This window comes from Streptomyces sp. NPDC030995, from assembly GCF_055571215.1.
The window spans coordinates 1-40,828 of the sequence record NZ_JBVIFS010000048.1; the positions used below are offsets into that span (position 1 = coordinate 1).

The 40,828-nt window shown below is 72.5% G+C and carries 42 protein-coding genes and 1 riboswitch; of the genes, 25 read left to right on the forward strand and 17 right to left on the reverse strand.

Going from position 1 to position 40,828, the window contains the following annotated elements; all coding sequences use genetic code 11:
- Positions 1-91: 91 nt before the first annotated feature.
- Positions 92-457 (reverse strand): PRC-barrel domain-containing protein, encoded by a 366-nt coding sequence (locus ACZ45T_RS36450; RefSeq protein ID WP_468448442.1) that lies wholly within the window; start codon positions 455-457, stop codon positions 92-94.
- A gap of 112 nt (positions 458-569) precedes the next feature.
- Positions 570-668: riboswitch (glycine riboswitch) on the forward strand.
- Between the two features lie 194 nt (positions 669-862).
- Between ACZ45T_RS36450 and gcvP the strand changes: the two genes are divergently transcribed.
- On the forward strand, positions 863-3,748 hold the full coding sequence (gene gcvP, locus ACZ45T_RS36455; RefSeq protein WP_468448443.1) for an aminomethyl-transferring glycine dehydrogenase: 2,886 nt from the start codon (positions 863-865) through the stop codon (positions 3,746-3,748).
- 103 nt (positions 3,749-3,851) lie between these two features.
- Here gcvP and ACZ45T_RS36460 read toward each other — a convergent pair whose 3' ends face one another.
- Both ACZ45T_RS36460 and ACZ45T_RS36465 read right to left on the reverse strand, forming a co-directional pair.
- A complete protein-coding gene (locus ACZ45T_RS36460; protein ID WP_030009772.1) occupies positions 3,852-4,040 on the reverse strand; it encodes a DUF5999 family protein in 189 nt (62 codons plus the stop codon).
- Between the two features lie 272 nt (positions 4,041-4,312).
- On the reverse strand, positions 4,313-4,933 hold the full coding sequence (locus ACZ45T_RS36465; RefSeq protein ID WP_468448444.1) for a hypothetical protein: 621 nt from the start codon (positions 4,931-4,933) through the stop codon (positions 4,313-4,315).
- 494 nt (positions 4,934-5,427) lie between these two features.
- On the opposite strand from ACZ45T_RS36465, the gene ACZ45T_RS36470 reads away from it, so the two are divergent.
- Entirely contained in the window at positions 5,428-6,957 is a 1,530-nt protein-coding gene (locus ACZ45T_RS36470; RefSeq protein WP_468448445.1) for a glutamate-cysteine ligase family protein, read from the forward strand.
- A gap of 137 nt (positions 6,958-7,094) precedes the next feature.
- Positions 7,095-7,919, forward strand: a complete 825-nt coding sequence (locus ACZ45T_RS36475) for a CPBP family intramembrane glutamic endopeptidase (protein ID WP_468448446.1) — start codon at positions 7,095-7,097, stop codon at positions 7,917-7,919.
- Between the two features lie 9 nt (positions 7,920-7,928).
- Here the strand turns inward: ACZ45T_RS36475 and ACZ45T_RS36480 are convergent, their stop codons facing one another.
- On the reverse strand, positions 7,929-8,750 hold the full coding sequence (locus ACZ45T_RS36480; protein ID WP_468448447.1) for a PhzF family phenazine biosynthesis protein: 822 nt from the start codon (positions 8,748-8,750) through the stop codon (positions 7,929-7,931).
- Between the two features lie 194 nt (positions 8,751-8,944).
- Between ACZ45T_RS36480 and ACZ45T_RS36485 the strand changes: the two genes are divergently transcribed.
- Entirely contained in the window at positions 8,945-9,583 is a 639-nt protein-coding gene (locus tag ACZ45T_RS36485) for a PadR family transcriptional regulator (protein ID WP_468448448.1), read from the forward strand.
- 100 nt (positions 9,584-9,683) lie between these two features.
- Here the strand turns inward: ACZ45T_RS36485 and ACZ45T_RS36490 are convergent, their stop codons facing one another.
- Positions 9,684-10,112, reverse strand: coding sequence for a type II toxin-antitoxin system Rv0910 family toxin (locus ACZ45T_RS36490; RefSeq protein WP_468448449.1), 429 nt, complete (start codon positions 10,110-10,112; stop codon positions 9,684-9,686).
- 172 nt (positions 10,113-10,284) lie between these two features.
- Here ACZ45T_RS36490 and ACZ45T_RS36495 point away from each other — a divergent pair, with 172 nt between their 5' ends.
- Together ACZ45T_RS36495 and ACZ45T_RS36500 are read left to right on the forward strand one after the other, a co-directional pair.
- A complete protein-coding gene (locus tag ACZ45T_RS36495) occupies positions 10,285-11,259 on the forward strand; it encodes an EamA family transporter (RefSeq protein WP_468448450.1) in 975 nt (324 codons plus the stop codon).
- Positions 11,260-11,422: 163 nt separating this feature from the next.
- Complete coding sequence (locus ACZ45T_RS36500; protein ID WP_468448451.1) at positions 11,423-12,397, forward strand: DMT family transporter; 975 nt, start codon at positions 11,423-11,425, stop codon at positions 12,395-12,397.
- Here ACZ45T_RS36500 and ACZ45T_RS36505 read toward each other — a convergent pair.
- Positions 12,379-13,086 carry a pyridoxamine 5'-phosphate oxidase family protein gene (locus ACZ45T_RS36505; protein ID WP_468448452.1) on the reverse strand — a complete coding sequence of 236 codons (708 nt, stop codon included), beginning with the start codon at positions 13,084-13,086 and terminating at the stop codon, positions 12,379-12,381. The genes ACZ45T_RS36500 and ACZ45T_RS36505 overlap by 19 nt on opposite strands.
- A gap of 37 nt (positions 13,087-13,123) precedes the next feature.
- On the opposite strand from ACZ45T_RS36505, the gene ACZ45T_RS36510 reads away from it, so the two are divergent.
- A complete protein-coding gene (locus ACZ45T_RS36510; protein WP_468448453.1) occupies positions 13,124-14,458 on the forward strand; it encodes an aminotransferase class I/II-fold pyridoxal phosphate-dependent enzyme in 1,335 nt (444 codons plus the stop codon).
- A gap of 59 nt (positions 14,459-14,517) precedes the next feature.
- On the opposite strand, the gene ACZ45T_RS36515 is transcribed toward ACZ45T_RS36510, so the two are convergent.
- The gene (locus ACZ45T_RS36515) at positions 14,518-15,525 is read right to left on the reverse strand and encodes a DMT family transporter (protein ID WP_468448454.1); all 1,008 of its coding nucleotides are present in this window, start codon (positions 15,523-15,525) and stop codon (positions 14,518-14,520) included.
- A 74-nt stretch (positions 15,526-15,599) separates the two neighbouring features.
- Here ACZ45T_RS36515 and ACZ45T_RS36520 point away from each other — a divergent pair, with 74 nt between their 5' ends.
- Complete coding sequence (locus ACZ45T_RS36520) at positions 15,600-16,496, forward strand: LysR substrate-binding domain-containing protein (protein WP_468448455.1); 897 nt, start codon at positions 15,600-15,602, stop codon at positions 16,494-16,496.
- Positions 16,497-16,531: 35 nt separating this feature from the next.
- Here the strand turns inward: ACZ45T_RS36520 and ACZ45T_RS36525 are convergent, their stop codons facing one another.
- Positions 16,532-16,990, reverse strand: coding sequence for a pyridoxamine 5'-phosphate oxidase family protein (locus tag ACZ45T_RS36525; protein ID WP_468448456.1), 459 nt, complete (start codon positions 16,988-16,990; stop codon positions 16,532-16,534).
- 91 nt (positions 16,991-17,081) lie between these two features.
- Here ACZ45T_RS36525 and ACZ45T_RS36530 point away from each other — a divergent pair, with 91 nt between their 5' ends.
- The 8 genes from ACZ45T_RS36530 to ACZ45T_RS36565 all read left to right on the forward strand — a co-directional run bounded on the left by ACZ45T_RS36530 (position 17,082) and on the right by ACZ45T_RS36565 (position 23,926).
- Positions 17,082-17,696, forward strand: a complete 615-nt coding sequence (locus tag ACZ45T_RS36530; RefSeq protein ID WP_468448457.1) for a cysteine hydrolase family protein — start codon at positions 17,082-17,084, stop codon at positions 17,694-17,696.
- 18 nt (positions 17,697-17,714) lie between these two features.
- Positions 17,715-18,560: a HipA family kinase gene (locus ACZ45T_RS36535; RefSeq protein WP_468448458.1), complete on the forward strand. Its 846-nt coding sequence runs from the start codon at positions 17,715-17,717 to the stop codon at positions 18,558-18,560.
- Entirely contained in the window at positions 18,557-18,940 is a 384-nt protein-coding gene (locus ACZ45T_RS36540) for a DUF3037 domain-containing protein (RefSeq protein ID WP_468448459.1), read from the forward strand. Before ACZ45T_RS36535 ends, ACZ45T_RS36540 begins: the two co-directional genes overlap by 4 nt.
- 260 nt (positions 18,941-19,200) lie before the next feature.
- Positions 19,201-19,962 carry a 3-oxoacyl-ACP reductase FabG gene (gene fabG / locus ACZ45T_RS36545; protein WP_266610951.1) on the forward strand — a complete coding sequence of 254 codons (762 nt, stop codon included), beginning with the start codon at positions 19,201-19,203 and terminating at the stop codon, positions 19,960-19,962.
- Positions 19,963-19,990: 28 nt separating this feature from the next.
- On the forward strand, positions 19,991-20,752 hold the full coding sequence (locus tag ACZ45T_RS36550) for an SDR family oxidoreductase (RefSeq protein WP_468448460.1): 762 nt from the start codon (positions 19,991-19,993) through the stop codon (positions 20,750-20,752).
- Between the two features lie 152 nt (positions 20,753-20,904).
- The gene (locus ACZ45T_RS36555) at positions 20,905-22,488 is read left to right on the forward strand and encodes an ABC transporter substrate-binding protein (protein ID WP_468448461.1); all 1,584 of its coding nucleotides are present in this window, start codon (positions 20,905-20,907) and stop codon (positions 22,486-22,488) included.
- A gap of 113 nt (positions 22,489-22,601) precedes the next feature.
- Positions 22,602-23,270 carry a uracil-DNA glycosylase gene (locus ACZ45T_RS36560; protein ID WP_468448478.1) on the forward strand — a complete coding sequence of 223 codons (669 nt, stop codon included), beginning with the start codon at positions 22,602-22,604 and terminating at the stop codon, positions 23,268-23,270.
- Between the two features lie 95 nt (positions 23,271-23,365).
- Positions 23,366-23,926, forward strand: coding sequence for a hypothetical protein (locus tag ACZ45T_RS36565; protein ID WP_468448479.1), 561 nt, complete (start codon positions 23,366-23,368; stop codon positions 23,924-23,926).
- Between the two features lies 1 nt (position 23,927).
- Here the strand turns inward: ACZ45T_RS36565 and ACZ45T_RS36570 are convergent, their stop codons facing one another.
- Positions 23,928-24,464, reverse strand: coding sequence for a hypothetical protein (locus tag ACZ45T_RS36570; RefSeq protein ID WP_468448462.1), 537 nt, complete (start codon positions 24,462-24,464; stop codon positions 23,928-23,930).
- A gap of 144 nt (positions 24,465-24,608) precedes the next feature.
- Entirely contained in the window at positions 24,609-25,133 is a 525-nt protein-coding gene (locus ACZ45T_RS36575) for a DinB family protein (protein ID WP_468448463.1), read from the reverse strand.
- An 84-nt stretch (positions 25,134-25,217) separates the two neighbouring features.
- Between ACZ45T_RS36575 and ACZ45T_RS36580 the strand changes: the two genes are divergently transcribed.
- Positions 25,218-26,123, forward strand: coding sequence for a Gfo/Idh/MocA family protein (locus tag ACZ45T_RS36580; protein WP_468448464.1), 906 nt, complete (start codon positions 25,218-25,220; stop codon positions 26,121-26,123).
- Here ACZ45T_RS36580 and lnt read toward each other — a convergent pair.
- From lnt to ACZ45T_RS36605, 5 genes are all read right to left on the reverse strand, one after another.
- Positions 26,068-27,633 (reverse strand): apolipoprotein N-acyltransferase, encoded by a 1,566-nt coding sequence (lnt, locus tag ACZ45T_RS36585; RefSeq protein WP_468448465.1) that lies wholly within the window; start codon positions 27,631-27,633, stop codon positions 26,068-26,070. The genes ACZ45T_RS36580 and lnt overlap by 56 nt on opposite strands.
- Positions 27,634-27,710: 77 nt before the next feature.
- Complete coding sequence (locus ACZ45T_RS36590; protein ID WP_468448466.1) at positions 27,711-28,181, reverse strand: nuclear transport factor 2 family protein; 471 nt, start codon at positions 28,179-28,181, stop codon at positions 27,711-27,713.
- 70 nt (positions 28,182-28,251) lie between these two features.
- The gene (locus ACZ45T_RS36595) at positions 28,252-28,428 is read right to left on the reverse strand and encodes a hypothetical protein (protein ID WP_468448467.1); all 177 of its coding nucleotides are present in this window, start codon (positions 28,426-28,428) and stop codon (positions 28,252-28,254) included.
- A gap of 115 nt (positions 28,429-28,543) precedes the next feature.
- On the reverse strand, positions 28,544-29,422 hold the full coding sequence (locus tag ACZ45T_RS36600) for an undecaprenyl-diphosphate phosphatase (RefSeq protein WP_468448468.1): 879 nt from the start codon (positions 29,420-29,422) through the stop codon (positions 28,544-28,546).
- Positions 29,423-29,470: 48 nt separating this feature from the next.
- Positions 29,471-30,199, reverse strand: coding sequence for a TVP38/TMEM64 family protein (locus tag ACZ45T_RS36605; protein ID WP_468448469.1), 729 nt, complete (start codon positions 30,197-30,199; stop codon positions 29,471-29,473).
- A gap of 385 nt (positions 30,200-30,584) precedes the next feature.
- Here ACZ45T_RS36605 and tuf point away from each other — a divergent pair, with 385 nt between their 5' ends.
- The 3 genes from tuf (at position 30,585) to ACZ45T_RS36620 (ending at position 33,597) form a co-directional block, all read left to right on the forward strand.
- Positions 30,585-31,766 carry an elongation factor Tu gene (gene tuf / locus ACZ45T_RS36610; RefSeq protein WP_468448470.1) on the forward strand — a complete coding sequence of 394 codons (1,182 nt, stop codon included), beginning with the start codon at positions 30,585-30,587 and terminating at the stop codon, positions 31,764-31,766.
- Between the two features lie 85 nt (positions 31,767-31,851).
- Positions 31,852-32,727, forward strand: coding sequence for a patatin-like phospholipase family protein (locus ACZ45T_RS36615; RefSeq protein WP_468448471.1), 876 nt, complete (start codon positions 31,852-31,854; stop codon positions 32,725-32,727).
- 78 nt (positions 32,728-32,805) lie between these two features.
- Entirely contained in the window at positions 32,806-33,597 is a 792-nt protein-coding gene (locus ACZ45T_RS36620; protein ID WP_468448480.1) for a spermidine synthase, read from the forward strand.
- Positions 33,598-33,744: 147 nt separating this feature from the next.
- On the opposite strand, the gene ACZ45T_RS36625 is transcribed toward ACZ45T_RS36620, so the two are convergent.
- Together ACZ45T_RS36625 and ACZ45T_RS36630 are read right to left on the reverse strand one after the other, a co-directional pair.
- Positions 33,745-35,031: an MFS transporter gene (locus ACZ45T_RS36625; RefSeq protein WP_468448472.1), complete on the reverse strand. Its 1,287-nt coding sequence runs from the start codon at positions 35,029-35,031 to the stop codon at positions 33,745-33,747.
- 70 nt (positions 35,032-35,101) lie between these two features.
- Positions 35,102-36,100 (reverse strand): DUF8017 domain-containing protein, encoded by a 999-nt coding sequence (locus tag ACZ45T_RS36630; RefSeq protein ID WP_468448473.1) that lies wholly within the window; start codon positions 36,098-36,100, stop codon positions 35,102-35,104.
- Between the two features lie 96 nt (positions 36,101-36,196).
- On the opposite strand from ACZ45T_RS36630, the gene ACZ45T_RS36635 reads away from it, so the two are divergent.
- The 5 genes from ACZ45T_RS36635 to ACZ45T_RS36655 form a co-directional block, all read left to right on the forward strand.
- Entirely contained in the window at positions 36,197-36,649 is a 453-nt protein-coding gene (locus tag ACZ45T_RS36635; RefSeq protein ID WP_327363359.1) for a DUF4442 domain-containing protein, read from the forward strand.
- 75 nt (positions 36,650-36,724) lie between these two features.
- Positions 36,725-36,925 (forward strand): type II toxin-antitoxin system VapB family antitoxin, encoded by a 201-nt coding sequence (locus ACZ45T_RS36640; protein WP_468448474.1) that lies wholly within the window; start codon positions 36,725-36,727, stop codon positions 36,923-36,925.
- 116 nt (positions 36,926-37,041) lie between these two features.
- Positions 37,042-39,567, forward strand: coding sequence for a glycoside hydrolase family 3 protein (locus tag ACZ45T_RS36645; protein WP_468448475.1), 2,526 nt, complete (start codon positions 37,042-37,044; stop codon positions 39,565-39,567).
- A 58-nt stretch (positions 39,568-39,625) separates the two neighbouring features.
- Positions 39,626-40,297: a DedA family protein gene (locus ACZ45T_RS36650; RefSeq protein WP_468448476.1), complete on the forward strand. Its 672-nt coding sequence runs from the start codon at positions 39,626-39,628 to the stop codon at positions 40,295-40,297.
- 96 nt (positions 40,298-40,393) lie between these two features.
- The coding region (locus ACZ45T_RS36655; protein ID WP_468448477.1) for an IS5 family transposase at positions 40,394-40,828 on the forward strand (435 nt) is incomplete at its 3' end.

The window sequence follows — 40,828 nt, forward strand, 5'->3', positions numbered from 1 at the left end:
GCAGCCATCTGGCACAACCGGGCCAGCGGAACACCGCTGACCAGGTCATTAATCGCCTACGACCACTGACCAAGACTTCGGACTTAATCGTCTAGCCCTCGTCACCCGCCAGGTTGCCGAAGTCGCGGTGGAATTCCGTGGGGAGGGTCGTGTCCAGGCCGTAGTGGTGGTAGAGCTGCAGCTCCTGCTCGGGGGAGAGGTGGCGGCCGACGCCGAAGTCGGGGGCGTCCCTGATCAGGGAGCGGTCGAAGGGCACCCGCAGGGTGTCGCCCACCAGCTCGCTCGGCTCCAGCGGGACGAAGGCGTCCCGGCTGAAGAGCCCCGTCCGGACGGCCGCCCACTCCGGGACGCCCGTGGCATCGTCGAGGTAGACCTCGTCGACGGTGCCGATCTTGGTGCCGTTACGGTCGAACGCCTTGCGGCCGATCAGGCTGCGCGGATCGATGTCGGTCTGCACGGTCCCTCCAAATGGTCGCAACTCTTCCGTAATGACTACAGAAGTGCATATCCGCACCAGAGGCCACTCGGGGAGTGTCCGGATCCTCGCTGGTAGGCTGGGTGATGGCTGTCGACCCTGTGCGGGAGAGTCCTCCGAGTGAGCAAGACGGAGGCGCCGAAGGAGCAAATCCTCCCCGGAATCTCTCAGGCATACGTACCGCACGGACGAGGCCACTCTGGAAAGCAGGGGCGGGTACCAGGCGCGCAGCGCCGGTCCCTCTCCTCACCGACGGTGAAAGTCGGCACTCAAGCGATCCTTGAGCGGCCGGTGAAACTCTCAGGTTGAGATGACAGAGGGGGAGGCCGTCCGGGTGCCCGCGCCGTGGTGCCCCTCGCAGGTCATACGACCAGGAGGCCTCCGTACATGACCGCCAACCGCATTCCGCTCTCCCAGCTGGAGCGAGGCATCCCCTTCGAACAGCGCCACATCGGCCCGGATGCCGAGGCGCAGGCGAAGATGCTCGCCCAGGTGGGCTACGGCTCCCTGGACGAACTGACCGCCGCCGCGGTGCCGGATGTGATCAAGACCGCTGAGGCGCTGAACCTGCCCGAGGCGCGGACCGAGGCCGAGGTGCTGGCCGAGCTGCGCTCGCTCGCCGACCGCAACCAGGTCCTCTCCTCCATGATCGGTCTCGGCTACTACGGGACCTTCACGCCGCCGGTGATCCTGCGCAACGTCATGGAGAACCCGGCCTGGTACACGGCGTACACGCCGTACCAGCCGGAGATCTCCCAGGGCCGCCTCGAAGCGCTCCTCAACTTCCAGACCGTCGTCGCCGACCTCACCGGCCTGCCGACCTCGGGCGCCTCGCTGCTCGACGAGGGCACCGCGGCCGCCGAGGCCATGTCCCTCGCCCGCCGCGTGGGCAAGGTCAAGGACGGCGTCTTCCTGATCGACGCCGACGCGCTGCCGCAGACCATCGCCGTGATCGAGACCCGCGCCGAGCCCACGGGCGTCGAGGTCGTCGTCGCGGACCTCTCGAACGGCATCCCGGCCGAGATCGCCGAGCGCGGCGTCTTCGGCGTGCTGCTCCAGTACCCGGGCGCCTCCGGTGCCGTACGCGACATCAAGCCGCTCATCGACCAGGCGCACGAGCTCGGTGCCATCGTCACCGTCTCGGCCGACCTGCTCGCCCTGACCCTGCTGACCTCCCCGGGTGAGCTGGGCGCCGACATCGCGGTGGGCACCACGCAACGCTTCGGCGTCCCGATGGGCTTCGGCGGACCGCACGCCGGCTACATGGCCGTCCAGGCCAAGCACGCCCGCTCGCTGCCCGGCCGCCTCGTCGGCGTCTCCGTGGACGCGGACGGCAACAAGGCGTACCGCCTGGCGCTGCAGACCCGCGAGCAGCACATCCGCCGTGAGAAGGCCACCAGCAACATCTGCACCGCGCAGGTGCTGCTGGCCGTCATGGCGGCCATGTACGCCGTCTACCACGGCCCGGACGGCCTGCGGACGATCGCCCGCCGCACCCACCGCTACGCGGCGCTCCTCGCCGCGGGCCTGACGGCCGGCGGGGTCGAGATCGTGCACGGCGCGTACTTCGACACCATCACCGCCCGTGTTCCGGGCCGTGCGGCCGAGGTCGTCGCCGCCGCCCGTGAGGGCGGGGTCAACCTCCACCAGGCCGACGCCGACCACGTCTCCGTCTCCTGTGACGAGACCACGCTGCGCGCCGACATCGAGGCCGTCTGGGCCGCCTTCGGCGTCACCGCCGACATCGAGGCGCTCGACGAGACCGCCGCGGACACCCTGCCCGAGGGCCTGCTGCGCTCGGACGACTACCTGACGCACCCGGTCTTCCACCAGCACCGCTCCGAGACCGCGATGCTGCGCTACCTGCGCAAGCTCTCGGACAAGGACTACGCGCTGGACCGCGGCATGATCCCGCTGGGCTCCTGCACCATGAAGCTCAACGCGACCACCGAGATGGAGCCGGTGACCTGGCCCGAATTCGGCCAGCTGCACCCCTTCGCCCCGGTGGAGCAGGCCGAGGGTTACCTCACGCTCATCACCGAGCTGGAGGAACGTCTCTGCGAGGTCACCGGCTACGACAAGGTCTCCATCCAGCCCAACGCCGGCTCCCAGGGCGAGCTCGCCGGCCTGCTGGCCGTCCGCGCCTACCACCGTGCCAACGGCGACGAGCAGCGCACCATCTGCCTCATCCCGTCCTCCGCGCACGGCACCAACGCCGCCAGCGCCGTGATGGCCGGCATGAAGGTCGTCGTCGTCAAGACCGCCGACGACGGCGAGGTGGACGCGGCCGACCTGCGCGCCAAGATCGAGCAGTACCGCGACGAGCTCGCCGTGCTGATGATCACGTACCCCTCCACGCACGGTGTGTTCGAGGAGCACGTCGCCGACATCTGCGCCCAGGTGCACGAGGCCGGCGGCCAGGTCTACGTCGACGGCGCCAACCTGAACGCCCTGGTGGGGCTCGCCAAGCCGGGTCACTTCGGCGGCGACGTCTCGCACCTGAACCTGCACAAGACCTTCTGCATCCCGCACGGCGGCGGCGGCCCGGGCGTCGGCCCGGTCGGTGTCCGGGCGCACCTGGCCCCGTACCTGCCGAACCACCCGCTCCAGCCGACCGCGGGCCCGGAGACGGGCGTCGGCCCGATCTCGGCCGCCCCGTGGGGCTCGGCCGGCATCCTGCCGATCTCCTGGTCGTACGTGCGCCTCATGGGCGGCGAGGGACTCAAGCGCGCCACCCAGGTGGCCGTGCTCGGCGCCAACTACATCGCCAAGCGCCTGGAGCCGCACTACCCGGTGCTCTACACCGGCCCGGGCAACCTGGTCGCGCACGAGTGCATCATCGACCTGCGCCCGCTCTCGAAGAGCACGGGCGTGAGCGTGGACGACATCGCCAAGCGTCTGATCGACTACGGCTTCCACGCGCCGACGATGTCCTTCCCGGTCGCGGGCACGCTGATGATCGAGCCGACGGAGTCCGAGGACCTCGCCGAGATCGACCGCTTCTGCGACGCGATGATCGCCATCCGCGGCGAGATCGAGCGGGTCGCGGGCGGCGAGTGGCCGGTGGACGACAACCCGCTGGCCAACTCCCCGCACACCGCGGCGGCGCTGGGCGGCGAGTGGAACCACCCGTACACCCGGGACGAGGCCGTCTTCCCGGGCGGGGTCACGGCCGCCGAGAAGTACTGGCCGCCGGTCCGCCGTATCGACGGCGCGTTCGGCGACCGGAACCTGGTGTGCTCCTGCCCGCCGCTGGACGAGTACGACAACTGAGCACCGACGCGTGAGCGTGAGCGTGTGAACGCGTGAGCTCATGAACGAGGGGCCGGTCCGGGAAGTTCTCCCGGGCCGGCCCCTCCGTCGTTGCTCGTGTCGCTCACGCCGCCGCGAGCGGGCGGTGCGGGGCGATGATCTGGCCGTCCGGCAGCAGCTCACCGGTGTCCTCGAAGAGCAGGACGCCATTGCACAGCAGGCTCCAGCCCTGCTCCGGGTGGTTGGCCACCGGGCGTGCGGCCTCCCGGTCGGCGGATTCGGCTGACGGGCAGGCTGGCTGGTGCTGGCACATGGATGCGTTCTTTCGCTGCGGTGTGGTCTGCGTGCTACGGCTCGATGGGTGGTTCATGGCCGTCCCCCTGGGTCATCCCCGCACCCGCGGGGAGCATGTCCTCAGTCTTCCCCCACGACAGCCGCTTCGCAGGTATTTCCCGGCAGCTGTCCTCATAGAGTGAGGACGCATCACTCGTGCGGGCGGTTCAGGCCAACTCCCCTGTCATTTCGGATGGTTCGCCAGTGGCCCAAGCGGGCTAGGCCGAATGGGTCACCTGGGCCAGGCGCCCTCTAGGCGGCGGGCGCGGCCAGCGACGGCGGGACCGGCGCCGTCGCTGGGGTGAGCCGATGGGTCAGCACGGGCAGCAGCTCGGAGACCGGATGCGGCCGGTACGCGGCGATGCCGGGCGGGGCCGGCGCCAGCGGCACCAGCAGGTCCTCGCCGGCGGGCAGCCCGGCTGAGGCGTCGGCGCCCACCGCCCCGTGCAGCCACAGGGTCAGCATGTAGAGCTCCGGTACGGACAGCAGCCGCGGTTGGTAGCTCCCCCCGAGGGACTCCGCCTGGCGCAGGGCGCGTTCGGTGGCGGCGACGTAGGGCCCCTCGAAGAAATGGGAGAAGGCCCACCCGTCCGGTGTCAGCCGGGTGTCGGCGGCCGCGACGTGGCGGTCACCGCTGCGGATCAGGAACCGCCAGCCGGTCAGCCGCGTGCGCGGGGGCCTGCCGCCCGCCGCGAGGCCGGACATGCTCAGCCGGTCGAGGACGTGGACCGGGAGGGGCAGCTCAGGGGTCAGCGGCCCCTGGATCGCACGCAGGGCCGGAGTGTGCACCTCGTGCACGGCGGTGGGGGAACCGAGGGCCGCGAGGACGCTGCGCAGGGCGGGCGCGGGAGCCGGGGGGACATGCAGCGGCATGGTGGGTCGCCTCTCACTTGGGAGACCTGTGGAACGGGGGCAGGTGCGGACGGCGCTGTCGCATTCTGGGGCCAGAGGGGGGCCGAGGGGCAATGGCCGCGCGCCAACTCTCTGCCTCGTTTGCGGAGTTTATACGACATGTGTTCACACAGTGTTTCGGCTAGCTGTCCCGCCTATTGCCGACAAGGCGCTTACCGGTCCCACTGACATGGCATTCATGCCGGATGTGCGCGGACATGCCGCGCTGACCTCGGAGGCTACCGGACGGGGGCTCGGCTGGAAAGCGTCGGTTATCCGAAACCGGCAAAGTCGGAGGGGAATTTGCGCGAGGCGACATGCCAGGTGAATGTGCCGAAGCGCCCTTCGGCCAAACCGGCGCGCGCTCCTCGCCACGCACGCCCCCCGCGCGTTATGGATCACGCTGCCGGGGCATCATCGACCGTAATGCGCGCCTGGATGTCCCGGGCCAGGCCCACTCGAGGAGGGACGCTTCGATGGGGGAGAAGGTCGTGGCGGGCGGATTCGACCTGTCCGATCGGCAGCGGTATCGAAGGAAACTTCACGAGTGTCTGGAGGGACTGGAGCGGCTGCTGGCGGAGAAGAGGTTCGATCGCCCGAAGAACATGATGGGGCTGGAGATCGAGTTGAATCTCGCGGGTGCCGACGGGTTGCCGAGAATGCTGAATGCCCAGGTGCTGGAGCGGATTGCGAGCCCTGATTTCCAGACCGAACTCGGAATGTTCAATCTGGAGGTGAACGTTCTTCCGCACCGGCTCGGCGGCCGGGTATTCGACCAGCTCGCCGAGGAACTCAGTGCGGGGCTGGGCTATGCCCACAGGCAGGCCGCGGAGATCGACGCCGGAGTGGTGATGATCGGTATTCTGCCGACGATCTCCCGCGCCGACCTGGTCACCGCGAACCTGTCGGCGGTGGACCGCTACTCCCTGCTGAACGAGCAGATCCTGATGATGCGCGGGGAGGACTTCACGCTCGACATCGACGGGGTCGAACGGCTGATCTGGACCTCCGGGTCGATCGTTCCGGAGGCCGCCTGCACCTCCGTACAACTGCATCTGCAGGTGACGCCCGCCCGCTTCTCCGACGTGTGGAACGCGGCGCAGGCGGTGGCCGCCGCGCAGATAGCCGTCGGCGCCAACTCGCCCTTCCTGTTCGGGCGCGAGCTGTGGCGGGAGTCGCGGCCGCCGCTGTTCACGCAGGCCACCGACACCCGGCCGCCGGAGCTCCAGGCGCAGGGGGTGCGGCCGCGCACCTGGTTCGGGGAGCGGTGGGTGGACTCGGCGTACGAGCTCTTCGCCGAGAACGTCCGGTACTTCCCCGCCCTGCTGCCGATCTGCGACGAGGAGGAGCCCCTGCGGGTGCTCGCCGAGGGCGGGGTGCCGGGGCTCCAGGAGCTGGTCCTGCACAACGGGACCGTCTACCGGTGGAACCGGCCCGTGTACGGGGTCGTGGACGGGGTGCCACACCTGCGCGTGGAGAACCGCGTGCTGCCGGCCGGGCCGACGGTCGCCGACGTCGTCGCCAACGCCGCCTTCTACTACGGGCTCGTACGCACCCTCGCGGACGAGCCGCGCCCGGTGTGGAGCCGGCTGCCCTTCGCCGAGGCGGAGGCGAACTTCGACGCGGCCTGCCGGTACGGGATCGACGCGCGGCTGCGGTGGCCGCGCCGGGGCCGGGCCGGGGGACTGGCCAGCGTGCCCGCCGTGCGGCTGGTCCTGGACGAGCTGCTGCCGATGGCGGCGGCGGGGCTGGACGCCTGGGGCATCGAGCCCGCGGACCGGGACCACTACCTCGGCATCATCGAGGAGCGCTGCCGGCGGCGGGTGAACGGGGCGACCTGGCAGGTGGACACCTACCACCGGGCCCTGGCGGCCGGACTGGAGCGGGACGAGGCGCTGGCCGCGACCACCCGGAGGTACAGCGAGCTGATGCACAAGGGCGACCCCGTGCACACCTGGCCCGTGGGGTTGGGGGAGGTGAGCGCCCCGGTGCCGGCCGCGCGCTGAGGCACCGGGCGCCGCCACGGCCGCCCGGGGCCGTCGGCTGTCGTCCGGTGCCGTCCGGTGCCGTCCGCTGCAGTCCGCTGCCCTCGTGGTGATCCTCCGAGCCGCCCGAGGGGGCAGTATGGGGTGGTCGCAACGGGATGGCAGGACGGGAGTCGGGCGTGCGGGCGGAGCCGGAGCCGGTGGTCGTGGGGCTGGGCGAGGACGGGCGGCGTCGGGGTGTCCTGCGCACCGAGACGCTGCTCGTACTGGCGCTGTCGCTGGGTGCGAGCGGGGTCTCGGCCCTGATCAGCTTCATCGGCTCGCTCACCAAGCCGGGCGGCCTCAAGGACCAGGCCGCCACGCTCAACGGCTCGTACGCGCCCGGCCGGCCCTGGCTGGACCTGGCCTGGCAGCTGTTCGGGATCGCGACCGCGCTGGTCCCCGTACTGCTGGTGGCGCACCTCCTGACCCGTGAGGGCGTACCCGGGTTGCGGGTGCTGGGCTTCGACCGCACCCGGCCCGGGTGGGACCTGGGCCGGGGCGCTGTGGTCGCGGCCGGGATCGGGAGTGCGGGGCTGGCCTTCTACCTGGCGGCGCGGGCCACCGGTTTCAACCTGACGGTGGTGCCGGAGGCGCTGCCCGACGTGTGGTGGAAGTTCCCCGTACTGATCCTCTCCGCGCTGCAGAACTCCGTGGTGGAGGAGGTCATCGTGCTGGCCTACCTGCTGCGCCGGCTCGACCAGCTGGGCTGGTCGCCGACGGCCGCGCTGCTGGCCAGCTCGGTGCTGCGCGGCTCGTACCACCTCTACCAGGGCATCGGCGGCTTCATCGGCAACCTGGTGATGGGCGTCGTGTTCGTCCTGGCCTACCGCCGCTGGGGGCGGGTGGGACCGCTCGTCGTCGCGCACGCGCTGCTCGACATCGTGGCCTTCGGCGGGTACGCCCTGCTCGCGGGCAAGGTGGGCTGGCTGCCGACGCCGTGAACGGCCCGGTCAGGGGGCGGTGAGCAGCTCCCCGTCGAGGACGGTGACCGCGTGACCGGTCAGCAGGGTGCGCTCCCCGGCCAGGGTGACCTTGACCAGCCCCCGGCGGGCACCGCCCTGGAGGCCGGTCAGCTCGGTACGGCCCAGGCGCTCCGCCCAGAACGGGGCGAGCGCGGTGTGAGCGCTGCCCGTGACCGGGTCCTCGTCGATCCCGAAGGCGGGGAAGAAGCCCCGGGAGACGAAGTCGTACCCGCAGGAGGGATCCTCGGCGGGCGCGGTGACGATCACCCCCCGCTTGGCGAAGGCGCGCAGGGCGCCGTGGTCCGGCTCCAGTTCGCGGACGGTCTTCTCGTCGGCGAGCTCGATCAGGAGGTCGCCGATGTGCGCGGCGGTGTCGTGCACGGAGAGGATCGGGGCCCCGCCGAGTGCGTGGTCCACGGCGGGCGGGGCCGGGACCGGGGTCAGTGAGGACGTCGGGAAGTCCAGGGTGATCGCGCCGTCAGCGCCGGCCTCGGCGGTGAGGATGCCGCAGCGTGCGGTGAACCTGATCAGGCCCGTGGCCAGGCCCTGTTCCTTCAGGACGTGTGCGGTGGCGAGCGTGGCGTGGCCGCACATGTCGACCTCGGCGGCCGGGGTGAACCAGCGCAGCGCCCAGTCGGCGTCCCCGCCGGGCGGCAGCGGGTGGGCGAAGGCGGTCTCGGAGAGGTTCATCTCGGACGCGACCTGCTGGAGCCAGGCGTCCGGGGGGAACGCGGTGTCGAGGAGCAGGACTCCTGCGGGGTTCCCGTGGAAGGGGCGGTCGGTGAAGGCGTCGACGGTTCGGATGCGCATGCCCCGACGGTAGGGGCGTTCCTTGATCGACGACAAAGGCCAATCCGGGGTGACTGGCCTCCTTTGACGACCCTCGGCCAGGGCTGTTCGCTGAAGTAGTTTCCGATATATCGTTGACGCATCGCGATGGATCACCGATAGTGGAGACATCGGAGAACCGACAACCAGCACGAAGTGACGAAAGGAGCGCAGTCATGCGTTCACATGGACAGCACGGACAGTCGGGACAGCCCGGACACGGCCACGGACATGAGCACGGACGGGGTCACGGTCACTGCGGGCCCGATCGTCGGGAGGGGTTCAAGGGGCTGCGCGCCGCCTTCGGTCCGTTCGGGCCGCCCTTCGGCCAGGGCCCCTTCGGCGGGCGCGGCGGCCGCGGGGGACCGCGGGGCAGGGCCCGGCGCGGTGACGTGCGCGCCTCGATCCTGGCGCTGCTCACCGACCGGCCGATGCACGGCTACGAGATGATCCAGGAGATCGGCGAGCGCAGCGGCGGGGCCTGGAAGCCCAGCCCGGGCTCGGTCTACCCGACCCTGCAGCTGCTCGAGGACGAGGGGCTCATCACCAACGAGAGCGAGGGCGGCAAGAAGCTGTTCACGCTCACCGACGCCGGCCGCAGCGAGGCCGAGTCGGGTCCGGACGCCCCGTGGGCGGATGCCGGGCGCGGCTTCGACTTCGAGGCGATGCACGAGGTCCGGACGGCCGGCATCGGCCTGATGGAGGCCTTCGGGCAGGTCTTCAAGACCGGCTCGCCCGAGCAGCGGGAGAAGGCGCTCGGCGTCATCAACGACGCCCGCAAGAAGCTCTACCTGATCCTGGCCGACGAGCACTGAGTGCCGAAGGCTCCCGCTGCGCGCAGCGCGCCCCGCGAGTCCGCTCGTGGGGCGCGCTGTCGTGCGTAGGGGCTCTCCCGCAGGGGTGTGGGCGGGACGGTCAGGCGACCAGGCCGGCCAGCTTGCGCAGGGACTCGTTCAGCGCGGCGGTGGCCGAGTCCTTGAGCTTGCCCGCCATCAGGGAGACGGCGGCGCCGGTGAACTCGCCGTCGATGCGGACCGTGGTGGCCGCGCCGTCCGGGGTCAGGGTGTACCGGGTGAGGACGGCCACGCCCATCGGGCCCTTGCCGGTGATGGCGAAGAGGCGCTCGTCCTCCAGCTCCGAGACGGTCCAGACCACCTCGGCCGGGAAGCCCATCATCTTCATGTTCTCGGCGAAGGTGGACCCGACCGCGAGGGTCTCCGGGCCGCCCTTCGGGAAATTCGTGTGGGTCATGCTCCACTGGCCGTACGCGTCCCAGTCCGTCAGCTGGGACCAGAGCTTCGCGGCGGACGCCTCGATGCGTGATTCCGCGGTGACTTCAGCCATGCGACCACCCCTTCTCGTCGGGTACGTGCGGCGGAAGGTAGCCCCGGCGAGTGCAACATTCAATACTGACGACCTGTCAGATATTGCGGTGCCGGCCGGGCGTGGTGTCGAGTGCATCTCAACAGGTGTCACCTCCGTGACGGTCCTGACCCACCCCTGCCATGATGGCCGGATGCAAGCGTCAGGGAGACATGCCGGACTGGGCCTCGCCCTGGTCTCGGCGTTCGCGTTCGGTGGTTCCGGCGTGGCGGCGAAGCCGCTGATCGAGGCGGGTCTGGACCCCCTCCACATGGTCTGGCTACGGGTGGCCGGGGCAGCGCTCGTGCTGTCCCCGCTGGCCTGGCGCCACCGGGATCTCGTGCGCCGCAAACCCGCGCTGCTCGCGGGCTTCGGGCTGGTCGCCGTCGCCGGTGTGCAGGCCTTCTACTTCGCCTCCCTGTCCCGGATCCCGGTCGGCGTGGCCCTGCTGCTGGAGTACCTGGGCCCGGCCCTGCTGCTCGGTTACATCCGCTTCGTGCAGCGCAAGCCCGTGACGCGGGGCGCCGCCGCCGGCGCGGCCGTGGCCGTCGCGGGCCTGGCCTGCGTGGTCGAGATCTGGGCCGGGCTGAGCCTGGACCTGCTCGGCGTGCTGTTCGGCCTCGCCGCCGCCTGCTGCCAGGCCTTCTACTTCGTCTTCGCCGATCAGGGCGCGGACGGGGACGACGTCCCCGACCCGCTCGGGGTGATCGCCTACGGCATGCTCGTCGGCACCCTGGTGATGACGGTGATCGCCCGGCCGTGGGAGATCGACTGGCAGGTGCTCGGCGGGCAGGCCGCCATGGGCGACACGATGGTGCCGGGGCCGGTGCTGCTCGGCTGGGTGGTGCTGGTGGCGACCGTCTTCGCCTACCTGACCGGCGTGGTCTCGGTGCGCAAGCTGTCGCCGCAGGTCGCCGGCGTGGTGGCCGTCCTGGAGGCGGTCGTCGCCACCGTGCTGGCCTGGATCCTGCTCGGCGAGCACCTCTCGACCTGGCAGATCGTCGGCGGCGGCCTGGTGCTGGGCGGCGCCTTCATCGCCCAGTCCTCCCGGTCCGCCCCGGCGGCCCCGGTGGCCTCGTCGGCCGCGGCCGACGCGGTGGCCCTGGACCGCGAGACCACGAGAGCCTAGGGTGGCGATCATGCATTCGACCGTGCTTCCGCCTCCCGCCGCCTAGCGCGGGCGGCCCCTCCACGCTTGTCCGACCCGGCCCGGGAGTCCCCGGGCGGGTCCGTGCTGCCCGCGAAGCGATGACCTGCATCTCTCATCCTTCACGCATGCGCGGAGACTTCTCGTGTCGAACCATTCGCCCGCTGCCGGGCGCAGTCTGCTGTACCTCGTCGTCGCCGGAGCCGCCTGGGGCACCGCCGGGGCGGCCGCCTCACTCCTCTTCCTGGCCAGTGACCTCGGCCCGCTCGCCCTGTCGTTCTGGCGGTGCGCCGGCGGGCTGGTGGTGCTGCTGGGGGTGCTCGCCGTCCGGGGGCCCCGCCGCGGCGGCCCGGTGCGGGCGCGGCCCTCGGTGGGCTCGCTGATCGCCACGGGGCTGCTGTTCACGCTGTTCCAGGCCGCGTACTTCGCCGCCGTGCGCGAGACCGGCCTCGCCGTGGGCACCGTGGTCACCCTGGGCGCCGGCCCCGTGCTCATCGCGCTCGGGGCGCGCCACTGGATGGGCGAGCGGCTCGGCCGCGGGGGCGTGACGGCCGTCGTCGGGGCGCTGGCCGGGCTCGCGGTCCTGGTGCTGGGCAGCGGCGGCGGTGAGGTACGGCCGCTCGGCATCGGCTGGGCGCTGCTGTCGGCCGCCGGGTACGCCGCGATGACCCTGCGCGCCCGCTGGCTCGGGCAGCGCGGGGCGGGTGGGGACCCCCTCGTCACCACCGCCTGGTCGGTCGCGGTGGGCACGGTGTGCCTGCTGCCGCTCGCCGCGGCGGAGGGGCTGCTGCCGCACACCGCCGAACTGGGGCGGGTGCTGTGGCTGCTGGTGTACGTCGCCACCGTGCCGACGGCGCTGGCGTACGCGCTCTACTTCACGGGGGCCGCGGCCGTACGGGCCGCCACCGTGTCAGTGATCATGCTGATCGAGCCGGTGAGCGCCGCGGTGATCGCCGTACTGCTCCTCGGGGAGCGGCTGACCGGCGCCGTGGTGCTGGGCACCGCACTGCTGCTGGCGGCGGTGGGCGCCCTGATCGTGGCCGAAGCCCGCCGTCCGGCGGACGGGCCGGACCGGGAACCCACCGCCGCGCGGCCGATTCCTCAGAGCGCGGTGAGGTAGCCGGGGACCTCGATGCCGGGGGCCAGGTCCGCGGCGGGCACGGGGGTCCCGTACGCCGGGGCGACCGGGATCAGGCCCGCCCAGTAGGGCAGGTCCAGGTCCTCGGCGTCGTCGTTCACCGGGCCGGTACGCAGCTTCGCGGACACCTCGGTCAGGTCCAGCCGGATCACCGCCGTGGCGGCGAGCTCCTTGGCGGTGACGGGCCGGACGTCGGCGGAGCGGCCCGGGACGGCCGAGTCGACCAGGGCGTTCAGGGCCATCCGGCGTTCCGCCTCGTCGGTGACCTGGTAGGCGGTGCCGTGCGCGACCACCGAGCGGTAGTTGAGCGAGTGGTGGAAGGCCGAGCGTGCCAGGACCAGCGCGTCGACATGGGTCACCGTCACGCACACGGCCAGGCCCGGGTCGCGCCGGCCGGCCGCCATGAGCGGGCGGGAGCCGGTGGAGCCGTGGATGTAGATCGATTCGCCGACCCGGGCGAAGAGCGTGGGCAGGACCACGGGGGCGCCGTCGCGGACGAAGCCGAGGTGGCAGACGTAGGCCTGGTCGAGTATCGAGTGCACCGTCTCGCGGTCGTAGCGCGCCCGGTCGCGGGACCGGGTGGGGACGGTGAGGTCGGTGGGTTCGTACGCGCCGGTCGACTCGGCCGACTCGGCGGACTCGGTCGTGTCCGTGGCAGGCGTGCTGGTCATGGTGCGAACTCCATTGCACTAGTGCATACTTGTGTTTGTGCTAGGAGACTATCGGATCACGGGCCGTCGTACAGCGGATATCGCCGCAAGTGTCGAAGCGGGCGTGGCCTCGGGCGCGCTCGCGCCGGGGGCGCTGCTGCCGCCGATGCGGGAGCTGGCCGGCGAGCTGGGGGTGAACCCCAACACCGTGGCCGCGGCGTACCGGACGCTGCGCGAGCGCGGGGTCATCGCGACCGACGGGCGGCGCGGCAGCCGGGTACGGGCCCGCCCGTCGAGCACGCCCCGGGACGCGCTGCGGATGGAGCTCCCGGCGGGCGTACGGGACCTCGCCGGGGGCAGCCCGGACGTGGCGCTGCTCCCCGCGCTGGACGGGGCCCTGGCGGCGGCCGCCCGGCGGTACGCGCAGGCGCCGACCCTCTACGGGGCGGACCCGGTCGCCCCGGAACTCGCACGGCTCGCCCGGGCCGACTTCGACGCGGACGGGGTGCCGCCGGGGCCGATCGGGGTGACCTCGGGCGCGCTGGACGGGATGGAACGGGTGCTGGTCGCCCACCTGCGCCCCGGGGACGCGGTGGCGGTCGAGGACCCGGGGTGGGGAGGCGTGCTGGACCTGGTCCCGGCGCTCGGGCTGCGGATGCTGCCGGTGGCGGTGGACGACGACGGGCCGCGGGCCGACGCGGTCGCCCGGGCGCTGGCGGCCGGGGCGCGGGCCCTGGTGGTGACCTCGCGGGCGCAGAACCCGACCGGGGCCGCGGTGACCGCGGAGCGGGCGGCGCAACTGCGGGAGCTGCTGGCACGGCACCCCGGGGTGCTGGTGATCGACGACGATCACGGTCACGGGATCGTCGACCTGCCGCTGCATCCGCTGGGCGGGGTGACCCGGCACTGGGCGCTGATCCGGTCCACGGCGAAGCCGTACGGGCCGGACCTGCGGCTCGCGGTGCTGACGGGGGACGACGTGACGCTGGACCGGGTGCGGGGGCGTCAGCGGCTGGGACCCGGGTGGGTGAGCCGGCTGCTCCAGTACGCGGTGGTGGAACTGATGACCTCGCACGCGGTGGACGCGGCGGCGGTGGCCCGCTCCTACGGGGAGCGGCGGGACGCCCTGGTCGCGGCGCTGCGGGAGCGGGGAGTGCCGGCGCACGGCCGGAGCGGGCTGAACGTGTGGGTGCCGGTGGCCGACGAGACCGCGGTGGTCACGAGGATGCTCGCCGCGGGGTGGGCGGTGACCCCGGGAGCCCTCTTCCGGGTCGAGGCGGCGCCCGGGGTGCGGCTGACGGTGTCACCGCTGGAGGTCGCCGAGGTCCCGGGCCTGGCCGACGCGGTGGCCGCGGCGGTCAGGCCGGGGGCGGCGGGCGTCCGGTACGACTGACCGCGGTCGGCTGCCCGGCCCCGCTCTCGGTGTGATGATCGCCCGGCGGTCAGCGCCGGTCAGGCGGGCTTGCGGGGGCCGGGGCGGGTCTGGGTGAGGGCGGCGCCGGCCAGCACGATCGCGGCGCCGACCGGGGTGTTCCAGTGGAGCTGCTCGCCGAGGACGAGGACGCCCGCCGTGGTGGCGATGACCGGGATGAAGTAGGTGACCATCTGGGCGGTGGTCGGCCCGACCTCCGTCACCAGCCCGTACTGCATCTGCAGGGCCATCCCCGTGCCGAGCGCGCCCAGTGCGATCACCGACAGGGTCGGCCAGAGCGGGAACGAGGCCGGCGCCGTCGTGAACAGGGTGCTCACCAGCGCGAGCTGGAGCGTGGAGACCACGAGCTGGCCGCCGGTCAGGGCCACCGGGGAGCCGGGGGTGCCGGCCAGCGTGCGGCGGACGTAGATCCAGCCGATGGGGTAGCAGAGCGAGGCCAGCAGGGCGAACGCGGTGCCCTTGGCGTCGACGCCGGAGAAGCCGTGCCAGGCGCCGAGGACGGTGAGCACACCGAGGAAGCCCAGGCCCAGGCCCGCGAAGCGGCGGCGCGTCGGACGGTCCTCGGACAGCGCGACCATCGACAGCGCCATGCCCCACAGCGGCGAGGTCGCATTGCAGATGCCCGCCAGGCTGGAGGGGATGCTCAGTTCCGCGTACGCGAAGAGGGAGAAGGGGGCGGTGTTGAGCAGGAGCGCCGCCACGGTGAGGTGGCCCCACGTGCGCAGCCCGCGGGGGAGCGGCTCACGGCGGATCAGCAGCACGGTGAGGAGGGCGAGCGCGCCGAACAGGACCCGGCCCAGAGCCACCTGGAAGGGGGCGTACGCCTCCGTGCCCACCTTGATCAGCAGGAAGCTGAAGCCCCACACCACCGAGAGGATCGCGAACCGGACGCGCCAGTCGAGGAGACCGCCCCGCCGGGTGGGGGCGGTGGTGGTGGCGGTGGTGGCGCCGCTGGTGGAGGACGGGGCGGTGGGGGCCGGGGCGGTGGGGGCCGGGAGGGTCGGCCGGGCGGCGGTGGGTGCGCTCATGACCCTTACTGTGCTCGTATCAACTTCGTAGGACAAGCGAGAGTTTCTCGGAGTGACGGCGTAGCATCGCTTACATGTTGAACCTGGAGCGCCTGCGCACCCTCGACGCCCTCGCCCGCCACGGCTCGGTCAGCGGCGCGGCCGACGGCCTCCACGTCACCACCTCCGCCGTGTCCCAGCAGATGGCCAAGCTGGAGCGCGAGGTCGGCCAGCCGCTGCTGGCCAAGAACGGGCGCGGGGTCCGGCTCACCGACGCGGGGCGGCTGCTCGCCGATCACGCGGCCCGGATCATCTCCCAGGTGGAGCTCGCCCAGGCCGACGTCGAGGCCCAGCGGGGCTGCGCCGTCGGCGAGCTGCGGATCGGCGCCTTCCCGACCGCCATGCGCGGGCTGCTGCCCCGGGCCCTGTCCGCGCTGCGCGCCGGGCATCCGGACCTGCGGGCCCTGGTGCGCGAGCAGGAGCCCGAGGAGAGCATGGCGGCCGTCGTGCGCGGTGACCTCGACCTGGCCCTGGCGATCGACTGGTACAACAAGCGGATGCCGGTGCCCGCCGAACTCACCCGGACGCACCTGCTGGACGACTCCGTCGACATCGCGGTCCCGGCCGGCCACCGGCTCGCCGGACGGTCCGAGATCTCCCTCGCCGAGTTCGCCGACGACGACTGGATCTCCTGGAACGAGGGGCAGTTCTGTCACGAGTGGCTGGTCTTCACCCTGCGCGGTACGGGCATCGAGCCGCGCATCGCCCACATCGCCGAGGAGCACCACACCCAGCTGGCCTTCGTGGAGGCCGGACTCGGGGTCTGCGTGGCACCCAGGCTGGGCCGCGGCCCGGTGCCCCCGGGGGTACGGCTGCTGCCGGTCTGCGACACCGTACGCCGCCACGTGTACGCCGTCTGGCGCGCGGACGCCGACCGGCGGCCCTCCATTCGCGCCGCCGTCGACGCCCTGCGGGAGGCGGCCGCACGGTAGCGGGCCGCACGGGTCCGGCTCCGGTGCGGCGGGCCCTACAGCTTGCGGAAGTCCCAGGAGACGACCGACTCCGGGGTGAGCCGGATCCAGGCGTGCCGTCCGTCGTGCGGCATCTGCGCGATCCCGAAGTTCTTGACCGGGAAGATCCGCTCGGCCTCCGCCAGGTCGGGGCAGGGCTCGCCCGTGCGCGGGGCCTCGCCCACGAAGACGGCGCTGCCGGACAGTTCCACGCCGCGCAGTTCGTCGTACGCCTCACCCGCGTCCACGACCACCGAGATCCGCGGGTCCTTGCGCAGGTCGGACCAGCGGCGGCTGCGCGTGATCGAGTACAGCCACAGCGAGCTGCCGTCCCAGGCGAACCACAGGGCGCCCACGTGCGGGCGTCCGTCCGGGGAGACCGTCGCCACCCGGCAGGTCTTCTGCTCGCGCAGGAAGGCGTCCACTTCCGCGTCGCTCATCATGATGCGGCGGCCCCGCCGCTGCGTCTCACTCACGCGTGCCTCGTCCATCCGTCCTGCACCCCTTCACATCTGACTGTGTGTCAGGAATCATGAGGGCTCTTCCGTCGCCACGCCAGGGGGAGTCATGCCGGATCTCGATCCCGCCACCACCGCGCTGCTCACCGTCGAGTGCCAGAACGGTGTGGTGGGCGAGGAGAGCGCGCTGCCCGAGCTCGCCAAGGAGGCCCGGGACTCCGGGATGCTGGAGCGGGTGGCCGCGCTGGTCGACGCGGCGCGCGGGGCCGGCGTACAGGTGCTGCACGCGGTCGCCGAGCGGCGGCCGGACGGGCTCGGCGCGAACAGCAACGCGCGGTTGTTCCGGGCCGCCGGGAAGCTGCCCGTACGCCAGCTGACCGGGAGCCCGGCGGTGGAGGTCGCCGCCCCGATCGTCGTGGCCGGGCAGGACCTGGTGGTCCGGCGGCTGCACGGGCTCTCCCCGATGGCCGGGACCGACCTCGACGCCCTGCTGCGCAACCTCGGCATCCGCACCCTCGTCGTCACCGGGGTCTCCTCCAACATCGCGATCCCGAACACCGTCTTCGACGCCGTGAACCTCGGCTACCAGGTCGTGGTCCCGGCCGACGCCATCGCGGGGGTGCCCGCCTCCTGCACCGCCGAGGTGATCCGCAACTCCCTCGCGCTGGTGGCCGCCATCACCACGGCCGAAGCGCTGCTTAAGCAGTGGGCTCCCGCGTCCTGACCCCCGTAACCTGGGCGGATGTTGTCCGAAGTGATCGCGACGCGCTACGTCACGCCCCTGCGTGAGGGCGGCTCGCTCCCGGGAATCGTCGAGGCCGACGACTACGGGACCTACGTCATGAAGTTCACCGGAGCCGGACAGGGCCGCAAGACCCTGGTCGCCGAGGTCATCTGCGGCCGCCTGGCCCAGCGGCTGGGGCTGCGGGTCCCGCGGCTGGTGCAGATGCAGCTCGACCCCGTCATCGGGCTCGGCGAGCCCGACCAGGAGGTCCAGGAGCTGCTCAAGGCCAGCGGCGGGCTCAACCTCGGCATGGACTACCTGCCCGGCTCGATCGGCTTCGACCCGCTCGCGTACCAGGTGGACCCGGTCGAGGCCGGGCGCGTGGTCTGGTTCGACGCCCTGATCAACAACGTCGACCGGTCCTGGCGCAACCCGAACATGCTGGTCTGGCACGGCGACGTCTGGCTCATCGACCACGGCGCCACCATGATCTGGCACCACAACTGGCCCACCGCCGCGGCCGCGGCCGCCAAGCCCTACAACGCCTCCGACCACGTACTGGCCCCCGTGGGCCCGGACATCGCGGCCGCGGCGGCCGCCCTCGCTCCGCTCGTCACCGAGGAGCTCCTCACGGAGGTCGCCGCCGACGTCCCCGACGAGTGGCTGGTCGACGAGCCCGGCTTCGACACCACCGACGCCCTGCGCCGCGCCTATGTGGAGGCACTGCTGCCGCGCGCGGCCACGATCCACGAGAGGATCTCGCTGGAGGCCGAGGTGAAGGCCCCGGCCGGACCGCCCGGCTGGCTCACCGACCACCTGCCCGAATGGCCGCACAAGACCAAGAAGAAGAGCGACGACGAGTGACCAAGCGGGACGTGTTCGAGTACGCGCTGGTGCGTGTGGTGCCCCGGATGGAACGCGGCGAGTGCTTCAACGCCGGCGTGATCGTCTATTGCCGGGCGCACTCCTACGTCGCCGCGCGCACGCACCTCGACGAGGCGAAGCTCCTCGCGCTGGACCCCCGGGCCGATGTGGCCGGTGTACGGGCCGCCCTGCGCGGGGTCGAGGGCGTGTGCGCGGGCGGCGAGTCGGCCGGGCAGGCGGCGGGCGATGACGCGGGGCGCCGGTTCCGCTGGCTGATCGCGCCGCGCAGCACGGTGGTGCAGCCGGGGCCGGTGCACACCGGCCTGACGGCCGATCCCGCCGTGGAGGTGGAGCGGTTGCTGGACCTGCTGGTCCGCTGACCGGGGGTCCCGCCGGTGTGTTCGGGTGCGGCGGCGTTGCGGGGGGCTCCGCCCCCGGGCCCCCGCGCCTCAAACGTCGGCGGGGCTGAATCGGCCCCCGGCGGCTCGAACGCGCCGGCGAGGCCGGGGTGGTCCCCGGCGGGGCTGAATCGGCCTGCCGTTGACACCGGGTGCCAGGGCTCCTAGCGTCTCCTCAGCTGAAGCTACTAAGCGGTTGCTCACCTCTGGGCGGCCGCCTCTCAAGGGCGAGGAGATCCAGCATGTCCACCACCGAGCAGCGCGTCGCGATCGTGACCGGGGCGGCCCGGGGCATCGGCGCGGCCACCGCCGTACGCCTGGCCGCCGAGGGCCGGGCCGTCGCCGTACTCGACCTCGACGAGGCGGCCTGCAAGGACACCGTGGAGGCGATCACGGCGGCCGGCGGCAAGGCCCTCGCGGTCGGCTGCGACGTCTCCGACGGGGCGCAGGTGGAGGCGGCCGTCGCGCGCGTCGCGAGCGAGCTGGGCGCCCCGACCATCCTGGTCAACAACGCGGGCGTGCTGCGCGACAACCTGCTCTTCAAGATGAGCGAGACCGACTGGGACACGGTCATGAACGTGCACCTGCGCGGTGCCTTCCTGATGTCCAAGGCCTGTCAGAAGTACATGGTGGAGGCCAAGTTCGGCCGCATCGTGAACCTCTCCAGCAGCTCGGCGCTCGGCAACCGCGGTCAGGTCAACTACTCCGCCGCCAAGGCCGGCCTGCAGGGCTTCACCAAGACGCTGGCCATCGAGCTCGGCAAGTTCGGCGTCACCGCCAACGCCGTCGCCCCCGGCTTCATCGTCACCGAGATGACCGCCCAGACCGCCGCCCGCGTGGGGATGGGCTTCGAGGACTTCCAGGCGGCCGCGGCCACCCAGATCCCCGTCCAGCGCGTCGGCCGTCCGGACGACATCGCCAACGCCATCGCCTTCTTCACGGGCGAGGCCGCCGGCTTCGTCTCCGGCCAGGTCATGTACGTGGCCGGCGGCCCCCTCAACTGACGAGTCCACGAGAGGCAGGGCGCACGTCATGACGTACAACGGAACGGACAGCGACAAGGTCGCGCTGATCACCGGGGCGAGCCGGGGCATCGGCTACGGCATCGCCGAGGCGCTGCTCGCACGCGGCGACCGGCTCTGCATCACGGGGCGCAACGAGGAGTCCCTCAAGGAGGCCGTCGAGCGGCTCGGGGCGGACCGGGTGATCGGTGTCGCGGGCAAGGCGCACGACGAGGCCCACCAGGCCGTCGCGGTCGAGCGCGCGATGGAGGCCTTCGGCCGCGTCGACTTCCTGATCAACAACGCGGGCACCAATCCGGTCTTCGGGCCGATCGCGGACCTGGACCTCGGAGTCGCGCGCAAGGTGTTCGAGACCAATGTGATCTCGGCGCTCGGCTTCGCCCAGCGGACCTGGCACGCCTGGCAGAAGGACAACGGCGGTGCGATCGTGAACATCGCCTCCATCGCCGGCGTCTCCGCCTCGCCGTTCATCGGCGCGTACGGGATGAGCAAGGCGGCCATGATCAACCTCACCCTCCAGCTCGCCCACGAGATGGCGCCCGGGGTCCGCGTCAACGCCATCGCCCCCGCGGTGGTCAAGACGAAGTTCGCGCAGGCGCTCTACGAGGGCCGGGAACAGGAGGCCGCGGCCGCCTATCCGCTCGGGCGGCTCGGGCTTCCGGAAGACATCGGTGGGGTCGCGGCGTTCCTCACATCCGCACAAGCGGAATGGATGACGGGCCAAACTCTCCTCGTTGACGGAGGGATGTTCCTCAATGCTGGAGTGCATTGACCGATAATCGGACACATTGGCCTCCGAAACAGAGGTAAATGCGTATCGAATATGCACGGAACCGGTCAAGTGCCTCACGAAACCACCCCATTGGATTCGTGAGGCACTGCGGTAGGGTCTGCCGCACCCCTGGCTGATCGAGGAGCGTGCACGTGTTCAACCGGACCAGATGCCTGCAGATCACTGCGGCCCTTGCGTCCATATCCCTGCTCGCCGGATGCGGCCTGCTGTCGGAGGACGACGGCGACGATGCGAAGAGGATCGTCGTCGGTACCACGAGCGCACCGAGCAACCTCGATCCCGCGGCGGCATGGGACGGCTCCTGGGAGCTGTACCGGAACGTCTACCAGACCCTGCTGGCCTTCCCCACGGGCTCCACCAAGCCCCAGCCGGACGCCGCCCAGAGCTGCGAGTTCACGGACGGGGCGAGCCAGGCGTACCGGTGCACCCTGCGCAAGGGCCTGAAGTTCTCGAACGGCGAGCCGCTCGACTCCAAGGCCGTCAAGCACTCCCTGGACCGGATCAGGACCATCGGGTCCAAGGTCGGCCCCAAGGACCTCTTCGGCAGCCTCGACAAGATCGAGACCCCGGACGCGCTGACGGTCGTGTTCCACCTGAAGACCTCGGACGCCACCTTCCCGTACGTCCTCGGCTCGCCCGCCGCCTCGCTGGTCGCGCCCAAGGAGTACCCGGCCGACAAGGTGCGGGAGGACGGCAAGATCACCGGTTCCGGCCCGTACGTGCTCGACTCGTACAAGGACGGCGGCGAGGCCGTCCTCAGCCGCAACGGGAGCTATGCGGGCTTCGCCAACCGCCGCAACAACGGGGTGACCATCCGCTACTTCGCGGACTCCCCGAAGATGGTCGCGGCCCTGAAGGCCAAGGAGATCGACGCCACCTACCGAGGCCTGTCGGCTCCGGAGATCACGGACCTGCAGACCCCCGCCTCGCACGCGCTGGGCGTCCAGGTCGTCGAGAACGTCGGCGCCGAGATCCGCTACCTGGTCTTCAACCCCCAGGACCCGGCGGTCAACAAGCTCGCGGTCCGCCAGGCCATCGCCCAGGTCATCGACCGCGGGACGCTCGTCTCCAAGGTCTACCAGGGCACCGCGGAGCCGCTGTACTCGATGGTCCCCAAGGGGGTCGTCGGCCACAAGACGCCCTTCCACGACAAGTACGGTCCCGCGGACGTCGTCAAGGCCAAGAAGATCCTCCGGGACGCCGGGATCACCCAGCCGGTCGAGCTGACCTTCTGGTACACCACCGACCGCTACGGCTCCTCCACCGCCGACGAGTTCACCGAGCTCAAGCGGCAGCTGGACGAGAGCCTCCTCTTCAAGATCACCCTGCGCAGCCAGCCCTGGAAGGCCTTCCAGGACGGCTACAAGAGCGGTCAGTACCCGGTCTTCGGCCGCGGCTGGTTCCCCGACTTCCCGGACCCGGACAACTTCATCGCGCCGTTCGTCGGCAGGGAGAACGCGGTCGGCACCCCGTACGAGCAGACCGAGATCCTGAACGATCTCCTGCCCAAGACCCGCCGCGAGGGCGACCGCTCGTCCGGAGTCCGCGAGTTCGAGAAGGCGCAGCAGATCTTCGCCGAGGACGTCCGGCTGCTGCCCCTGTGGCAGGGCAAGCTGTACGTCGCCGCACGCGAGGACATCGCGGGCGCCGAGCGGGCGCTGGACCCGCAGACCGCCATGCAGATGTGGGAGCTGTACCGCAAGACCAGCTGGTAGTCGCGGTACCGGGGCGGGCGGCCGCCCCGGGCGGCCGTCGCGTTGTCAGTGGGCCCCGGTAAGTTCTGGAGCAGTTGCACGAACTTGTACCGGAGGTTGTCACCGTGACCCAGATGCTGCCCGAGTCCTGGCTCCCCGTCCTCGGCGGGGAGCTGGACCAGCCCTACTTCAAAGAACTCACCGAGTTCGTCGAGAAGGAACGGGCGAACGGGCCGGTCTACCCGCCCCACGAGCAGGTGTTCGCGGCCCTGGAGGCCACTCCCTTCGACCAGGTGAAGGTGCTCGTCCTCGGCCAGGACCCCTACCACGGCGCCGGCCAGGGTCACGGCCTGTGCTTCTCCGTGCAGCCCGGGGTCAAGACCCCGCCGTCGCTGCGCAACATCTACAAGGAGATGAAGGAGGAGCTCGGCCTGCCGATCCCGGACAACGGGTACCTGATGCCGTGGGCCCGGCAGGGCGTCCTGCTGCTCAACGCGGTGCTCACCGTCCGCGAGGCCGAGCCCAATTCGCACAAGGGCAAGGGCTGGGAGAAGTTCACCGACGCCGTGATCCGCGCGGTGTCCGAGCGCCCCGACCCGGCCGTCTTCGTCCTGTGGGGCGCCTACGCCCAGAAGAAGATCCCGCTGATCGACGAGGAGCGGCACGTCATCGTCAAGGGCGCCCACCCCTCCCCGCTGTCGGCCAAGAAGTTCTTCGGGTCCCGGCCCTTCACGCAGATCGACGAGGCCATCGCGGCCCAGGGCCATGAGCCGATCGACTGGCGGATCCCGGACCTCGGCTGACGCCCCACCGCGCCTCGGCGCCATTGCCGGTACCTCCGGCTAGCTTCTTGATGATCAGACCGGAGCAGGTCTGGCAGAGCAAGCCGGAGGCCGCGTTGACGGAGCAGCAGGAGGCGTCGGAGGACGCCGTCATGACCCGGATCGGCCAGGCGGTCATCCTGCTGCACGCCGGGGACCGCGAGGAGGCCCGCAACCGGCTCGGCGAGATCTGGTCCGAGATCGGTGACGAGGGCGACTCCCTGCACCGGTGCACCCTCGCCCACTACATGGCCGACGCCCAGGACGATCCCGCCGACGAACTGGCCTGGGACCTGAGGGCCCTGACCGCGGCCGACGCGCTGGGAGAGGGACCCGAACCCGGTCCCGATCCCGCCCCGGGTGCGGCTCCCGGCGACGGAGCGCCCGCACGGCGTGAACCACACGCGGCGATGCGCGTGTTCTACCCGTCCCTGCACCTCAGCCTGGCCGCCGACTACGTGAAGCTGCAGCGCCCGGAAGCGGCCCGGGTCCACCTGGCACGGGCCCGCGCGGCCACCGGGGCGCTGTCCGACGACGGGTACGGGAACGGCGTACGGGCGGCCATCGCCCGGCTGGAGCGGCGCCTCGCCACGGAACCGGGCGGGGGGCCCCGGCCGTTCCCCGAACAGTCCCCGTGAATCAGCCTCCCTGGACGCCCGCGCAGATACGGGCCTCCGGGCTGTCCGGGTGCCAGCGGCCGTGCCGGCGGCCCAGCGCGCACACGTCGGCCGGCCGCACCGGCAGCTTCCGGATCAGCTCGCGCTCCACTTGGGCGTCGGGCCGGGAGCGCTGCGGGCGGCCGTCGGGACGCCCGGAGGCCGGTTCGGCGGGCCGGTGCGGCTCCGGGATGTCCGGGACCGGCGGCGCGTCCGGCGCGGACCCGTCGGAGGCACCCCGCGCGGGCTGCCGGGAGGACCGCGGGGCGGGGACGGAGGCCGCGGGCCGCGCGGGCTGCTCCGGGACCGCCCGCAGTGCCTCCAGGGCGGGTGCCTGGACGACCACAGGGGCGGCCCCGGCCCCGGGCCCGGTGCGCGGCTCGTGCCGGGGCGGCACCCCGGCCGCGGGGGCCCCCGCCGGCTGGGCGGGACCGGGGCTCACATTCACACAGCCGGAGACAGCCGAGACGGCACAGGCCACTCCGAGCAGCAGAGTTGTCGTGGTTCGGGTTGGATGCACTCGCGCAACTCTGCTGTGCGAGGACCCCGTTGCGAAAACCCGGAGCCGATATTCACCCCGCACGGGTGACGGCCGATCCGCCGCACACCGCCGCGGACACCACCCCCGGACACCCCCGGACACCGTCCCCGGACACTGCCCCCGTCAGTCGCCCGTCGCGCCGTCGATCTGCTCCCGCAGCAGGTCCGCGTGCCCGTTGTGGCGCGCGTACTCCTCGATCATGTGGGTGTAGACCCAGCGCAGGCTGAACACCTCGCCGCGGTGGTGGCTCTCGGCCTCCGACAGCAGGTCCAGCGAACGGCCCCCGGCGGCCTGGCGCGCCAGCTCGACCTCGGTCTGCCAGACCCGCTCGGCCTCGGCCCAGGTGTCCTTGTCGGTGAGGTGGAAGTCGCCGTCCGGGTCCGCGCTCGTGCAGTACAGCTCGGGAAGGTCCTCGCCGAGCATGATCTCCCGGAACCAGTACCGCTCCACCTCCGCCATGTGCCGTACGAGGCCCAGGAGGCTCAACTCGGAGGGCGCCAACGGCGCGCGGCGCAGCTGCTCGTCCCCGAGCCCCTCGCACTTCCAGACGAGGGTGGAGCGGTGGTAATCGAGCCAGCCGTCGAGCATTTCCCGCTCGTCGGCGGTGGTGGCGGGTTCGCTGCGGTGTGATCCAGAACTGGTGGTCATGGGGGACATCCTCGGCGAACCCGGCCCCCGCCACCAGGGATTAAGCTGCGGGAATCCCACAAGGTACGAACCAGGAGGCTCCCGGTGAAGGTCGGCTGCATCGGACTCGGCGACATCGCGCAGAAGGCGTACCTGCCCGTCCTCACCACGCGCCCGGGCATCGAGCTGCACCTGCAGACCCGCAGTGCCGCCACGCTGGAGCGGGTCGGCGAGATCCACCACGTCCCGGCCGGGCAACGGCACGCCGATCTGGACGCGCTGCTCGCCGAGGGGCTCGACGCGGCCTTCGTGCACGCCCCGACGCCGGCCCACCCCGAGATCGTCGCGCGGCTGCTGGAGGCCGGCGTTCCGACGTACGTGGACAAGCCGCTCGCCTACGAGTACGCGGACTCGCAGCGGCTGGTGGAGCTGGCCGAGGAGCGGGGGGTCTCCCTCGCCGTCGGCTTCAACCGCCGCCACGCGCCCGGCTACGCGCAGTGCGCCGACCACCCGCGCGATCTGATCATCATGCAGAAGAACCGGGTCGGGCTGCCCGAGGACCCGCGCACCCTGGTGCTGGACGACTTCATCCACGTCGTCGACACCCTGCGCTTCCTGCTGCCCGGCGAGGCCGACCACGTCGACGTCCGCGCCGTGGTGCGCGAGGGGCTGATGCACCAGGTGGTGCTCCAGTTGTCCGGTGCCGGTTTCACCGCCCTCGGCGTCATGAACCGTCTGTCCGGCTCCACCGAGGAGATCCTGGAGGTGTCCGGCCGGGACACCAAGCGGCAGGTCGTCAACCTCGCGGAGGTCATCGACCACAAGGGCCAGCCGACCGTGCGGCGCCGCGGGGACTGGGTACCGGTCGCCCGCCAGCGCGGCATCGAGCAGGTCGTGGACCGGTTCCTGGAGTCCGTCGCGGCGGGCAAGGTGCTCAGCGCCCGGGACGCGCTGCTCACCCACGAGCTGTGCGAGCGGGTGGTGAACTCGGCTCTGGAGCAGGCCTCCTGAGCGACCGGATTCCCGCCACCCCGCAGTACGCCGCCAGGGCTGCCAGGGACGCGGCCACCGGCCAGTCCCCGAAGCGGACGTAGAGGGTCGTGCCACGGGCCAGCGGGACCTCGTACACCGCCGCCGCGCTCGCGGAGGTGGGCAGGGCGGCGCCGATCCGCTCGCCGGACGGGCCGTGCACCACGCTGACGCCCGTAAGGGTGGCGTGCACCATCGGGCGGCCGTTCTCGGCCGCCCGCAGCGCGGCCAGCGAGGCGTGCTGGGCCGGGGCCCAGCTGTCCTGGAAGGTGGAGGTCGCCGACTGGGCGATGAGCAGGCCGGCCCCGTCGCGGGTGAGGTGCCTGCTCATGTCGGGGAAGGCCGACTCGAAGCAGACCAGGGGGCCGAGTCGCACGCCCGGGCCGCCGTCGGCCCGCACGGGCAGGTCCATCACCACCGGAGCCTCGCCGCGCACGCGGTCCTCGCCGGCCGCCTTGCCGACCGAAGTGGCCCAGCCGAGCAGCGTCCGGGCCGGTACGTACTCGCCGAAGGGGACGAGCCGCATCTTGTCGTACCGGTCGCCGGTGGGTCCCAGGGGGCCCATGAGCACCGCGCTCTTGTGGATCCCGGGGCGGTCGGCCCGCCGCGCGTCCACGTTCACCAGCAGCGGAGCCCCGACCTCCGCCGACAGCGAAGCCAGCCGCCGGGCCAGGTCCGGGCGGGCCGTCAGGTCCTCGCCGACGCTGCTCTCGCCCCACACCACGAGGTCGACCCGTTGCCCGGCCAGGGTCCGGGTCAGCCGCTCCCCGGCGGCGAACCGCCGCTCCGCGCTGTCCGGGCCGTCCGCCACCAGGCCCGGCTGTACGACGGCCACGCGCAGCCCGCCCGACTCCTCCGGCCGCGCCGCCCACACCCACACCGCCCCCGTCAGTACCGCGCACCCCGTCATCCCCGCCACCGCGGGGAACCGCGCCCCCGGCGCCGCGATCAGCAGCACCAGGACGCAGTTCACCGCCACCACCAGCAGGCTGACCAGCCACACCCCGCCCACCGAAGCCAGCCGCAGCGCGGGCGGCACCTGCCACTGGCTGGCCCCCAGCAGCCCCCACGGCCCGCCCAGCCCCTGCCAGGACCGGGCCAGCTCCGACAGCAGCCACCCCGCCGGTACGAGGACCAGCGCGGCCCCGGCCCGGCCCGCCGTCGGGACCCCGCCGAGCAACTGCCGCACGAGCAGCGCCCAGGGGATCCAGAGCAGCCCCAGCAGCGCGGCCACCGGTATCAGGAACACGTGCAGGCTGGGCAGCAGCCAGTGGTGGACGGCCACGATGAAGGCGGCGCCGCCCAGCCAGCCCTCCAGGGCGGCCCGCCGCCCGGTGGGGGCCGACCGCAACAGCAGCATCCAGGGCGCGAGGGCGACGTAGGCGAACCACCAGAGCGCGGGGGCGGGGAAGGCGAGGGCGGGCAGCGCGCCGGCGGCGGCCGCGGCGGGCCCACGCCACCACCGGCACAGCGAATTCCGCATCGAGACCATGGCGCGCCTCCGCTTCCAGTGTGTGCAGTGCCGGACGACCGGTCCAGGCGGGCCGCGAAGCTCGCCTGGTCACAGCGCTAGACGGCCAGGTGTCGCCACTTCTCGTGCACGGTGACGCGGGTGAGCCGCCAGCCCTCGTAGGTGCGGGCCAGGGCGAAGGCGTAGCGTCCGGCGGCGACGAAGTTGGGCGAGGTGACCGTACCGCCGTCGGCCCCGGCCCCCTCCAGGCGCATCGGATTGAGGAAGTCGGCCCGGACCTCGGCGCTGTCACCGGGCGAACCGCCCAGGTCCTCGAGCCGGATCAGCCGGTTGACGATCAAGTGCTGGCGCACCGGGAAGAGCTTCATGGTCTCCGCGAGCCAGTCCGCGACCTCCCCCACCGGGCCCTCGATCCCGCCCGCCGAGCTGTAGTCGACCCGCCCGCCGGCGGCGAACAGGGCCCGGTACGCGGCCCAGTCGCCGTCGTCGACGGCCACCGCGTAGCCCGTGACCACTTCGTCGATCGCCAGCCGGTCCATTACCGTCGCGAGGTCCACACGCTGAGTCATCGGGTCAGTGTGGGGCTGCGAGGGCGCCAGGCCAAGGGGCGTGCGCCGACCGGATCTTTGCGCGGGCCGGTCAGTGACCGGAACGGCCCTCCCGCTGCCGGACCACGACGAGGAACGCGTCGCTGTCGAGATCCATGACCACCTCGGCCGGCACACCCTCGCGCAGGCGCTGCGCGGCGTACTCCTCGGCGGGCCAGCTCCCCCTCGGACTTCCGGCCGGAAAACGCTCCAGCACCACTCGACCCATGGGACACCCCCTGCTGTTTGCCTTCCGGTCTCTTCAGGCACAACGACGCGAAAGCCGCCCGGGAACGTTCCCGAGCGGCCTTCGGTTCGCGCGAAGCGGTGAGGCGGGGGCGCGCCTACTGCCCGGACTCGCCGGCGTGCGGGCTCAGCACGTCGGTGCCGACGAGGATGAACAGGGCGATGCCGAGCAGGATCCGGTAGATCACGAAGGGCATGAAGCTCTTGCTGGAGATGAACTTCATGAACCACGCGATGACGACGTAGCCGACGAAGAAGGCGATGACCGTCGCGAAGATCGTCGGACCCCAGGAGATGTGACCCGGCTCCTCGACCACGTCCTTGATCTCGAAGGCGCCCGAGGCCAGCACGGCCGGGATGGCGAGGAGGAAGGAGTAGCGGGCCGCCGCCTCGCGGGTGAAGCCCAGCAGCAGACCGCCGGAGATCGTCGCGCCGGACCGGGAGACACCCGGGATCAGGGCCATGGCCTGGCAGAGACCGAAGATCAGGCCGTCCTTGACGCTGAGCTCCTTGAGCGTCTTGCGCTCGCGGATGGCGCGGTGCCGGCCGCCCTCCTCGTCGCGTGCGGCGAGCCGGTCGGCGACGCCGAGCACGATGCCCATCACGATGAGGGTGGTGGCGGTCAGCCGCAGATCGCGGAACGGGCCCTCGATCTGCTCCTTGAAGGTGAGGCCCAGGACACCGATCGGAATCGAGCCGACGATCACCAGCCAGCCCATCTTCGCGTCCTGCTCGGAGCGCAGCGACTTGTCGAAGAGCGAGCGGAACCAGGTGGATACGATCCGCGCGATGTCCTTGCGGAAGTAGATCAGTACGGCGGCCTCGGTGCCGATCTGGGTGATGGCGGTGAAGGCCGCTCCCGGGTCGTGCCAGCCGGCGAACGCCGCGGTCAGCCGCAAGTGGGCGCTGGAGGAGATCGGGAGGAACTCCGTAAGCCCCTGGACGAGACCGAGGATTAGGGATTCGAACCAGCTCATGTCGGGGTGCGCTCGTCCTTGTGATCGTCGGGCAGTTCGCGTCCGATGCTAGGGCCCGTGCGGAGCGCCGCTGACCACTGGGGGGTGCTGGGGCGTCAGTTCGCACGCCGGCGCGCCGGTGCGGGCGGGCGCCAGGCGGTGCCGCTTGCGCCAGGCGACGGCTCCCGCCCCCACCACGGAGACGACGATGAAGCCGAAGGAGACGAGGAAGGCGGGCGATCCGGGGGAGGAGGCGCTGGCCCCCGCGATCACGTACGCCGTCGTGTTCGGGACGACGCCGACCGCCGTGGCGAGCAGGAAGGAACCCCAGCCGCAGCGGGACACCGCCGCGCAGTAGTTGGCCACCACGAAGGGCACCCCGGGAAAGAGCCGGACGGCGAGCATCGAGCGGAAGCCGTGCCGGCTGAGCTGGCCGTCGGCCGCCTCCAGCCAGCGGCCGCGCAGGTACGGGCGCAGCGCCTCCTGGCCCATGATCCGCCCGAGGCCGAAGGCGATCGCGGCGCCGAGCACGGTGCCGGCGACCGCCGCGACGAGGCCGAACTGGGTGCCGAAGACGGCTCCCGCGGCCAGATTGAGCAGGGGGCGCGGCACGAAGGCCGCCGCGCACACGCCGTACGCGGCCGCGAACAGCAGGACCGCGGTGCCCACCGGGAGCCCCGGGGGCCAGCCCTCCGAGAGGATGCGCTGGGGCTCGTACAGCAGCACGCACACGCCGGCCGCCACGAGCAGCACGACGAGCAGCGACAGCCGGGTCCACGGCGCCAGGAGGAGGGACATTCCGGGAGACTAGCCGACCTGTGCGGCGTCGCGCCGTAATCCGGGTCTCATGCGGTCGAACGCCCGGCGACGCCTGCGCGCTCCCGGCGGCCGCTCAACCGTCCTCGGGCGCGCGGAAATTCATTCGACGGCCCCGGGACGGTCCGGCAGGATCAGGGGCATGTCCCGGTTCGCCTTCCTCGCAGCGCCGTCCGCAGTCGCGGACGCGCCGAAGGCTGCCGCGTTCGCAGAAGCACTCCCTGCAGCACTGGCAGGCGCACCTGCCCCCGCCGCATTCGACGGCGCACGAAGCTGACCCTTCCCGGATCGTCCGGCGGACCCCGCAGGGGGAGGGTCGGTTCGGTTCAGGGGTCCCGTTCCAGCTTCGAGCCACGGGAAAGACATCATGGCCAAGACGGCCTTCGTGCGTACCAAGCCGCACCTCAACATCGGCACCATGGGTCACGTCGACCACGGCAAGACCACCCTCACCGCCGCCATCACCAAGGTCCTCGCCGAGCGCGGCGGCGCCTCCTTCGTGCCGTTCGACCGCATCGACCGGGCCCCCGAGGAGGCCCGCCGCGGGATCACCATCAACCTCACGCACGTCGAGTACGAGACCGACACCCGGCACTACGCCCACGTGGACATGCCCGGGCACGCGGACTACATCAAGAACATGGTCACGGGCGCCGCGCAGCTCGACGGGGCGATCCTCGTCGTCTCCGCGCTCGACGGGGTCATGCCACAAACCGCCGAGCACGTGCTCCTCGCCCGGCAGGTCGGCGTCGACCACATCGTGGTGGCGCTCAACAAGGCCGACGCCGGGGACCCCGAGCTGACCGACCTGGTCGAGCTGGAGGTCCGCGAGCTGCTCACCGCGCACGGGTACGGCGGTGACACCGCGCCGGTCGTACGGGTCTCCGGGCTCGGGGCGCTGGAGGGCGACCCGCGGTGGACCGAGGCGATCCAGGCGCTGCTGGACGCGGTGGACACGTACGTGCCCACGCCGGTGCGGTACACGGACGCGCCGTTCCTGCTGCCGGTGGAGAACGTGCTGACCATCACCGGGCGCGGGACCGTCGTGACGGGCGCCGTCGAGCGCGGGAGCGTACGCCTCGGCGACCGCGTCGCGATCCTGGGCGGCGACGGAGAGCCGGCGGAGACGGTGGTCACCGGCCTGGAGACCTTCGGCAAGCCGATGGAGTCCGCCGAGGCCGGGGACAACGTCGCGCTGCTGCTGCGCGGAGTACCGCGCGACGGGGTGCGCCGCGGGCACGTGGTGGCCGCTCCCGGCAGCGTGACGCCGAAGCGGCGCTTCACCGCGCAGGTGTACGTGCTCTCGGGGCGCGAGGGCGGCCGTACGACACCGGTCGCCACCGGCTACCGGCCGCAGTTCTACATCCGCACCGCCGACGTGGTGGGGGACGTGGACCTGGGGGAGGCCGCCGTGGCCCGGCCGGGGGAGACGGTCACGATGACCGTCGAGCTCGGGCGGGACGTCCCGCTGGAGTCGGGGCTCGGCTTCGCGATCCGCGAGGGCGGGCGGACCGTCGGCGCGGGGACGGTGACGGCCGTCCTGGGGTGACCCGGCCGGGCTGATCCGGCCGGATCGCTCGGGACCCCCTGTGGTGACGGCGGGCCGGCTGCGCCAGACTGCCGTCACCACAGGCATGCGCGCAGGCGCGGAGGGGCGGGCGGAGATGGGCGGCGACACGGCACTGGTGCTCGGAGGCGGAGGCCTGACGGGCATCGGCTGGGAGTGCGGAATCCTCTACGGCCTCGCCCGCGCGGGCGTCGACCTCACGACCGCCGACCTGGTCGTCGGCACCTCCGCCGGGTCGGTGGTCGGGGCCCAGCTCACCTCCGGACTGCTCTCCGTGCAGGAGCTGTACGAGCGCCAGCTCGGCGACGCGCGGGGGGAACTCGCCGCGAAAATCGGGGCGGGCGTCATCGCCCGGTACGCCCTCGCGTTGGCACGCTCCCGCACGGCCACGGCCTACCGGCAGCGGGTCGGCGCCCTGGCGCTGGCCGCTGACACCGGCGAGGAGGCGGAGCGGCGCAAGGTGCTCGCGGCCCGGCTCGTCTCCCACGAGTGGCCGCAGCGGCGGCTCGTCGTCACCGCGGTGGACGCGCTGAGCGGTGACTTCAAGGCATTCGACAAGGAAAGCGGGGGCGGGCTCGTCGACGCGGTCTCGGCGAGCTGCGCGGTGCCGGGGGTGTGGCCGCCGGTGACCGTGGACGGACGGAGGTTCATCGACGGAGGCATCCGCTCCGCCACCAACGCCGATCTGGCCGCCGGTTACGCGCGCGTGGTGATCATCGCACCGGTCTCCCTCGGCTCCGGGCTCGTCCCCGCCCCGTCCGCGCAGGCCGCCCGGCTGCGGGAGGCGGGGGCGCGGGTCCTGCTGATCACCCCGTCGACGGCGGCCCGCAAGGCCATAGGGCGCAACGTACTGGACCCCGTCCGGCGGGACCCGGCGGCGCGGGCAGGCCTGGCGCAGGCCGCCGAGCACGCGGCCGAGGCGCAGGCGGTCTGGGCGGGCTGAGCCCGGGCCGACAATGGTGGGGTGAGCGACGAACAGATCCCGGTGATCCGGAACGTGGACCAGGGCACCGCCAAGCTGATGCCGGACGTGGACGGCGAGCGGGCCTGGCTGCTGACCGTCGACGGGGCGCCGCAGTCGTATGTGGACCTGGACGATCCGCAGCACCTGGAATTCGAGTACGTACGCCGCCTCGCGCACGTGCTGGACTGCGCGGCGGAGCCCGGGCGCGCACTGGACCTCCTGCACCTGGGCGGCGGCGCGCTCACGCTGCCGCGCTATGCCGCGGCGACCCGGGCGGGATCCCGGCAGGACGTCGTCGAGTTCGACGCGGGCCTGGTCGAGCTGGTCACCGAGCACCTGCCGCTGCCGGAGGGCTCCGGGGTCACGGTGCACACCGCCGACGCGCGGGCCTGGCTGGAGGCGGCGCCGGCGGGGAGCGCGGACGTGGTGGTGGCCGATGTGTTCGGCGGCTCGCGGGTGCCGGCGCAGCTGACGTCGGTGGAGTACGCGCGGGCGGCGGCGCGGGTGCTGCGGCCCGGCGGGCTGTACGTGGCGAATCTGGCCGACGGGGCGCCGTTCGACTTCCTGCGGTCGCAGCTGGCCAATTTCCGGGTGGCCTTCGCGGAACTGGCGCTGATCGCGGAGCCGGGGGTGTTGCGGGGGCGGCGGTTCGGGAACGCGGTGCTGCTCGCGTCGGACGCTCCGCTGGAGGTGGGCGCGGTGGCTCGGCGGTGCGCGGCCGACGCGTTTCCCGCCAGGGTGGAGTACGGGGACGGGCTGGGCCGGTTCATACGCGGGGCCGTGCCCGTGGCCGACGCGGATGCGGCTCCTTCCCCGGCTCCGCCGGAGGGTGCGTTCAGCCTGGGGTGAGCGGGCCGGGTGCGGCGCCGTTGCCGGGGGCGCTGCCCCCGGACCCTCCCCAGACTCCGTCCGGGGGGACCCCCAGCTGAAAGAGCGCCTCAAACGCCGGCGGGGCTGAAAGATCGCCTCAAACGCCGGCGGGGCTGAAAGATCGCCTCAAACGCCGGCGGGGCTGGGAGTGTGCTCGGCGGGGCTGTCCTTGCGGCGGGTCATGTGGCGGACGTCCGGGATGAGGAGGACCAGGGCGGTGGCCAGGACGACCAGGGCCGCGCAGCCCCACAGGGCCTCGGTGCGGCCGAAGGCCGATTCGGCCGGGCCGGCCAGGGCGGTGGCCAGCGGCAGCATCGAGACCGAGCCGAACCAGTCGTAGGCGGAGACCCGGGAGAACTTCTCCTCCGGGATCTCCTGATGCATCGTCGTCATCCAGCTCACGCCGAACACCTCGATGGCGGCTCCGCTGACGAGCATCACCGCGCACAGCCCCCACACGGGCAGCGGCACCGCCAGCCCCGCCGACGGGAGCGCCAGGGGGAACACGCACAGGGTGCCGACCAGCAGCAGCCGGCGCGGCTTCCACGCCATCATCAGGACGGCCCCGGCGATGGTGCCGACCCCGAAGAAGGCCAGGGCCAGCCCCCAGGGCGCCGCCCCGCCCAGCCGGTCCCGGGCGACCAGCGGACCGTAGACCGCCTCCGCGGCGCCGACGACGGCGACGACGACGGAGAACTGGAGCACGATGCTCCACAGCCAGGGGCGGGTCCGCACCTCCACCCAGCCCTCGCGCAGGTCGGCCAGCAGGCCGCCGCCCGGGGCCCGGTCGGCGGCCCGGCTCACGTCGAGGAAGGCGCGCAGGGCGCCCCCGATCGCGAAGGCCACCGCGTCCACGGCCAGCACCCAGCCCGGGCCCATCACGGCGATCATCGCTCCGCCGAGGGCGGCGCCGCCGATGCCGGCGCCGTTCATCGCCATGCGGAAGAGCGCGAAGGCGCGGTTGGCGTGCTCGCCGGAGACCGTCGACAGCAGCATGCCCTCGGCCGCCGGATTGAAGAACGCCGTACCGGTGCCGCACAGGGCGGTCAGCAGCATCATCTGCCACAGCTGGGGGTCGCCGACGAGGACGAGCACGGCGAAGGCCGCCTGGGAAAGGCAGTTGAGGGCGTTGGCCGCGACCATCACCCGGTGGCGCGGCAGCCGGTCGGCTATCGCGCCACCGACGAGCAGGAAGAGGACGAGCGGCAGCGTGCGGGCGGCGGCGACCAGGCCGAGGTCGCCGGCGGTTCCGCCGGCCTCCTGCACTGCGAAGGCGGCCGCGATGAGCGCTCCGTGGCTGCCGAGGTTCGTGACGACCGCCGCGCCCGTGAGCAGGGTGTAGTTCCGGCCGGCCCAGGCGGGCCGACGAGGGCGTGCGAGGGTCCGGGGCGGTGCGGTGGGGGGAGAGGTCACTCTCGGACTATCGCCGCCCCGGGCCGGGAATCCAAACGGATTGCCGGCCCGGGGGCGGGGGAGGGCGAGATCAGCCGGTGGCGAGCCGGATGGAGCTGAGGATCTTGTCGGAGACGTCGGCCGGAACCTCGTCCTTCATGCCCGCCACGCCGACGATCACGAAGCTGGCGAAGTCACCGACGGCGTTCTTGAAGGCGAAGCCGATCGCCTTGCCGTCCGAGGAGCACTTGTTCACCTTCTTCACGCCCGGAGCGGTCGCGACCACCGTGTGGCCCTTGAGGCCGGAGGCGGTGGTGTACTCCTTCACCTCGCCCACCTTGACCGTTCCCTTGGGCTCGTTCTGCGCGTAGGCCGCCCAGACCCAGGCGGACGTGTTGTCCGACGCCACCTGGGCCGTGTCCTTGGCGCCCTGGGCACCCTTGACACCGGTGTCCGCGAGCGAGAACTTCTCGAGGGTGCCGTCCGCGTTCTTGTCGACGGTGCACCACTCCTCCTTGAGGCTGGCGCTCCCGGACATCGTGATGAGCGGCTTGCCCTCCTTCTCGTCGTGGATGGCGAGGGACACGCCGGGGTCGTGGACGTTCCACTCGGCGGGTACGTCGTAGGCGACGTTGTACTTCGTGTTGACGACGACCTTCCAGCCCGGGATGACGGGCTGCATGCTGCCGCCCGCGCGCGGGTTCGCGCTGCTGCCGGCCGGGGCGGGCGGCTCGGAGACCGGCGCGGAGGAGCTGGCCGCCGGCGGCTTGTCGTTCGCCTCGGTGTTCTTGTCGTCGCGGGTCAGCACGAACGCGCCGGTCGCGGCGGCCGCCACGACGACCGCGGAGGCCGCGACGATGGCCACGGTCTTGGTCGAGTACGGGCTTCCACCGCCGCCTTGCGGGGCCGGGGGCGTCTGCTGGCCCCACGGCTGGGCGGGCGGGGGCGTCTGGTAGCCCTGCTGCGGGTACCCGTAACCGGGCTGCTGCTGGTACGGGTTCGGCTGTCCCGGCTGCTGCTGGTACGGGTTCTGGTGCGCGTCCTGGGGGTTCTGTTCGCCCCCGGGCGGCTGCTGCTGTCCTGGCCACATGGCCGGTAACGATAGTGGGAGCGACCCCCGGGAGCCACGGCCGCCCCCTGTCAGGCTCTGGCCAAGAACATCTACCCACGGGTAACATCGCGTTCCATGAGCGCAGATCAGATGAACGTGGGCGAACTGCTCGCCGCGACCGTGCCGATGGCCCGGACCCTGAACCTCCAGTTCCTGGAGACCACCCCCGAGCGCGCGGTCGTCCGGCTCCCGGACCAGCCCGACTACCACAACCACGTCGGCGGCCCGCACGCCGGCGCCATGTTCACCCTCGCCGAGTCCGCGAGCGGCGCGATCGTCCTCGCCGCCTTCGGCGACCAGCTCTCGCGCGCCGTGCCCCTCGCCGTGCGGGCCGAGATCGGCTACAAGAAGCTCGCCAAGGGCGTCGTGACCGCCACCGCCACCCTCGGCCGCCCGGCGGCGGAGGTCGTCGCCGAACTCGACGCCGGCGGCCGCCCCGAATTCCCGGTCACCATCGCCATCCAGCGCGAGGACGAGGCCGTGACGGGCGAGATGACCGTGGTGTGGACCCTGCGCCCCAACGCGTAGGCGTTCCCGGCCATGACCGGCCATGACCGGCCGGGCATCCCCTAAAGTCCCTTCCACGACGATGGAGGGAGACCCGTGGCCAAGGTCAACATCAGCCTCGACGCCGAGCTCGTGGTGGAAGTGATGGTGCTCGCCGGGGTCGGCTCACCGCAGGACGCGGTGGAGGCCGTCGTACGCGACTACATCGCGCGCGGGCACCGCACCGAGGCGCGGGTCCAGCTCCAGGACGGGCCCCGGCGCAGCGCCGACAGCCCGCCGCCGCTGCCGGAGGGCTGAACCTGGGGGTCCGTGAGGGCGCGTCTCGGCGCGGCGCGCGGGCGCGCGGCGCACAGTGGGTGCGGGAGCGGTCCGGCGCGGGCCGCTCCCGCCGACCACGCCGCAGGGGAGCGCCCATGAGCGAGGCCTTGTCCCGACGTTCCGCGATGCGGCTGCTCGGAGCGGCCGGCGCGGTGGGCACGGTCCTCGGAGCGGGCTCCTGCGCACCCACCGTGCCGACGGGCGCGGGGCTCCGCAAGGCCTCACCGGCCGCGCCGGCCGCCGCCGAGCCCGGGAGCGCAGCCCGGATCGACTCCCTGCTGGAGCGGCTCACCCTCGACGAGAAGACCACCCTGCTCCACGGCGCCCCGGACCCCGCCCCCCTCGGGCAGGCCGGCTACGTACCCGGCGTACCGCACCTGGGCATCCCCGCGCTGCGCCTCGCCGACGGCCCCGCCGGGGTACGGGTCGCCGCACCCGCCACCGCGCTGCCCGCCCCGGTCCTGCTCGCCTCCGCCTTCGACCCGGCGCTGGCGCGCGAGTACGGCAGGGTCCTCGGCCGCGAGGGCCGGGCGCTCGGCCAGGACGTCCTGCTGTCGCCCATGGTCAACCTCATCCGCACCCCGTACGCGGGCCGCAACTTCGAGACCTTCGCCGAGGACCCGCGCCTCACCGCCGACCTGGTCGGCGAGATGATCCGCGGGATCCAGGACGAGGGCCTCATCGCCACCGTCAAGCACTTCGCCCTCAACAACCAGGAACGGGGCCGCGACACCATCGACGTGATCGCCGCCGAGCAGACCCTGCACGAGACCGAGCTACGGGGCTTCGAAGCCGCCGTGGCCGCCGGCGCGGGCGCCGTGATGGGCGCCTACAACAAGGTCAACGGCGTCTACGCCTGCGAGAGCAAGCCGCTGCTCGACGAACTGCTGCGCGGGCACTGGGGGTTCGACGGCTGGGTCATGTCCGACTGGGACGCCGCCCACAGCACCGTCGCCGCCATCGGCGCCGGCCTGGACATGGAGATGCCCGGCGGCACGCACTTCGGCAAGCCGCTGCGCGAGGCGGTGCGCGGCGGCTCCGTGCCGGAGCCCGCCGTCGACCTCGCCGTCCACCGGATCCTCACCACCATGGACCGCTTCGGGCTGCTGGCGGCCCGGCCCGCCGCCCGGCCCGCGCGCGACGCCGCCGCCGGCGCCCGGGTGGCCCGCAAGGTGGCCACCGCCGGGGCGGTGCTGCTGCGCAACGAGCACGGGACCCTGCCGCTGACCGGCGCCGCCGCCCGCTCGATCGCGGTGATCGGACCCACCGGCCAGGTGCCCTTCGTCGGCGGCGGGGGCAGCGCTCACGTGGTCCCCGACGGGGCGGCCGCCCCGCTCAGCGCCATCCGGCGGCGGGCCGGGAACGGCTCCACCGTCCGCTACGCCCTCGGCGAGGACCTGTACGGGCGGCCGCTCCCCGCCACGCTGCTGACCCCGCCCGCCGACCTGGACGACCGGGGCGTGGACCCCGGGCGCGGCTGGAGCCACGAGGGCGCGTTCCGCCTGGCGGCGGACGACGAGTGGACCCTGCTCGTCCACTACACCGGGCAGCGGCCCAGCGTGCGTCTCGACGGGGAGGAACTGTTCCCCGTCCGGCAGGGCGTGGCCGAACACTTCGTGGGCGGACTGCTCGGCTCCGCACCCGACGGAATGACCGTGCGCCGCCGGACCCTGGCCCTGAAGGCGGGCCCCCACCGGCTCGCGGTGAACGCCCAGGGCGGGGCCAAGGGCCAGCGCTTCCGGCTCCGGCACACCACCGGGGCGATCCGGGCGGCGGACCTCGCCGAGGCCGTGAAGACCGCGAAGTCGGCCCGCAGCGTCGTCCTGTTCGCGTACGAGGACGCCACCGAGGGCAGGGACCGGACCTCCCTGGCGCTCCCCGGCGGGCAGGACCAGCTGATCGAGGCGGTGGCCGCCGCGAATCCCCGTACGGCGGTCGTGCTCAACACCTCCTCCAGTACGACCATGCCGTGGCTCTCCCGTACCGGGGCGGTCCTCCAGATGTACTACCCGGGCCAGGAGGGCGCGGGGGCCACCGCCGACATCCTCTTCGGGGACGTGGACCCCGGCGGGCGGCTTACCCAGACCTTCCCGGCCGACGAGCAGGAGACCCCGGTCGGCGGCGACCCGCTGCGCTACCCGGGGGTGGGCGGCCGGCAGGAGTACTCGGAGGGCGTCCACGTCGGGCACCGCTGGTACGACGCGCAGCAGGTGGCTCCGCTGTTCCCCTTCGGGCACGGACTCTCGTACACGACCTGGCACTACGAGGGGCTGACGGTTCGGCCGGGCGCCCCGGACGGGAAACGTGCGGGCCTGCGCGTGGAGTTCACCGTCCGCAACACCGGCCGCCGCAAGGGCACCGAGGTGGCCCAGGTGTACGTCGGCCCCTCCCGCGAGCTGCGGCTCGACCAGCCGGTGCGCGCGCTGGCCGGTTACCGGCGGCTCACCCTGGCGCCGGGCGAGGCGCAGCGGGTCACCGTGGACGTCGACGCACGGGCGCTGTCGTCCTGGGACCCGGAGCAGCGGGCGTGGGTGCTGGGTTCCGGCCGCCGGGAGGTGTTCGCGGGCCGTTCCTCGCGGGAACTGCCACTGAAGTCAAAGGTCGTGGTGGGGAGCCGATAGGCTGCCCGTTCGGCGTGTCACAGGGGTCGCGCCGGCGACGACTCGGGAGGACGTACCGGTGCACATCCAGGAATGGCTGGAGACGATTCCGGCGGTCAGCATCTATCTCCTGGTGGGTCTGGTCATCGGGCTGGAGAGCCTCGGCATCCCGCTGCCGGGAGAGATCATCCTGGTCAGCTCGGCGCTGCTGGCCTCGCAGCACGGGGAGATCGATCCCGTGGTGCTGGCGCTCTGCGCGATCACCGGGGCCATCGTGGGCGACTCGATCGGCTACGCGATCGGCCGCCGGGGCGGCAAGCCGCTGCTGGCGAAGCTGGGCCGGCGCTTCCCGAAGCACTTCGGCCCGGACCAGGTGGCCGTGGCGGAACGCTCCTTCGAGAAGTGGGGCATGTGGGCCGTCTTCTTCGGGCGGTTCGTGGCGCTCCTGCGGATCTTCGCCGGGCCGCTGGCGGGCGTGCTGCAGATGCCGTACTGGCGGTTCCTGATCGCCAACGTCCTCGGCGGGATCCTCTGGGCGGGCGGCACCACCGCCGTCATCTACTCGGTGGGGATCGTCGCGGAGCCGTGGCTCAAGCGGTTCTCCTGGCTGGCGCTCGCGCTCGCCGTGCTGTTCGGGCTCGCGGTCACGCTGGTGATGCGCAGCCGGATGAAGAAGGCGGCGCGGGCGGTGTCCGTGCCCGCCCCGGCCGGGCCGGCCGAGGCGCCGGCTCCGGCGGTCGCCTCGGACTGACCCGGCCCGCCCCGACAGGGGCCCAGGTCCGGACACCCCCTAGGAGCTGTCCGGTCGATCATGTGACCGTCGGTTGATCGGCTCGTTGTTCTGGGCATGGGGCGGGTTGAGCGTGGTGATCTGTCGGATGCGGAGTGGGAACGGCTGCGGCCGTTCCTGCCGGTGAGTAATGGTCGGTGCGGCCGGTGGCGCGATCACCGGCAGGTGATCGACGGGATCCTGCACCGGGTACGGACTGGCATCCAATGGCGGGACCTGCCAGATCGGTTCGGACCATGGAAGACGGTCTACGAGCGCCATCGGCAGTGGTCGGCGAACGGCACCTGGGAACGTCTTCTTCAGCAGGTTCAGGCCGCAGCCGATGCAGCGGGTGAGATCGACTGGGACGTGGCGGTGGACTCCACCATCGTGCGCGCACATCAGCATGCGGCCGGCGCCCGAACCGACCCGCCGCCCGCGTCGGCCGCCTCAAAGGGGGACGAAGCGCCAGAACGTCAGAACGAAACTCCGTGGCAAAGCCTGGTCGGCCGC

Bases quoted from the DNA above. Each gene is read 5' to 3' on its own strand.
- ACZ45T_RS36630 (WP_468448473.1), bottom strand. From the start codon at position 36,100: ATGTGGCCAGGACAGCAGCAGCCGCCCGGGGGCGAACAGAACCCCCAG.
- ACZ45T_RS36490 (WP_468448449.1), bottom strand. From the start codon at position 10,112: ATGGCTGAAGTCACCGCGGAATCACGCATCGAGGCGTCCGCCGCGAAG.
- ACZ45T_RS36590 (WP_468448466.1), bottom strand. From the start codon at position 28,181: ATGACTCAGCGTGTGGACCTCGCGACGGTAATGGACCGGCTGGCGATC.
- ACZ45T_RS36560 (WP_468448478.1), top strand. From the start codon at position 22,602: ATGCTGCCCGAGTCCTGGCTCCCCGTCCTCGGCGGGGAGCTGGACCAG.
- ACZ45T_RS36515 (WP_468448454.1), bottom strand. From the start codon at position 15,525: ATGAGCGCACCCACCGCCGCCCGGCCGACCCTCCCGGCCCCCACCGCC.
- ACZ45T_RS36635 (WP_327363359.1), top strand. From the start codon at position 36,197: ATGAGCGCAGATCAGATGAACGTGGGCGAACTGCTCGCCGCGACCGTG.
- tuf (WP_468448470.1), top strand. From the start codon at position 30,585: ATGGCCAAGACGGCCTTCGTGCGTACCAAGCCGCACCTCAACATCGGC.
- ACZ45T_RS36605 (WP_468448469.1), bottom strand. From the start codon at position 30,199: ATGTCCCTCCTCCTGGCGCCGTGGACCCGGCTGTCGCTGCTCGTCGTG.
- ACZ45T_RS36460 (WP_030009772.1), bottom strand. From the start codon at position 4,040: ATGTGCCAGCACCAGCCAGCCTGCCCGTCAGCCGAATCCGCCGACCGG.
- ACZ45T_RS36600 (WP_468448468.1), bottom strand. From the start codon at position 29,422: ATGAGCTGGTTCGAATCCCTAATCCTCGGTCTCGTCCAGGGGCTTACG.
- ACZ45T_RS36595 (WP_468448467.1), bottom strand. From the start codon at position 28,428: ATGGGTCGAGTGGTGCTGGAGCGTTTTCCGGCCGGAAGTCCGAGGGGG.
- ACZ45T_RS36505 (WP_468448452.1), bottom strand. From the start codon at position 13,086: ATGACCAGCACGCCTGCCACGGACACGACCGAGTCCGCCGAGTCGGCC.
- ACZ45T_RS36520 (WP_468448455.1), top strand. From the start codon at position 15,600: ATGTTGAACCTGGAGCGCCTGCGCACCCTCGACGCCCTCGCCCGCCAC.
- ACZ45T_RS36480 (WP_468448447.1), bottom strand. From the start codon at position 8,750: ATGCGCATCCGAACCGTCGACGCCTTCACCGACCGCCCCTTCCACGGG.
- ACZ45T_RS36535 (WP_468448458.1), top strand. From the start codon at position 17,715: ATGTTGTCCGAAGTGATCGCGACGCGCTACGTCACGCCCCTGCGTGAG.
- ACZ45T_RS36615 (WP_468448471.1), top strand. From the start codon at position 31,852: ATGCGCGCAGGCGCGGAGGGGCGGGCGGAGATGGGCGGCGACACGGCA.
- gcvP (WP_468448443.1), top strand. From the start codon at position 863: ATGACCGCCAACCGCATTCCGCTCTCCCAGCTGGAGCGAGGCATCCCC.
- ACZ45T_RS36645 (WP_468448475.1), top strand. From the start codon at position 37,042: ATGAGCGAGGCCTTGTCCCGACGTTCCGCGATGCGGCTGCTCGGAGCG.
- ACZ45T_RS36475 (WP_468448446.1), top strand. From the start codon at position 7,095: ATGGCAGGACGGGAGTCGGGCGTGCGGGCGGAGCCGGAGCCGGTGGTC.
- ACZ45T_RS36485 (WP_468448448.1), top strand. From the start codon at position 8,945: ATGCGTTCACATGGACAGCACGGACAGTCGGGACAGCCCGGACACGGC.
- ACZ45T_RS36530 (WP_468448457.1), top strand. From the start codon at position 17,082: ATGCCGGATCTCGATCCCGCCACCACCGCGCTGCTCACCGTCGAGTGC.
- ACZ45T_RS36470 (WP_468448445.1), top strand. From the start codon at position 5,428: ATGGGGGAGAAGGTCGTGGCGGGCGGATTCGACCTGTCCGATCGGCAG.
- fabG (WP_266610951.1), top strand. From the start codon at position 19,201: ATGTCCACCACCGAGCAGCGCGTCGCGATCGTGACCGGGGCGGCCCGG.
- ACZ45T_RS36550 (WP_468448460.1), top strand. From the start codon at position 19,991: ATGACGTACAACGGAACGGACAGCGACAAGGTCGCGCTGATCACCGGG.
- ACZ45T_RS36575 (WP_468448463.1), bottom strand. From the start codon at position 25,133: ATGACCACCAGTTCTGGATCACACCGCAGCGAACCCGCCACCACCGCC.
- lnt (WP_468448465.1), bottom strand. From the start codon at position 27,633: ATGGTCTCGATGCGGAATTCGCTGTGCCGGTGGTGGCGTGGGCCCGCC.
- ACZ45T_RS36495 (WP_468448450.1), top strand. From the start codon at position 10,285: ATGCAAGCGTCAGGGAGACATGCCGGACTGGGCCTCGCCCTGGTCTCG.
- ACZ45T_RS36620 (WP_468448480.1), top strand. From the start codon at position 32,806: ATGCCGGACGTGGACGGCGAGCGGGCCTGGCTGCTGACCGTCGACGGG.
- ACZ45T_RS36465 (WP_468448444.1), bottom strand. From the start codon at position 4,933: ATGCCGCTGCATGTCCCCCCGGCTCCCGCGCCCGCCCTGCGCAGCGTC.